A 56125-nucleotide genomic window follows, 5' to 3' on the forward strand; every position below is an offset into this window, starting at 1 on the left:
ACCAGGGCGTACGTCGAACAGGACCTGTACGAGATCTACCAGGGCGAGGTGCGGTACGCCCGCGACGCCTTCGAGGGCCTGCGCCTCATGGACGCGCTCATGGGCGTCAAGAGGGGCGTGCCCGGGGCCGTACTCCCGCCGCTCAAGCCCCGCCGCGTACCCAAGCGCGAGACGCCGGTGGCCCCGGAGGTCCGGGAGCCCGAACCGGCCGGCCGCTCCGACGTCGCCGCCGACAACCCCGTACCCGAACCCCCCTTCCTCGGGACCAGGGTCGTCAAGGACATCCCGCTCGCCGAATACGCCCCCTGGCTCGACGAGGGCGCCCTCTTCAAGGGCCAGTGGGGCCTGAAGGACGCCGAGACCATCGAGACGGAGGGCCGACCGCGCCTGCGCGCCCTGCTCGACCGCATCGAACACGAGAACCTGGTCGAAGCAGCCGTGGTCCACGGCTGGTTCCCCTGCGTCTCCAAGGGCGACGACCTGATCGTCCTGGACGAGGACGGAGGCGAGCGGACCCGCTTCTCCTTCCCCCGCCAGCAGCGGGGCCGCCGCCTCTGCCTGGCCGACTTCCACCGCGCCGAGGACTCCGGCGAGGTCGACGCCGTAGCCCTTCAGGTCGTCACCGTCGGCTCCCGGATCGGCGAGGAGACGGCACGCCTCTTCGCCGCCGACGCCTACCGGGACTACCTCGAACTCCACGGCCTTTCCGTGCAGTTGGCCGAGGCGCTCGCCGAGTACTGGCACGCCCGGGTGCGCGCCGACTGGGGCATCGGCTCGGCGGACCCCGCCGGCCTGGACGGCATGCTCCGCACCGAGTATCAGGGCTGCCGCTACTCCCTCGGCTACCCGGCCTGCCCCGACCTGGAGGACCGGGCGAAGATCGCCGCCCTCCTGCGCCCGGAGCGGATCGGCGTCGAGCTGTCGGAGGAGTACCAGCTGCACCCCGAGCAGTCGACGGACGCGATCGTCGTCCACCACCCGGAGGCGAGCTACTTCAACGCGGGAGGCCGACGCCTGTGAACCCCGGCCCGCCCACGTTCTCGTTCGAGTTCTTCCCACCGAAGAGCGAGCGCGGAGAACAGACCCTCTGGGACGCGATCCGCCGCGTGGAGGCCCTGTCCCCGGACTTCGTCTCCGTGACGTACGGCGCCGGCGGCTCGTCCCGCGACCGGACCGTCGACGTCACCAAGCGGATCGCGGCCGAGACGACCCTGCGCCCGGTCGCCCACCTCACGGCGGTCGGCCACTCGGTCACCGAACTGCGGGCCGTCATCGGCGCGTACGCGGACGCCGGCGTCCGGGACGTCCTCGTCCTGCGCGGCGACCCGCCGGGCGATCCGCGCGGCACGTGGACACCGCACCCGCGGGGCTTCACGTACGCGTACGAACTCGTGGAACTGGTCCGCTCGCTGGGCGAGTTCCGGATCGGGGTGGCGGCGTTCCCGGAGGGCCATCCGAGGTCGTTCGACACGGCGAGCGACCTGGCGCACTTCGTCGCCAAGTGCAGGGCGGGCGCGGACTACGCCATCACGCAGATGTTCTTCGATCCGGAGGACTACCTGCGGCTGCGGGACCGGGTCGCGGCAGCCGGCTGCGACACCCCGATCATCCCGGAGATCATGCCGGCGACGGACGTCCGCCAGATCCGCCGCTTCGCCGAGCTGAGCGACGCGGCCTTCCCGGAGGACCTGGCACACCGCCTGGAGGCGGCGAAGGACGACCCGGCGGCCGCGTACCGCGTCGGCGTCGAGCACGCGACGCGGATGGGCCTGCGGCTGCTCGACGAGGGGGCGCCGGGACTGCACCACATCACGCTGAACAGGTCGACGGCGGCCCTGGAAATCCACCGAACCATCATGAGCGCAAGGAGCGTTGTCCATGTCTGAGTTCCATGACGCCGCATTCACCGACTACAAGGTGGCGGACATCTCCCTGGCCGACTTCGGCCGCAAGGAGATCACCCTCGCCGAGCACGAGATGCCGGGCCTGATGTCGATCCGGAGGGAGTACGCGACGGCCCGGCCGCTCGCCGGGGCTCGTATCACCGGCTCCCTCCACATGACCGTACAGACGGCCGTCCTCATCGAGACGCTGGTCGCGCTCGGCGCCGAGGTCCGCTGGGTGTCCTGCAACATCTACTCCACCCAGGACCACGCGGCCGCCGCGATCGCCGCCGCCGGCATCCCGGTCTTCGCCTGGAAGGGCGAGACCCTGGAGGAGTACTGGTGGTGTACGGAGCAGGCGCTGACCTGGCCCAACACACCCACCGGCGGCCCGAACATGATTCTCGACGACGGCGGGGACGCGACGCTCCTCGTCCACAAGGGTGTGGAGTACCAGAAGGCGGGCGAGGTCCCGGACCCGTCGACGGCGGACAACGACGAGCACCGGGTCATCCTGGAACTGCTGCGGAACACCACCCTGGACTGGGGAACGATCGCCGCCTCCATCCATGGCGTCACGGAGGAGACCACGACCGGCGTCCACCGCCTGTACGAGATGCACCGCGAGGGCGCGCTGCTCTTCCCGGCGATCAACGTGAACGACGCCGTGACGAAGTCGAAGTTCGACAACAAGTACGGCTGCCGCCACTCCCTCATCGACGGCATCAACCGCGCCACCGACGTCCTCATCGGCGGCAAGACGGCGGTGGTGTGCGGTTACGGGGATGTCGGCAAGGGTTCGGCGGAGTCACTCCGGGGTCAGGGCGCCCGCGTCATCGTCACCGAGATCGACCCGATCTGCGCGCTCCAGGCGGCGATGGACGGCTACCAGGTGGCGACCCTGGAGGACGTGATCGAGACGGCGGACATCTTCATCACGACCACGGGCAACAAGGACATCATCATGGCGTCCGACATCGCGAGGATGAAGCACCAGGCGATCGTCGGCAACATCGGCCACTTCGACAACGAGATCGACATGGCCGGCCTGGCGGCGATCCCCGGGATCGTGAAGGACGAGGTCAAGCCGCAGGTCCACACGTGGACGTTCGAGGACGGCAAGGCCGTCATCGTCCTGTCGGAGGGCCGCCTCCTCAACCTCGGCAACGCGACCGGCCACCCGTCCTTCGTCATGTCGAACTCCTTCGCCGACCAGACCCTCGCGCAGATCGAACTGTTCACGAAGCCGGAGGAGTACCCGGTGGGCGTGTACACGCTGCCGAAGCACCTGGACGAGAAGGTCGCGAGGCTCCACCTCGACGCCCTCGGCGTCAGGCTGACCACCCTCCGCCCCGAGCAGGCGTCGTACATCGGGGTCCCGGTGGAGGGCCCGTACAAGCCGGACCACTACCGCTACTGATGCCTACGCACTGTACGGACGACGAGGTCCGGGACCCGTGGCTCCCGGACCGCCTGCTGCGGACGGAGCGAGACCTGCTGATGCCGCTCCTCCGCCGCACGCCGGAGGAGGCGTACGAGCTCCGCACCGCGTGCCCCGGTTGGACGGCGAGGCAGGTCCTCGCCCACTGCGGGGCGGCCCTCGTCCGGATCGTCGAGGACCGCCTGGAGGAGGGCGTGTTCCTGCCGGAGGCGAACGCGTGCGACGTCGCCGAACGCGAGGACTGGCCGCTCGGCCGGATCCTCGACGAACTGGAACGCGGCCTGACGGAGGCGGGCCCGGTCATCGCGGGGCGCGAGGACGGCCGGCTCGACGCCGTCGCGCTCGGCGAATGGGTCCACGCGGGAGACGTACGGGAGGCCTTCGGCGCACCGGACGCGTACTGCGGGCCCAGCCTGGACCTGGCCCTCCCGCTCCTCTCGGTGACGAGCCGCAGACGGGAGACCCCGCGCCTGACGGGCGTCCTGGCCGACCGCGCGGCGCCGCCGGTGATCCTGGGGAACGAGGTGGAGGGCCGGCCGGCGGCGACCTTCAGGGGCGAGGCGTCCACCCTGATCCGGATCTACGCGGGCCGCCCCCTGGTCCGCACCCGCTACGAACTGACGGGCGCGACGGAACAGGAACTCCTGATCTACCGCTGAGGGAGCGGGGGCCGGCCCCGCCCACCGGGTGCGAGGGCCTGCTCCGGCGAGCCGCCGGTCTGCCGCGCATATCCGGTGGCGATCCCTGCCGCCGGTGGTGAAGATCGCGGCATGGACATCTTCCTGGAGACCGATCGGCTCGTGCTGCGCGCGTTCACCGAGGCCGACGTCGACCACCTGATCGCACTGGACAACGACCCGGAAGTGATGCGCTTCATCAACGGCGGTCGTCCCACGAGCCGCGAGGCGATCCAGGCGCGGACCTTGCCCAGGCTCCTCCACGACCACCCGTGTTTCGGGACCCGTGGCTACTGGGCCGCGCAGGAGAAGGACACCGGGACCTTCCTGGGCTGGTTCGAGTTCCGCCCCCTGGACGACCACAGCCCCGCCGTCGTGGAACTCGGCTACCGGCTGAACAGGCCCGCCTGGGGCAGTGGCTACGCCACCGAGGGATCACGGGCCCTGATCCGCAAGGGATTCACGGACCTCGGCGTGGAGCGGGTGACAGCGAACACGATGACGGTGAACACGGGGTCCCGGCGTGTGATGGAGAAGGCGGGTCTGTCGTTCCTCCGCAACTTCACGGGGGACTGGCCGGAGGCGATCGAAGGCTCCGAGCACGGCGAAGTCGAGTACGAACTCACCCGTACCGACTGGGAGCGGCGTTCGTAGCGGCCGGCCGCTCCTTTGTTCAGCCGGCGGCGTCCTGGGAGGCGTCCTGGGCGGCGAACACGCAGAACTCGTTGCCCTCGGGGTCGGCCAGAACGTGCCAGTCGATCTCGTGATCACGCTCGCGGATCACGGTCGCTCCCAAGGCGACGAGCCGGTCGGGGTCACCCCACACGTCAAGATGCATGCGGTTCTTGCACGTCTTGCCTTCGGACACCGGATTGAGCCAGATCAACGGGCCGGCCCCGGACGGATCAAAGATGGGGACCGGCCACTCGAGCGGCCGCTCGGTACCGTCGCTCGGCTCCTTCCGTGCGTACCCCAACGCCGTGCACCACCAGTCGGCCAGAGCGTGATGGTCCCGGGCGTCGAGCGCGATGTCCTTGAAGCGGGCGGGGGCCCTGTCTTTGGCGGCAGTCACAGGGCCCATGGAAACACGGCATCAGAGCCAGTCGCCCAGTCACCTCGACATGATGAAGTCCAGGGCGTAGCCGGAGGCGGTCGTCCAGTAGGTGACGAGCTGGCCGTCGTCGGCGTACAGCGTGGAGACGGGCAGGGGGACGTCGATCGGCCCGCCCGCACGGCTGCCCGGCTTGCCGCCCTGGAGGGTGAGGGTGATGCTCTTCGCCTCGTACTCGTCCCTGGCGCCGCCGCTGACGAGCAGAGCGGCGTAGCCCTCCTTGCCCGGATCGAGGGTGACGGGACGGCCGGGGTCCGGGTCACTGTCCTTGATGGCGGGGACGGTGGTCCGGGCGTCGGCGCCGAGCCGCACGTGGGGGTGGCGGTAGAGGTTGCACTGCTTGTCGCCGACGTTCTGGACGGTGAGGAGGACGTGCCGGGGCGTCTTGCTGTCCGGGGGCTCCAGTTCGGAGGAGACGGCGAGTTGCTCCTGCGTACAGGTGACGATGGCGGTGCTGCCCTCCGGGACGCCGCCCGGGGTGTCGTCGGGCTCCGGCGAGCCGGTCCCCCTGGGGCGCGTCACGGTCGGCTTCGCGGAAGGCTTGTCGGTCGGCTTGGAGGAAGGCGCGTCGGTCGGCTTGGCGGTCGCCTTGGCGGAAGGCGTGCCGGTCGGCTTCGCCGAGCCCGTCGCGCCCGACTGGCAGGCCGTGGACGCGAGCAGCGCGGCGACCACGGCCGCCCCGACGGCGTAGGGCCTCCAGCCTCTGGGGCTCTTCTGGTACGGGCGGCTGACGTGGTGAGTGCTCATGGTGGATTCCCCCGTGGTCGGCCGTACGGGGCCGCTCTCGACTCCCGCTGGCGAGCAGAGTCTGCTCGCGGAACGTCTTCAACACGCTTACGGAGAGATTCTGTTACTGAGCAGGTACAGGGAGGGGCCGGTTCCGCCGCACGTCCCGGCCTCGCTGTCCTGGGAGTTCCGGGCTGTGCGTTCGGGGTGGAGGGTTTCGTCGGTGCGGGGGCGGCCGCACCAGAAGCCCATCAGACACGACCACCCCCAGGACCCCACCGACCTCCGGATGCCCGACAGGTTTCCGCCTGTCGTCGTGATGGCCGTGGGGCAGAGTAAGGGGATGTCCACATACGAGACGATGGCATTCCACCTGGAGACCGAGCGGTTGATACTCCGGCCGTGGGCCGAGTCGGACGCCGCCGAGTTCTGCTCCCTTCTCGCCGAGCGCGGCAAGGGTGCCCCCACGGTTGAGCACATCCGGGCGTCCATCGCGGAGCTGCTCGCCGCGACGGAGACCACGGGGATCGCCCTGCTGCCCATCCAGCGCCGTGTCGAAGGCGACTTCATCGGCTACTGCGGCTTGGTCATCGGCCGTTCCACCCTGGAGGAGCCTGAAATCGCGTACGAGCTGTTCCAGCGTGCGCACGGGCGTGGCTACGCCACCGAGGCGGCCGGCGCGGTGCTCGATGCCGCTGTCGCGACCGGACGGAAACGGCTCTGGTCGACCGTCGGCACGTGGAACACGCCGTCGCTCCGGGTCCTTGAGAAGCTCGGGTTCGAGCGGGACCACGTCTCCACGGAGGACAGCGGAGAAGTGGTGTGGCTCACGCGCTCGTTGCCGTGACGCGGCAAAGCGCCTCCCCCGCCCGACTCACCCGCTGTTTCGATCCTGGGCGGCCAGGATCTCGTCGCCGTGCTCGAAGGCCCAGGCGCCGAGCGCATCGATCGGACCGATCAACGTCTTTCCCAGCGAGGTGAGTTCGTACTCGACGCGGGGTGGGGTTTCGGCATAGGGGTGTCGTTCCACCAGGCCGTTGAACTCCAGCCGCCGCAGTGTTTCGGTCAGGACCTTGGGGCTGATGCCGCCGATGCGCTCGCGGAGTTCGCCCGGGCGTCTGGGGCCGTCCCGCAGGACCCAGAGCACCACGGGGTTCCAGGTGTGGGAGAGGAGGTCGAAGGCGAGGCGGGCGCGGCAGTCGGCGAGAAAGGCGTCGGTCGTCACGTACCGAATGGTGCCTGACGGGTTTCCTAGTGTCGTCCCGGAATCGGTTGAAGCAAGTGCGGAGAGGGGCGGATCGATGAGGATCGGTGTGCTGGGGACGGGGAACATGGCGGACGCGCTGTCCACGCATTGGGTGCGGGCCGGGCACGAGGTGTTCGTCGGAGGCCGGGACGAGCGGAAGGCCCAACGGCTCGCGACACGCATCGGGGGCGGCGCGCGGCACGGGAGTCTGCACGCGGCGGGGGACTTCGGTGAGGTGGTCCTCGCCGCGCTGCCGTACGGCGCGGGTGAGGCCGTCGTCGCGGAGATCCAGCCGGCGCTGAGCGGGAAGGTCCTGCTCGACTGTGCCAATCCGGTCGGGCCCGGCTTCCGGCTGCTGACGGAAGGCGGCCCCTCGGCGGCGCTGCGACTCGCCTCGGCGGCACCGGGTGCGCGGGTCGTCAAGGCGTTCAACCTCTGCCACGAGGACGTGTGGCGGATGACCCCGCCGGTCTTCGACGGCCAGCCCCTCGCGGTTCCGGTCTGCGGGGACGACGAGGCGGCGCTCACCCGGGCGTACGAGCTGGTGCGGGACGTGGGCTGCGAGCCGGTGGCCGGAGGCGGGCTCGAACGTGCCGGCCTGCTCGAGGCGACCGCCGCGCTGTTCATCGGACTGTGGGTGGCGGAGCAGGTCGACGTACGGGCGGTCGCGCCGCCGCTGGCGTACGCGACGGGCCCACGTACGGGGAGCGCGTGAGACACACCTCGGTACCTCGGCACTTCGATGCCGAGGTACCGAGGTACCGAGGTACCGAGGTACCGAGGTGCCGGGCGTCGTGTGCGGAGTGCTCAGCCGTCGATGTCGAGCGCCGTCCCGTACAGCCGTGACACCTTCAGGCGGATGACCACCCGGCGCTCGGCGACAAGCTGCTCCAGGAACGCGGTCTCGTCCGCCGGCCGGGCGGCCTCGGGGATCATCGCGAGCAGCTCTCGGCCGGTCGCGTCCCCCGGTGTGGCCGTGACCCCGGAGACCTCCGCCTCGCCCTCGGCCACGGCGAACGACCACACGTTCCCGCCCGGGACGTGCACGGCCGCGCGCGGGTCACGCCGGAGTTGTTTGACCTTGACGCGGTCGGCCGTGGTGGAGAACCGCACGATGCGCTCTTCGGCGTCCCAGCTGTAGAGCATGGTGGTGAGGTGGGGATGTCCGCTGCGCTTGTTCGTGGCGAGGGTGCCGAACTGCTGTGTGCTCAGCAGTTCGGAGAGCGCGTCGTCGGACAGGGCGCGGGGTGCGGCGGGGCCTTTGGTCATGACGTCCTCAACTCCCCGTCCTCGCCTGGCATTCCACTCTGCCGGGACAGCCACCGCATCACATGACGTGACCGGCTCAAGCCAAGCGGTCCACCCTTCGGACGTGCCCGGTTCGTGGTCGGCGGACGCCCATGACGTGCGGTCGGTGCTGCTGTACGTCCACAGGGTGCGCGAGTCGTCCTCGTACCCGGCTTCGTCCTGCTCGACGGGCCCTCGCCGAGTGCGACCGGGTCGGCGACGGCCGGGCCGGCTACTCCTGCAAACACCGGCGCCACGGCGTGAACGTGCGGGTCGTCACCGACCCGGCGGCCGGCTGCTGTGGCTCTCGCCCGCTTTGCCGGACCCGGTCGATCCGCCGCGGTTGCCGGCCGTGCTCCGTGCCCTGGGGCCGGAGGGCCCGGGGGCGGCCGGCCTGCTTGAGCAGCAGTGAGCAGCAGGTCGATCCGGCACCGCCGCCCCCCGACGCCCCGCCGGCCCCGGCGTCGGGAGGGTCAGGACCCGCAGAACGGCGTGGTGCGTACGTAACCTCCGAGGTTCTCGTCGTCCGTGCCGAGGAGGGCGTCCGTGGAGCCGGGCAGGCACTCCACCGCCTCGATCTTGTAGCCGGGGAACGTGTCGAGCAGCGTCGGCTTCCCGGTGAGCGTGACCCGGACCCCGCCCGCCGCCGAGACCGTCACCCGGCCCGCTTCGCTCACCGCCGAGTCGAACGGGCCGTCGTCGCCGGCGTCCGCCGCCGAACTCACGATGATCCGGCCCGAGTCGGTCACCGAGATGTCGGAGATGTGCCGCGTGGCGGCGTCGGTCGGGTACGGCGCCCGGTACGCGCGGCGCGTCACGCCGCCGAACAGCGGCTGGCCCCACGGGGCGAACGTGAGGGGTGCCGCGTACAGCGTGGCCGGGCGGTCCGGACCCGCCCCGCGGTCCGCCCACAGCGCAGCCGTCTTCCCGTTCCGGGCGACGAGCGCGAAGCTCTCGAAGTCGTCGCCCTCGCCGATCGCCGGCAGCGGCGCGTGGTCGACGACCGCCGCCGTCGTGCCGTTGACGTGCAGGCGGTAGACGATGCCGCGGGCGGCGAGCGCCATGTACTCGCCCGGCATCCCCGGGACGGCCTCGACGGCTTCGAGGTCGACGGGCTCCGGCCCGTCCCAGGTCAGCGGGGAGACGTCGGCGGTGCCCTCCCCGTGGGAGACGAGGGACAGGCGCTTCTGACCGGTCCGCTTGTTGTCGTGCACGGCCAGCGCGCGGACGCCGGTTCCGTCCTCCGTACGGGAGGCGAACGCGAGGCCGCTGAGGCCGCCGCGGGCGTCGGCGCCCACCCTCTGCCAGGTGTCGGCGGCGCCGACCGGGGTGGCCCCCAGGACGGTCAGCAGTACGGTCGCCGCTGCGGTGAAACAGGACACGCGCCGCAACTTCTGAATAGGCATGGGGGCGTTGCTCGCCTTCGTCGTCTTGCGGAAGACGCGCGGGTGCGCGTCGGGCGTCAGCGTATGGATCTTGGTCGGCGGTGCCCAACGGCCGTTACGCCGCTCGGGCGAACACGCCCGTTCGGTCCGCGTCGCCGTGCGGGGCGCCGTACCCGCTGCTGTGCTGGTCGGGATCGCCGTACCCCCACGTAGGCGTACCCCCACCACGTACAGGAGCAATCTCCATGCCCGTCATCGTCACGATCGAGATCCCCGGCGGCACCCGGGAGCAGTACGAGGAGACCACGCGGCTGCTCATGGCCGCCGAGTGGTTCCCGCCGGCCGGGTTCATCGCGCACGCGGCCGGTCCTGACGGGAGCGGCGGGTGGCGGGTCGTGGACTTCTGGGACTCCGAGGACGACTTCCGCGCCTTCATGGAGAAGGGCCGCCCGATCTTCGATCGCGAGGGCTCCCGGACGGTCCTGCCGACCGTGCAGGAAGCGGTGAACGTCATGGTCCGGCCCGAACCCAAGTGAAAACCCTTTGCGGGACGGGGGCTTCCGGCGTCAGGCTTCACCGCCATGAGCAGCCATCCGTCCCGCCCCGTCGCGGACCTCTTCTCCGCCGACGGGCGCCTCAAGGCGATCCCGCGCAGGCCCGCCCGCCGCGAGGCGCTTCTCGCGCACCTCACCGAGACGCTCTTCGAGACCGGCCGTGAGTATCGCGAACCCGAGGTCAACCAAGCCCTGTTGACCGTGCACGAGGACTTCCCGGCCCTCCGGCGGTACCTCGTGGTGGGCGGCTTCCTCGCCCGTACGAAGGACGGCTCGGCCTACCGCCGACAGCAGCAGCCCGGATTCCCCGGAGGCGTGATCACCGCCGTCGCGTGACCGCCGCGGTGGTGGCCGGCCTGCTGGCCGGCTACGGCATCGCGATCCCGGTCGGCGCCGTCGGCGCCTACCTGGTGGCCGTCACGGCCCGCACCGGCTGGCGTACGGGGGCCGGCGCGGCCCTCGGCGTCGCCGCGGCCGACGGGGTGTACGCGCTCCTGGCCGTCGCGGGCGGCTCCGCGCTCGTCCCGGTGCTCACCCCCGTGATGACCCCGTTCCGGTGGGCCTCCGCCCTCGTCCTCGCGACGCTCGCCGTACGGGCCGCGTGGGCGGCGCTCGCCGCCCACCGCTCGGGCGGGCTCGCGTCCCGCGACGACGGGACCACCCTCACCCCGGGCCGCGCGTTCCTCACCTTCCTGGGCATCACGATCCTCAACCCCATGACGGTGGTCTACTTCGCCGCCCTCGTCCTCGCGACGGGCCCCTCGGCCCCCGCGACCCTGCCCGACCGCACCGCCTTCGTCCTCGCGGCCCTCGCGGCCTCCGCGAGCTGGCAGCTCCTCCTCGCCCTGGGCGGCACCCTCCTCGGCCGGACCCTGACCGGCTCGCGCGGCCGGCTGGCCACGGCGCTCGCGTCGAGCACGCTGATCGTGGTGCTCGCGGTGCGGCTCGTGGCCCAGGACTGATTGCGGGCGAGCGATCCGGGCGAACTGACTCCGGCCGAGTGATTCCGGACGCCGGAGAGGGCGGCGCACCCCGACACCACGTCGGGGTGCGCCGCCCTCTCAGCTCTCAGATCTCAGCTCTCAGCTCTCAGCTCAGGATCTCGAGCCGCGCCCTCTCGTTCGGCGTCGCGATGTCCCAGAAGCGGGCGATGCCCCGCGCGCCGCGGTAAACGCCCGTACCGCCGGTGATGGCCATGTCGAGGGAGGCCGCGCCCTTCGTCCACAATGACTGCATCGTCAGAGAGCCCTGCTCCATCTCCATCGTGATCAGGCACTGCGACGTGAGTTCTTCGCCCTCCACGTGAATGACCTGGCAGGACCCGCCCCCACGTCCGACACTGCGTCCGTCCCTCACCGCAGTGCCGGAGTACACGTCCATATCGCCCAAGCTCGGTCCCGCGGGGCCGAGATCGGCAGCCGTGTACTGATCGTTCCGAACCTTGAGTTCGAGAACCTCGACACGCTCCCTTTCCGGGGTTCCGGCATTCGCGCTGTCAACCGCCCAGACTCCGACCGCGACTGCGGCGAGCGATGCCGCGGCGAACCTCATGAACGTCGCTCGTCCGCGTGGGTTCCCTCGTTCTCCCCGATGCGCGGCAGTGGCTTCCGAACCGCTGGTGACCATGGTGGATGCTCCTCACTGTGAATTCCATGCGTGAACGCCTTCGGCAGGCCGAGGGTCAGGCGACCTGGTCCTTGCCGGACGGGAGCCAGACCGTCATGGTCGCCGGGTCGATCGGAATCGAGACGTGCTCGTGCGTGATCGACCACGTTCCGTTCGAGCGCTGGAGGCAGACGCTCTCCCGTACCCATATCGAGGCCTGGAGCCCACCCTTGCGCTCTCCCGAGTCCAGATGGAGCATGTGCGCGAACGCGGTGTCCCCGCTGGTCGCGAGGGTGAGGTCGTGCGTCTCCAGGCTGATGGGGCCGATGTATCCGTCGAACCAGCGCAGGAAGTTGCGCCGGATCTCGTCGGTTCCCGTGAACCGCAGCGGGGGGACGACGTCGTAGTAGACGGCGTCGGCGGCGTAGAACGACATGAGCCGGTCGATGTCCTTGGTCTGCTGGGCGTCGGCGCGGCTCGCCAGGAGCGCCCGTACCTCGGACTCGTGGGTGGTCATCGCGTAACTCCTTCGGTCGGGGTGTGCTGCGGGACGGGGCCGGGCGGCGGGACCGTCTCGGCCCCCTTGCGGAGCCGGACGTACGTGCCGGCGCCGCAGTGGACGACCGCGACGCTCACGGGTTCCATGCCGGTGTGCCTCCGCCCGCTTCCGTCGCGTTCCGTTGCCGGTATGACGAGACGACCCGGCGGAATGTGAGGCGAGGCGCCGATCTCACATTTCGGGGCGCTGTCTCGTCAGGGAGGTGGGGGAAGATCCGACCGAGGGAGCCTCACGACCATGACGTCCAGTTCGACCGCGCCGCAGGACGGCCGACTCGACCCGATGCCGAGCACGCTCACGGGTGAACGCCGCCGGCTGATCAACCTCGCCTACCGGATGCTGGGCTCCCTGGCCGAGGCCGAGGACGTGGTCCAGGAGACGTACACCCGCTGGTACGCGATGTCCCGGCGGCAGCAGGGGGCGGTGGCGTCCCCCGAGGGATGGCTGACCAAGGTCGCCGGCCGTATCTGTCTCGACGTACTTCGCTCGGCAAGGACGCGGCGGGAGCGTTACGTGGGGGAATGGGTCCCCGAGCCGCTGCCCGCGCGCACCGAGTGGCCCGCCGGCGCGATGGACGACAGCACGGCCGATCCGGCCGATCGCGTCACGCTCGACGAGTCGGTCGGCATGGCCTTCCTCGTCGTGCTGGAGTCGATGACCCCGGCGGAGCGCGTGGCGTTCGTCCTCCACGACGTCTTCCGCTATCCCTTCTCCGAAGTGGCCGACATCGTCGGCCGCACCCCGGCGGCCTGCCGCCAGTTGGCGACCTCGGCCCGCCGCCGCGTCGACGCCTCACGGGCTCCCTTGTCGCCGAAGGCCCAGCGGGCCCGTGTCGTCAGGGAGTTCAATCTGGCGTGGCAGGCCAAGGACATCAACGCCCTCATCGGCCTGCTCGACCCCGACGCCACCGCCGTCGGGGACGGTGGCGGACTCGTCACGGCGCGGCTCCACCCGATCGAGGGCGCCGAGCAGATCGCCCGCTTCTTCGCCGCCCGGACCCGCCCGGGCCGGCTGGCGGTCCGGGAGTGCACGGTCAACGGTCAGCCCGGTCTGGCAGCCCATCTGGACGGCGTCGTCCTGTCGGTGTACGCGTTCGACATCGCGGACGGCAGGATCCGACGGATCTGGGCCGTGCTCAACCCCGAGAAGCTCCGGCCGTGGAAGAGGGAGTGACGCCCGTTGCCATAGGTGCGAGGGCCGTACCGGCCCCGAGTGGCCGGGTGGCCGAGTTCTCGACCGGGCGGCGGGTTCGGCCGGTTGTCAGTGCCCTTTCCTATATTGACGCCATGGAGATCACCAAGCGGGCGCTCGCGGAGGCCTGGCAGCGGACGGCCGCGCGACACGCCCTGCTCGACGGGGTCGGGCTGCCGCCCGTGGCGCGCTCGGAGGACGAGCTCGAGGAGTGCGTCGAGCGGGCCGAGCGGGCCGGGGAGGCGGAGGACGACGGCCTGTGTCTGCTGCTGGACGAGGACGGCACGGTCCGTGGTCGTCACGGCCCCTACCAGGAGGTCTTCACGACTCGCGATCTCGAGCAGGCGCTCTACCTGATCGCCGAGGCCGCGATACGGCGGCGCTGCGGCGGCCCCGAGGAGGTGGCCGACGCACTGGACCGGATCGATCCGGCGTGGGGCGGACGGTTCCGCGGCGGCGGCCTGGACGACACGGGGGCGGTCGAGGCGTGCGGGCGCGACCCGCTGGAGGGGCTCGCCTGGATAGCCGGGTCCTGGCGCGACCAGGACCCGTACACGACGCTTGCCTTCTTCCGCGCGGCGCCCGGGCGGACCGTCGACGCCGAGCGGCTGGCCCTGCTGTACGGGGCCGATCCCGCGCAGATCGCGGCCGGTACGCGCCTGAAGGACCTGCGGGCCGTGGACGGCGGCCGGACCTACGGGGACCGCCAGTGGGAGAGTTGCTGTTTCGGGCAGGCGGGTGGGTGGACGTTCCTGCTGCACCACGAGACGCCACCAGGGTCCTTCGCCGACAAGGAGGCGTACGCGGCGCTCGGCATCAAGGAGAGCGTATGGCTGTCCGCCACCTCCGCGAAGGCCATCTACACCTTCGACTACATGCGGGACGGTCGCCGCGTCGACGACGGCTGGGACGTACTGGAGCTGATCTGGTACGAGCGCGGCCGCGCCCCCTACCTGCGGGGCGGCGAGCTGGACTTCCTCAACCGGGCCCTGCGCCGTGCCGAGCTGGACCATCCCGAACTGACCAGCACGTTCGAGCTGTACTTCCACGCCTTGGAGGAGTCCCTCGGCCTGCGCCTGCCGCGCCGGGACTTCGCGGAGGGGAACGTGCGGGCCGCGTACTGGGCCGGGGGACAGCACTGAGTGCGGCGATGCAGCCGGCAGGGGCCTTGTCGTAGGGAGTGACGATGCCTCGCCGTCCGGGTGAACGGGTCGGGCTGGAAGGTGGCCTCCACCAAGGCGAGGGCGGCACGCTCGGCGTCGGTGGAGCAGGGGGCGTCCTGCCGTGACAGCCGTCCAGGAATTTTCTTTCCGGCGGCGCGCACCGGATCTCTCGGCAACCTTCACCCGCCCCTCACGGTTCGGCGTCCGGGCCGACGCGAGAGCTCACGTTATGCCCGGTTCGCACCCAACTGCACCCTGCTCGCGTACCGTTGCCGACGAGAGGGTCAGGTTTGCTTTTCGCTCAAACGTTCTGGAAGCCTCCGTTCGACTTCTCTGACACCTCGACAACGGAGGCACTTCCACATGCCCACAAGGCGCATCCGTCGCGCGTGGCTCACGGCAGCCGCCGCGGCCTCGCTCGCGTTCACCGGCCTCGCGGCGCCGGCCCAGGCGGAGGACGTTCCGGGCCTCCCCGAGACCTGGACCCAGGAGCCCCGCGCCACCGAGGGCACCGCCTCGCCGTTCACGGCCTCCGCCTGGACCGCGCCCGGCGGCGCGGCCTCGCCCGGCGACTTCACCATGGCGCCCGGCGCGCTGAACGCCGAGACCACCACACGGGTCACCCGACTGGCCTCCGTGCTGCCCGGTTCGGGCGGCGTGCAGAAACTCCTGGCCGAAGCGAACCGCACCGTCGAGCCGTGGTGCTCCCGCGACCCGTTCGGCACCGCGCCGAACCCCGACATCAAGTACTGCCTGCAGAACGACGACTCGGCCTCCCGCGAGTGGATCCCCCAGGGCATCACCGGCGTCTCCGACGCCCAGGCCGACGAGGCGTGGGGCGAAGCCCGCAACATCCAGCTGTTCGCCTCCTACGACGGCTGGGACCCGGGCCGGGAGACCGACCCGGACCCGGCGACCGGCGACTGCACCGCGGCCGAGCTGGAGGCGAACGACGCCTGCAACCAGAAGGGCGTCCGGCTCACCTTCGTACAGAAGCGCACCAACCCGGTCACCGGCGGCGAGGAGGTCAAGTACCGGCACGTCCTGCTGGGCTGGACGTACGTGAACTCCGCCGACCACGTCTCATTCGACGGGCTGCACTCGGCCGAGTACCCGATCCAGAAGGGCGTCCACGCCGGCGGGATCGTCTGGTACGGCAACTACCTGTACGTCGCGGACACCCGTAACGGCCTGCGCGTCTTCGACATGCGCTACATCCTGGACCTGGACCCGGACGGCGACCCCACCACCCACGACGTGATGGGGACCGACACCGACGGTGTGAAGACCACCGCCAACGTCGAGGTCAAGACGAAGGTCGGCCGGCACAGCAACGTCTGGTACAGCTTCGGATACCGCTACGTGATGCCGCAGGTCGCCGCGTGGAAGTTCAAGGCGCCGCAGAGCAACCCCAAGAGCCCTTCCTACGCCTGCGTCTCCACCGGCGCCCCGAAGGCGTCCTACATCTCGCTGGACCGCGACGCCACCCCCGACCGCCTGCTCATGGGCGAGTACTGCCGGCCGGCGAGCGGCTACCCGTCCACCGGCCGGATCGCCTCGTACCCGGTCGCGGCCCTGGAGGGACGCTCGGCCGACGTGACCGCGGAGGGCTGGGCCAACTACCTGCCGCTGGCCAACGGCGGCGCCCAGGGCGCGGCAGCGTACAAGGGCACGCTCTACGTGAACGAGTCGAAGGGCACGGACGAGCCGGGCAACCTCTGGCGTTACAACTGGAGCAACGGACAGCTGATCCAGAAGGGGCAGGCCATCAAGACCGCCCGGGGGCCGGAGGACCTCTACATCGAGCACGGTGCGGGCCGGCTGTGGTCCCTCTCCGAGCACCGTCCGGGGGCGGCGGCCGACTGCACGGCGAACCCCGACACCGCCGACCCGGCGGGGACGGACTACTGCCAGCGCGTGCTCTACGGGCACAGGATGAGCTGGCTCGACGGCCAGCCGTAACGGACGCGGGCGTCCCCGCCGGTCGCGTCGGACGCGACCGGCGGGGACAGGTCCGGGAACGGCCGCCGGAGAGGCCGCCGTTCAGTCTTCTGAACAACAGTCACGTCCATAACCATTGACGCGTCCATGAGGGCACCCTTAGCGTCCCGGGAAAGCGCTTTCTCGTCCAGTCCCGGAACGTCGCCCATTCCCCCTCATGGAGACCCCAGATGCATCTGCGATCCGTCACGGCCTGCGTCAGCCTGCTGGCGGGCACGCTCGCCGCCCTCTCCGTGCACCCGGCCCACGCCGCGTCCACCCTGTACGAGGCCGAGGCCTCCCCCGCCGTCTGCAGCGGCACCGTCGACTCCGACTGGTCCGGTTACACCGGCAGCGGCTTCTGCAACGGCACCAACGGCACCGGCGGCTACGTGCAGTTCACGGTGAACGCCCCCGCCGCCGGAACGGCGACGCTCGCCGTCCGCTTCGCCAACGGGACCACGACAGCGCGGCCGGCGGGCCTGGCCGTCAACGGAACCACCGTGCAGTCGCCGTCCTTCGAGGCCACGGGCGTCTGGTCCGCCTGGAGCGTCAAGACCCTGACCGTGAACCTGAACGCCGGCAGCAACACCATCCGCCTCAACCCCACCACCGCCGCCGGCCTGCCCAACATCGACTCCCTGAGCGTCACGACGGGCGACACCACTCCGCCGCCGCCGACGAGCAGCGCGCTGTACGTCGCTCCGAACGGCACGGCAGGCGCGTCCGGAACGCAGTCCGATCCCACGACCCTCGCCTCGGCGATCGGTCGCGTCGCCGCAGGCGGGACGATCTACCTCCGCGGCGGCACCTACCGCCACTCCACGACGATCACCGTCCCGCCGGGCAACGACGGCACGGCCGCCGCCCGGAAGAAGCTGTCCGCCTACCCGGGCGAGACCCCGGTCCTGAACTTCTCGGTCATGGCCGAGGACCCGGCCAACCGCGGCCTGGCCCTCAACGGTTCGTACTGGCACGTCAACGGCATCGTCGTCGAGCGCGCCGGCGACAACGGCATCTTCGTCGGCGGCAGCCACAACGTCATCGAGCGCACGGTGACGCGTTTCAACCGCGACACCGGGCTGCAGCTCTCCCGCATCGCCTCCACCACGCCCCGCGAGCAGTGGCCGTCCGACAACCTCGTACTGAGCGCGGAGTCGCACGACAACGCGGACTCCGACGGCGAGGACGCCGACGGGTTCGCCGCGAAGCTCACCGTCGGCAGCGGGAACGTCTTCCGCTACGCCGTGGCCCACCACAACATCGACGACGGCTGGGACCTGTACACCAAGACCGACACCGGCCCCATCGGAACCGTCACGATCGAGGACTCCCTCGCGTACGACAACGGCACCCTCAGCGACGGGTCCCAGGCCGGCGCCGGCGACCGCAACGGCTTCAAGCTGGGCGGCGAGGACATCAAGGTCGACCACGTGGTCCGGCGCACGATCGCCTTCCGCAACGGCAAGCACGGGTTCACGTACAACAGCAACCCGGGCTCGATGACCATCTCGAACAACATCAGCGTCGACAACGCCCAGCGCAACTTCTCGTTCGACGCGGGCACCTCGGTCTTCCGGAGCAACACCTCCTGCCGCAGCGGCAGCGGCACGAACGACCGGACCATCGGTGACGTCGACACCTCGAACCAGTTCTGGTCCGGCTCGAACGGCTCCCGCTGCTCCTCGTACGCCGGGGCCCTGAGCTGGTCCTACGCCTCGGACGGCCGCCTCGTCACGGCCTTCGGCGGCCGTACGGTCACCTGGTGAACCCCGGAAGGTGAACCGCCGCGTCGGCCTCGGTGCTCCCCGCCGGGGCCGACGCCGCGTTCTCCGGAGCCGCCTCCCTGCCCGTCCCTGGACCGGGGCCCGTCAGAGAGACGGCTCGACCGGCCCGTGCCGTGCGGCGGTGCGCAGCGCGGCGACGACGGCCGTGGTCGTAGGGTCCGCCGTCCCGGTGCGACGCGTCGCGGCGAACAGGAGGCGCTGGATCGGGTGGCCCTCGACGGGTGCCGTGCGGATTCCGGGCGCGGCCGGGTCGACGGCCGTCCGGGGGACGAGCGCGGTGGCGAGGCCGGCGCGTGCGAGGGTGAGCTGGGCGCCGATGTCGGCGGTGACGTAGCGGGGCGTGGGTGTGAAGCCGGCCCGGTGGCAGGCGTGCAGGATCGCCTGTCCGCAGTCCGTGTCCTGCGGCGGTACGGCGAGGGGCCGGGTGGCGAGTTCCCGCAGGGCGACGGGCCGTTCGGTGGCCTGGTGGGCGGCGGTGACGACGAGCAGGGGATCGTCGAGCAGCGGGGTGACCTCGATGCCCCGGGGCGTCTCCTCGGGCAGGTGGTGATACCGCTGCCCCAGCACGACGTCGACGGTGCCGAGCGTGAGTTCCCGCAGTTGCGCCTGGTCGGTCACCAGGCAGGTCACGGTGAGCCGCGGATGGTCCGTGCCCAGCGCGGTGAGCGCAGGGGCCACGATCCCGGCGACGGTCGAGGGCAACGCGGCGAGCGTGGTGGCGGCGCCGACCGTGCCCTTGACCGCCGCGACGGCGCTCTCGGCCTCCCGTACGGCGCCAAGGATCCGGTCCGCGTGTTCGAGGAGAACCCGGCCCGCCTCCGTCAGTGCCACGGTTCGCCCGTCGGGGCGCAGCAGATCGACTCCCACGTCGTGCCGCAGGGCGGTGAGCTGTTGGGACACCGCTCCGGCGGACAGCCCGAGGGATTGGGCGGCCGCGGCGATCGAGCCTCGGGCTGCGACGGTCCTGAGCATGTGCAGGCGGCGGATATCCAGCATGATTCGATAGATTACCTAAAGGGATCCATCAGAAAAGAGCCCCTTGACCTGCCGGGTCGGGGTGGGCGACCTTCAGCGCATGGAGATCTTCGAGTGCATCGCCGCGGTGGCCGGGCCCCTGCACGATTTCGGTGACGAGTTCATGTCCGACGAGGCGACCGCCGCCATCGGGCTGCGCGCCGGGTTCGCCCCGGGCCGCGGTTTCTACTGCCGAGGACGGTTCGGGGTGCTCGGCGAGGCACCGGTGTCGGTGGTCCAGGCGGTACAGGGCTTCCTCGGCCCCGAGCTGGTCACCGCGGGCTGGCTGGCGGGGCGGCCGGTGATGCCGGCGGAGGAGGCCGCCGCCGGCTATGCGCAGGCGGTCCGGGCGTGGGGCCGTGCCCATGTTCCGGCCGACGTGGACGTGGAGCGCTTCAACCACCTGGCACAGCGGCTGATCGACGCCGCCGACGCCGACGCGCTGCCGTTGTTCGCCGGCTGGCGCGCGCAGCCCTGTCCCGGTGACGACCCGGCCGGCGCGGCCATGCAGCGCGTGCACGTCCTGCGGGAACACCGTGGCGCCTGCCATCTGGCGGCGGTACGGCACTGCGGGCTGAGCGCCGGGGAGGCGATGGTCGTCAACCTCGGCGTCGAGCAGGCGGTCCGTTACGGCTGGCGGGAGCCGCAGCCCGTCGCCGCGACGCGGGTCCCCCGGTGGGAGCGTGCCGAACGGCTCACCGACGAGACGCAGGCGCCGCTCTACGCCACGCTGACCGGTCGGCAGCGTGGCGAGTTCGCCCAGCTCGTCGAGGCGTTGACCGCTGCCTGATCCGGCCCGGTCCGGTCCGCCGCGCGGCCGGTCCGCCTCGCGTCCGGACGGACGGCCGGTTCAGCTGCGCAGGTGTGAGGCCCCGTTGAGGTCGAGGATCGTGCCGGACGACCATTCGGCGGCGGGAGAGGCCAGCCAGAGGACGGCCGCCGCGATCTCGTCGGGCTCGGCGACCCGGTCGAAGGGGCTCTGGGCACGGATCGCGGCTCCCTCGGGCCCTTCCAGGCGGGACGAGACCCGCTCCGTGGCGAAGAATCCGGGCGCGACCGAGGCCACGGCGATCCCGTACGGGGCGAGGGAGACGGCGAGCGACTGGCCGAGCGCGTGGACGGCGGCCTTGGTCGCGCCGTAGGCCGGGTGGTCCGGTTCGCCGCGGAAGGCGCCCCTGGAGCCGATGTTGACGATCCGGCCGCCCGTACCCTGGTCGATCATCCGCCGGGCCGCGAGATGGCTCAGGTTCGCGGTGGCGAGCAGGTTCACGGACACGTGCCGCTGCCAGACCGCCACCCACTCCTCGTACGAGGTCTCGGCGAGGGGGTGGCGGAGGTTCACCGCCGCGTTGTTGACCAGTACGTCGATCCCGCCGAGCGCCCCGGTCGCCGCGTCGACGACGGCCACGGCTCCCGCCGGCTCCGCGAGGTCGCCACCGACCAGGGTGTGGCCCGTGCCGTCGAGGGAGTCCAGGGTGGCGCGGGCCTCCTCGGCGCGTGAGGCGAAGTGGACGGCGACCCGGTCGCCGTTGGCCGCGAACGCCTGGGCGACGGCCCGCCCGAGGCCGCGGGAGGCACCGCTGACGAGGACGCGGCGGCCTGATGCGGGCAGGGTCATGCGGATGCCTTCCGGTCGGGTGAGGCGGGCTCGTGCGTGGACTTCGCGGACCTCACCCGGTCATTCTCGCCCCGGTGGGCGCGGCGGCCGGGGGGAGGGTGCCGCGGCGAGATCCTCGGGGCCGGCCGGCTGCCGCCCCGCCTCGGGGATCCGGCCCGACGACACCGTCTCGAAGTGACGTCGGGCGAAGGCTGGTGAAGCCGCGTCAGGCGTCCGTGAGGCCGTCCTCCGCGAGCTCGGCCCAGACGGTCTTGCCCTCGTCGGTGTAGCGCACGCCCCAGTTCTCCGCGAGGGTGGCGCAGATGAGCAGGCCACGGCCCCCTTCGTCGACGGCCTTGGCGTGGCGGAGGTGGGGAGCGGCCTGACCCGCGTCGCCGACCTCGCAGATCAGCGAGGTGGCGGAGTCCCTGATGAGCCGCAGCGTGATCGGCGCGGCGCCGTAGCGCACGGCGTTGGTGACGAGTTCGCTGACGAGGAGCGTCACCGTGAACGGGTCGGCGGGGTGGTCCCACTGCCGGAGGCACTCCTCCACGTACGTCCGCGCGGTGCCGACGGCCGCGAAGTCGAAGGGAACGCTCCACTCGGCCAGTTCGCTCGGCGGCAGATGGCGGGTCCGCGCGAGGAGCAGGACGCGGTCGCGGGCGAGGAGCCCTTCCACGGAGTCCGCCATCGCCTCCACGTCACGGCCCGGGTGTCCGAGGGCGCCGATGAGGTCCTCCGTACGGGGGTCGCCGTCTCCTGTTGTGGCGGGCGAGGCCATGCAGAGGGTGCTGCCCTCGGGCAGGACGTGTTCCGCGCAGGCGAAGGGCGGGCCCTCGGCGCCGAGCAGGGGGCCTTCGTCGACGGGCTTCGTGTCGATCGACCCGTCGGGCCGGACGACGACGAAGAGGGAGCTGCCGGCGCGGGCGATGTCGAGCCGTCCGCCGACGGGGTCGTGGACGGCGACGGTGCAGCTCGCCGTCGGGCGGTCCTCCTCCGAGGCGTTCGTGTGCTCGGCCGCGAGGCGGAGCGTGGTGTCGTGGAGGCGGGCGAGGAGTTCGTGGGGGTCCAGGTCGAGGGTGGTCAGGCTGTGGACGGCGGTCCGCAACCGGCTCATGGTGGCGACGGCGCTGAGTCCCGCGTGTTCGACCTGCCCGACGACGAGCGCCACCCGCGCTCCCGGGAGCGGGACGACTTCGAACCAGGCGCCGGCGCCGCTCCCGCCGGGGCGGTGCCGCTGGGCCACGTCGACGGCCCGCTGGGTGGCCTCCTCCTGGCGCAGCGGCCAGCTCTGCAGCGCGGTCATGATCACGTGTTCGCGGGTGAACCTCAGGGCGTTCTCCAGGCAGGTCGCCGTGCGGTCCGCGAGGGCCGTGACGAGTTCGACGTCCTCCGCGTCGTACGGCTCGGCGTCGTCCGTGCGCTGGAAGGCGACGACCCCGAAGATCTGCCCCCGTACCGTCAGCGGGGCGACGAGGCGCGTCCCGTGGGCCCCGCCGTTCCCTCCGTCCGGGAGCAGCACGGCCTCGGACGGCAGCGTGTCGCCGAAGATCCCCGGGAGCAGGGTGGCGCCCGCCGCCGGCACCGGCGGTCCTGTGCCGGTCCGGGCCGCCGCGGCGCAGCGCAGGAGGGGGGCCGGGGTGCGGGACCGCAGGCCCGGCTCCCTTCCCCTCAGCACGGTGTCGGTGAGGGCGACCACGACGGCGTCGGCGAACCGCGGCAGCGTCACGTCGACGAGCTCCTGCGCGGTGCGCTCCACGTCGAGGCTGGTGCCGATCCGCTCGTGGGCGTTCTGCAGCAGCCGCAGCCGGGCCTGTGCCCTTTCGCGTGTGGTGACGTCCGTGCTGGTGATGACCAGACCGAGCACGCGTCCGGCGGCGTCCTGGAGACGGTAGACGGAGGCGGAGAAGACGTGTTCGCTCCGGGGAGCGGTGAGGGGCCGGCCGGTGACGATCCGGTCGAGCGCCGGACGGCCGGTGGCGAGAACGGCGCGCAGCACGTCCTCGTCGACGTCCACCCCGGCGAGGGCGTAGGCCTGGGCCGCCGGCAGACCGACGAGCCGTTCCGCCGGGATGCCGCGAATGCCGACGGCGACCATGTTGACGCGGACGACGCGCAGTTCCGTGTCCAGGACGTGGACGCCGATGTCGGACTGGGTGAACACCGCGTCGAGGACCGCCTCGTCCCAGGGGCCCGGGGCGTCGGCCTCCCGCGGCTCTTCGGGTTCCGCGTTCATTCGCGCCACCCGCCGCATCAGGCGAAGGCGGTTCGCAGCGCGGACCAGGCGATCTTCGGATCGGAGAGGCCGTGGTACATCGCCGGGATCTCCTTGTCGACGCCGAAGTGGTGGTAGACGGCCAGCATGGCCGAGCGGACCGAGTACTCGACGGTGAAGACGACGTCCTCGGGGATCTCGACGAACTGTCCGAGGAAGGCGAAGTTCTGGGCACCGTCCGGGACCACGAGGGGGCGGTCGGTGGCGACGCGCCGTTGGAACTGGGCGTCGATGTAGGGCATCTGGACGGTGGTGACCCGGGTGGTCTCCCGTACCTCGTCGGCGATGTCGTCGAAGCCGAGGTGGCCGAGGAGCTCGTCGAGGATCTCGGCGCCGGTGCAGTCGTCCATCTTCTTGGGCACGTGGTCGCCGGGGACGTCGCCGAAGAGCGCGTACCCCCACAGCGTGTACGTGTCCTCCCGCTGGTCGCGGAAGTGGGGCTGGGCCGGCACCACGACCGAAAGGAGCCAGCGGGAGTCCTTCCAGGTCATCAGGGCGCCTTCGCCGGGGGCGTTGCCGGTGTACTCCTGGATGCGGTCCAGAAGGGTGCGACCGGTCATGGTGAGGGTGAAGGACTCCCACTTGGTCTCGTCGATGTTGCCGCAGAAGACGCTGGGGCGGCCGAAGTCGGGGGCGTTCTTGGCGATGGACTCCCACAGCCGCCAGGAGCCGTCCCGCTTGTCGCGGATCAGCTCGGGGACGGTGGTGCTGTCGCCGTACGCGGCGTCGGCGGTCATCGAGCCGAGGGTCAGGAACGCGTAGTCGTCCTCCCCCAGTTCGATCGTCCCGGCCCCGGCTCCGTCCCGCTCCAGATGGAGCCGGGAGATCCGGCGCGCGGCGGGGCCGGAGAAGTCGACGTCGGCGACGGTGACACCGAACTCGGTGCGCACGCCCTGGGCGGTGAGCCATTCCTGGAGCGGGCGGATCACGGAGTCGTACTGGTTGTACCTGCTGCGCCGCACCCCGGACAGGGTGTGGATGCGGTCGAACTCCTGGATGAAGGCGAGGAAGTACCGCTTCAGTTCGATCGCCGAGTGCCAGGTCTGGAAGGCGAACGTGGTCCGCCACATGCACCAGAAGTTGGTGGTGAAGAAGTGCGGCTGGAAGAAGTCGTCGATGCGCCGGGCCCCGATCACCCGCTCCGGCAGGGCGAGCAGCCGGGTCATGTCGGCGCGGTCGCGCGTGTCCAGGCCGAGCCGGGAGGCGTCGGCAATGGTGCGGTCGGCGTTGATGATGCGGGCCTTGGCGTCCGTGGGGTGCCCGCTGTTGAAGGCGAGCATCTCCTGGCGCACCGAGATCGCCGGGTCGTCCAGGGTGGGGATCGTCTCCAGGAGGTTCCACAGGCAGACGTAGTGCTCCTCCTCGAACATCCGGCCGCCCCGGGTGACGTATCCGCCCTCACGCGTCGGCGCCGGGGCGCCGTCCATCGAACCGCCCGCGATCGGCAGCTGCTCCAGGATGCGCACGTTCTTCCCCGGGACCCCCGCGTCGCGTACGAGGAACGCGGCCGCGGCGAGGGAGCCGATGCCTCCGCCCACCAGGTGGACCTTGGAGTGCTTCGATGCCGGCACGGGAGGACCTCCGGTTGTGGGCGCGGACGCGGCGCGGGCGGTCGGGAAGACGCCGTGGCGGCCCGACCCCCAGCCCTACGAGCTTCACCCGGATCGTCCGCGCGCGCGAACGGAGGCCTCTGCCGCCGGGGCTGAGCACCCCTTTGCCCCACGGAACCGACGCGTCCCCGGCACGGCACCGGCGCGTTCCCGGCGGGCGTCGGCCCCGTACTCCCGGGCCGCTGCTCGGTCCGGCCGGTGAAGCGGTCTCCTGAGCGGCTACTCCGTCCGGGCCGGTGAAGCGGTCTCCAGGTGCGGGGCCGCCTCGGCCGCCGTGTAGGAGGAGGCGAAGGTGAAGGCGCGCGGGGACGGCCCGTGCGCCCGCAGGTCGGCCAGCCGGTCCAGCGCCTCGGTGACGGTCGGGATGTGGCCGGCGGGGACCCACCAGAGCACGAGGTGCGCCTCGACGTGCCGTTCGAACCATGCGCGCCGCTGCCGCATGACCTCCAGGTGGCCACTGCGGTAGGTGAAGTCCCACAGGGCCTCCTGGGTCTCCCACACCGACATGTTGATGATGACGTCCTCCCCCGCCGGACGCATGCCGGTGGCGTCGGCCGCCCCGTCCTCCACGAGCCGCCACACGAAGCCGGGCGCGCCGTCGGCGGCGGCGTTGACCGGATCGAGCAGCTCGACGAAGGGCGCGATGCGCGGGTCGTCGATGGGATGGCTGAGCGTGGCGACGTTGAGCTGGGCGAGGTGGGCGGTGTGCGCGGCTGCGGTCATGGCTTCATCCCAGCACGAGCCGCTTTTCTATGTCAATCTTCATTGCTTTTAGAAGCTTTCCTCGTCTCCGGAGGCTTCGACCACCACGCAGCACTCCCCCGGTCGCGCGTCCATGCGGGCACGGACGGGAGCGTCCGCACCGAGCAGTCCTTCGAGGAGCGCGAGGTTCATACCGCAGACGAGCGGCGGGAAGCGTTCGGCGACGACGTGGAAGGGGCAGTTGCGCATACGGACGACAGGCGCGGCCACCGCCCCGGTCGGCCCTTCCTCGCCTTCGGAACCGGTGGCGCCCTCCAGGTGCGGTTCGTAGCCCCGGGCGGCCAGCACCTCCATGGCCTCTTCGAGGTCACCGCAGGGCGCCGCCGAGCCGCGCAGGGCCTCACCCCGCCGTCGCGCGGCCGCGCGGAGCCCGGCGTCGAGCCCGGCCTCCTCCGCCGCCTCGGCAAGGAGTTCGGCGGCGGTGCGGTAGTCACGGGCCGGCAGCGACACCGACCGCTCGGCACGCGCCCGCGTGTACACCTTGGCCGGGCGGCCCGCCCCCGGCCCCGAGCGGCCGCTCAGCCGGCGACTGCCGCTCTCGAGGAGCCCCGCCTCGGTCAGTCTGTCCAGATGGTGCGCGGCGAGCGTGCGCGTCACCCCGGCCGCCTCGGCGGCCTCGTTGCGGCCCACTTCACGGCCTTGGGCCGCCACGTACTCGTACAGACGGCGTCGCACCGGATCCTGCAGTGCCGCGATCGCTTCGATGTCCTCCACCCGGCCATTCTAGGAACAACGCAGATTGGAGATAGAAGGACGGGGTCCGGCACGGCTGCCGCGCCTACCGCACCCCTTGGTCCGATCGGCTCAGGCGCGGCGCGCCCCGGCCGGGCGGGCGGCGGCGATCGGTGGAGGATCGGCGGAACGGCGGCCCCGGGACCGCCACCCGGCCCCGTTCACCGTACGAGAGGTACGACCATGACACCGTTCGACGCCCCCCTCGCCGTCACGCCGTCGCCGGCGACGGCGTGACCACCGGGCCGGGCGGGGACGCGGCGGGCGGAGCCGCGGGGGGCGGCGGGCGTTACGGCGAGGCCGTCTTCCGCCCCGAGCAGGCGGGCGAGGGCGAGCGCATCGACTTCGGCGCCCTCGCCTACGACGAGATCACCATGACGCGGCTGCGGGCACTCGGGGCCGGTCCGGGCTGGCGCTGCCTCGACGTGGGCGCCGGCACGGGCACGGTCTCCCGTCGGCTGCTCGACGAGGCAGGGGTGACGAGCGTGCTCGCCGTCGACCGCGACGTCCGTTTCCTCGCGGAGCGGGCCGTACCCGGGCTCGACGTACGGGAGGCGGACGTCACGGCCTCGGACTTCGTGCCCGGCCGCTACCGGCTCGTCCACGCGCGCTTCGTCCTGATGCACCTGCCCGAGCACGAGCGCCTGATCGCACGGCTCGCCGAACTCGTCGCACCGGGCGGCGTGCTGGTGCTCAGCGACGCGGTCGACCTGACGGGCGACCGGACGCCGATGACGCCGTACACCGTCGCGATGCGGGCGATGTGGCAGGGGCTGCGGGCCACCATCGGCACCGACGTCTCCTGGGTGCCGTCCTACCCCCAACTCCTGCGCGGGGCGGGGCTTGTGCGCGTCGCCGCCGAGATCCACGTGCCGGCGCTGACGCCCGGCAGTCCCCTCAGCCGTTTCTGGGCGGACACGTGGGAGCGGAGCAGAGCGGCGATGATCGCCACCGGTCTGGTCGACGACGTGGCCGTCGACGCGGCGGTCCGGTACCTGGGCTCCGACGACTGCGCCGCGCTGTCGGCCGGGATGCTGACCGCATGGGGAGAGAAGCCCCGGGAGACGGACCCGCGCTGATCCACCCCCTCACCCTCCGCACGCCCGCGGTGCCGTCCGGACGGGAACCGTCCCCGTCCGCACGCCACCGGGAGCGCAGGATGCAGGGGCCCGGTACGCCGAAGGAGCCCGGCGCCCTGACCTCCCCGGCGCGCCGGGGAGGTCAGGGCGCCGGGAGGTCAGGGCGCCATCTCGTACGTGCCCGAAAGGGCCTCGACGCGCTGCCAGACGCGCGCCGAACGCGCCTCGTCGACGACGGGGCGCCGGACCGCGCCCAGCGCCCAGAGCTGCTGCTGCTCGGTCGCGGAGTCCTTGCCGTGCAGCTCGACGGCGTGCGCGGAGAAGTCGCGCACGAGGACGGCGAACAGCTCGTCGAGCACGTCCTCGTCGAGGCCGGTCAGGGCGGCCTGCTCCAGGACCAGCTGTCCGTGGACGACGAGCGCGAAGAGCTGGCCGACCGCGAGGAGGAGGTCGAGATCGCGGCTCTGCTCCTCGTCCGGAGCGGCCTTGAGGACGAACTCGCAGAGGGCGTCGGCCTGTTCGCGGAGACGGGCGACGTTGGGCAGGTGGCCGTACGTGTCGTAGGCCGCGCGCCAGTCGTGGAAGCGGACCGAGCCGAGGCCGCGGGCCGGACCCTGGCGGAAGAGGAACGCGTCGTCCGCCGCGTCCAGGCGGGTCGGGACGGGCTCGTACGCGACCGGGTCGAGGAGGTGGTTGCGCATGAACTTCAGGATCAGCGCCAGGTTGACGTGGACCGTGCCCTCCAGCTTCGGCAGTCCGCGGATCTCCACGGCCGCCTGGGCGAAGTAGTTGTCCTTCTCGAAGCCCTTGGCCGCGATGACGTCCCACATCAGGTCGATGACCTTCTCGCCCTCCGTGGTCACCTTCATCTTCGTCATCGGGTTGAAGAGGAGGTAACGGCGGTCGTCGGGACCGGCGGTGCGGAAGTAGTCGACGGCGCGGTCGCTGAACAGCTTCATGCCGACGAGCCGGACGTACGCGTCGGTCAGCTCGCGCCGCACGTGCGGGAAGGCGGTGACGGGCCGGCCGTACAGGACGCGGTTCTGCGCGTGGGTGACGGCCTCGTACATCGCGTGCTCGCAGATGCCGATCGAGGCGGTACACAGGTTGAACTTGCCCACGTTGACGGTGTTGAGGGCGGCGTCGAAGGCGGCGCGGCCGGTGTGCAGGACGTCCTCGACGGCGACCGGGTACTCCTCCAGGCGGAACTCGCTGACGTACTTGGAGGAGTCGACGACGTTCTTGACGAGGTGGTACGCCGGGTGGCGGCTGTCGGCGGCGAAGAAGACGTACCCGTCGGGGCCTTCGACGTCGGTGCGGCGGCCGAAGACGGAGACGAGGCCGGCCGCGTTGCCGTTGCCGATGTAGTACTTGGAGCCGGTGGCGCGGAAGCCGCCCTCGCCGTCGGGCTCCAGGAGCATGTCGGTGGAGTAGATGTCCGCGCCGTGGGACTTCTCGGAGAGTCCGAAGGCGAACACCTCGCCCTGGGCGAGGAGTTCGGCGGCACGGGCGCGGGCGGCCGCGTTGTCGCTCTGCCAGACCGGGCCGAGGCCGAGGATGGTGACCTGCCAGGCATACCAGTAGTCGAGGCCGTAGAAGCCGAGGATCTCGTTGAGGGCGGCGATGCGGGCGGTGTCCCAGCGCTTGTCGCCCTCCTGCTCGCCGGCGGCGGAGGACGGGGTCAGGAAGGTCGCGAAGAGCCCCTCCTCTGCGGCGAAGGCGAGGAAGTCTCCGAGCCAGGCCCGGGTCCGGTAGTCCTCGATGATCCGGCGCTTGCCGCGCGCCTCGAACCAGTCGACGGTGGCGCGCAGCAGTCGACGGGTCTCCGGGTCGAAGTGCGCCGGGTCGTAGGTGTGCGGGTTGAACAGCAGCGGGTCGGCCATGACGTCCGCCTTTCCGGCTCGGGATGAGGGTGGTGGTGCGGGAGGAGGTTTCAGTGCTCGGCCCGGAACCGGCCGAGCGTGGCGAGGACGTCGTCGAGCCAGGCGATCATCATCCGCTCGTACGCGATGCCGCCGCGCAGCACGACGTGCTGGAGCTCGCGCTCGGCGTCGAGCGGTCCGCCGGTGACGGGCTCGCCGGACCCACCGGGCTCGCCGAAGTCCCGCGTCTCGCCCGCGAGATAGCGGGCGAGCCGGTCGGTGTGCGCCTGCCGGTGCCGTTCGACCTCGCTGATCAGGGCGGCCGGGTCGTCGAAGGCGGCGCCCCTGATCTTCACCGCGAGGTCGTGCCGCACGCTCTCGGGTTCGATCGGCTCGTGCAGCCACGCGGAGAGCGCGTCCCGCCCGGCGTCGGCGACGGAGTACTCCTTCTTGTCCGGGCGGCCCTGTTGCGGCACGTCCCGGACGTCGATCCAGCCGTCGCTCTCCATGCGCTTGAGCACGCGATAGATCTGCTGGTGGGTGGCGGTCCAGAAGTACCCGATGGACCGCTCGAAGCGCCGGGCCAGTTCGTATCCGGACCCGGGCTTCTCGAGCAGGGAGACGAGGATCGCGTGGTCGAGCGCCATGCGCCCGATCTTGCTATGCACCTCGTTGCATAGCAAGCCTGCCCCGGTGAGACGCGGCTCACCCTTCGGGCGCGCGATGCGCCTGTGCGGGAGAGGGCCGGCCCGGACCGGACGCCAGAACACGATCGAGCGCGGCCCGGCCCGCGGGTCCCCATGCCGGCTTGCCGCCGGGAAGGCCCCGGTCCCCGTTCTGGCCCATGAGGACGAGGAAGAGGCTCTTCAGGGCGGCCAGCCCCCGGGCGCGCCGGACCGTCGCCTCGTCCGCGTGCGCGTACGCCTCGAAGAACCGTGAGGCCGCGCCCGCGGGAAGGAGGAGCCATGCGGCCGCGAGGTCCCACGCCGGATCGCCGGCGAACATGTCACCGAAATCGATCACGCCCGAGAGCGTCCCGTCCGAGACGACGACGTTCGCGGGATGGAGGTCACCGTGCAGCCATACCGGCGGGCCCTCCCACTCGGGGGCCACGACGGCGTCGTCCCAGACGGCCCGGACGGCCCGGACGTCGACGGGGACGCCGTCGGGGGCGATGGCCCGCAGGAACCCCTCGAAGCCGTCCGTGCACTCCTTGGGGTGGGCGCCGCGGTCCTCACTGACCGGCGCGTCGGCGGGAGCCTCCACGTGGAGCGCCCCGAGGAAGCCCGCCAGAGCGTCGGCCGCGTGGTCGCCGCGGCTGATCGAGGCGGAGTCGAGCGGTTCGCCGGGAACCCACGTCATCACGCTCCAGGGCTTCGGGAAGCGCGCGGACGGTTCGCCGATCCGCACGGGAGTCGGAACGGGGAGCGGCAGGCGCGGGGCCAGGACGGGCAGCCACCGGCACTCCTTGCGCTGGAGATCCGGGGCACGTTCCGTGCGCGGCATGCGCACGGCCAACTCGTCCCCGAGGCGCCACATTTGATTGTCCCAGCCGCCCACCACTTCGCGGACGGCCGGCCCGGCGAGGTCCGGATGCTGGTCCTCGAGAAGATCGTGCACCAGCTCCGCGGTGATCTCGATCTCGGATTCGGTCATGCGAAGCCACAGTACGCGGGACAGGCGCCGCCGACGAGGAGTGAGAAGCGTTCAACGGCCCGGCGCGGCCGGGTGCCAGGGGGCGTCGGACCCGTCAGAAGGAGCCGCGGCGCCGGGCGGCTTGGGCGCGGATCACCAGGAGCCCTGCCGCCGTCAGTGCGGCGAGGGCGATGGCGGGGCCGCCGAAGGTGAGGAGGCGCCCTATGGAGTCGGCTGCCGCGTATCCCGCGCCGGCTTCCGCTGCCGCCCGTGCGGGTGCTGCCACGACGCTGTAGAGCGCGATGTGCCGGTAGGGCAGCCGGGCGGCGCCGGCGAGGTGGGGGGTGAGGGTGCGCAGTACGCGGACGAAGCGGGAAAGGAGGGCGGCCTGGCCGCCGCGTCGGGCCATGAGGACTTCGGCGCGTCGCCAGGCCGGGGCGGGGCGCGATGGCCCTCGACATGACGTGCGTCACTACCTGGGCGCTTCGGGACGGGTTACGCGCGATCATGACCGGATGGAGGCTCGTTTCCTTGGTATCGCCGAACTGTCCGAAGTCCCGTCCGTGGCGGTCGTGGTCGACGTCATGCGCGCTTTCACGGTGGCCGCCTGGGCCTTCGGCCGGGGGGGCGGAGAAGATCGTTCTTGCCGAGTCGCTGGACGAGGCCCTGGCGCTCAAGGCCCGCCACCCGGATTGGACGGTGCTCAAGGACGGTCCGCCCGCGCCCGGGTTCGACATGGTCAACTCACCGGGCATGCTGCGGTCCGCCGACCTCGGTGGACGGACCGTCGTGCAGAAGACCACGGCGGGGACGGTCGGCGCCCTCGCGGTCAGGGAGGCGTCGCTGGTGCTGTGCGCCGGCTTCGTGGTGGCGGAGGCAACGGCTCGGCTCCTGCGGACGCACAGGAGCGACAGGGTCACGTTCGTGGTCACCGGCGAGGACGGTCGGGCCGACGAAGACCTGGCGTGTGCTCAGTACATCGCGGGGAGGGCCGTGGGGGCCGGGACGGATGCCGTCGGGTTCGTCCGCCGCGCTGCCGAGTCGCGCGCCGCCGCCGAGTTGACGGAGGGTGTGCGTCAAGGAGTTCACCCTGAGGACGTCGCACTCTGTCTCGAGGTCGACCGGTTCCCCTTCGCCATGGTGGCGGCCCTGGAGGACTCGCTCATGGTCCTCCGCCCGCACGCCGTGCCTTCGCCGGCCGACGGCGGTTCGGCATGACGGCAGGCGGCATGACGGCAGGCGGCTGACCCGAGTGGTGCCCGCGGCGACTTCAGGGGGAGCATGGAAAAGTCGATCTTGACCGAGACCGTCACATACTCCGCCGCGTGCCAGGCGTGCGGTGCCGAGGCAGAGTGGTGCGGCGTCCAGGCGCTGGTGGGCGAGGCGCTGCGGTGGGACGTCGAGACGACGTGCCCGGCGTGCGGGTTCGCCCTGGCCGTCTGTGACGGCGACCTGTCGGACGAGACGCGCGGCCGGCTGCTCTCCGCGCATGGGCGGGCGAGACCGCGGGTGAGCCCGCCGACGCGGAACGCCGCCGTCATGCGGGTGCTGCGGACGGAGCTCGGCCTCGGCCTGGACGGCGTCAAGGCGGTGCTGGACCAGGTCCCGACCGGGCGGTACTCGGGGACGCTGCCCGAGATGGAGCTCCTGGCGCGCACACTGCGGGCATCGGGGATCGAAGCGTCCGCCTCGCGGGCGGTGGAGTGAGCGGACTGTCACGACGGCCGGTTCGTACCGCCGAGCCCGGCCGCAGTGGACGGGGCCGCGCTCTGGATCTCACGGGGCGAGGGCCGTCGCGTGTTGCCGGAACGGCAAGAACAATTGCCCCGCTCCGTAAGCCGGTTGCAGCCTGGTCCCGTCAAGGCGATCGAACCGAGAGGCTGCACCATGACGAACCGTGAAGGCGCCGGACTCGCTCCGGGTTCCGGTGATCGCGCGCCGGTCAACAACCGCGTCCATCACGTCCGCTCCGGCGAACTGGACGGTTACGCCGCCATCAGCGGAGGCACCGTCGGCTCGAGGAAGCTCTGGATGGGCCTGGTGGAGAACCCCCCGCTGAGCTCGACGGACAACCACCACCACGGCGATTCGGAGGCCGGGATCTTCGTGGTCAGCGGTCACCCCGTGTTCGTCTACCACGACGGCACACAGGAGGTACGGCTCGCCGCCGCCCCCGGGGACTTCTTCCTCGTCCCCCCGTTCGTCCCGCACCGGGAGGAGAACCCCGACCCGGACGAGCCCGCGGTCGTCGTGATCGCCCGGACCACGCAGGAGCCGATCAAGGTCTCCGTGCCCACGCTGTACCGGCTCGAAGGGACGGCCCCGCAGCCGTAGCGGGCGGCGATCCGGCGGCGCGGCCGACCACGGCCCACCGCGGCCCACCGCGGCCCGCCGTCGGCACCCCGGGCGGAGCCCCTCTCCCGCTCGCCCGCCGGTTCCCGTACGGCGCCCCGGCCGGAACCGGCACATGGCGCGCGGGCCCTGCCGACCGGACGCGGGCCCCGTTCCTGTGGGCGGCGCACCGGTACGCCGGCGCGCGACGTCCTGTGACCCACGTCACCCCTTCGGTCTCCCTCTTTCCGTTGTCGCCGTCCCGGGTCGAGGCTCTCCCCTGCGCAGGGAACTCCACAAGAGGCAAGCGAAGGACGGACGGCGTGCAGCGGACCACGGGTTTTGAGCAGCTGACGGATGCGGAACTGATACGGGCGGCGCAGTACGACGCCCCCTGGGCGCGCGAGCGCCTCGTCGCCGCCTGTCAGCCGCTCGTCCACGCCCTCGCGGCCCGCGCCCTCGACGGACGGCCCGGCGCCGACGCGGCCGTGCACGCCGTCGTGCGGGACGCCTTGGGCCGCGTCGAGTTCGCACGGGGCGCCCTCCCCTCCCCGGAGGCGTTCCGGCCCTGGCTCGTCGCGATCACCGTGGAGAGCACCCTTGCCCACGCCTCCGCCTTCCCCGGGCACCCGACGCGCCTCGCCGCCCCGGGCACCGGCTTCGGCGAGGAGGTCCGCTGGCTGGACGTCGAGGACGGCGTCCTCGCGGCACTGTGGTCGCTGGAGGAGGAGGGGCGCCTGAGCCGGTACGAGACGGCCGCCGCGCTGAACTGGTCGCCGCACGACACCGCGCTCCGGATGGAGACGGTACGCGTACGCCTGGCCGAGGCCCGGTCCGTCACCACCGCTCTCGCCCGGGAACCCCGCTGCCCCGCCCTCCACCGGTGGGCCGCCGCCTGGGACGGACACCCGAGCGCCCCCTGGCGTGAACAGCTGGCCCGGCACACCGCCCACTGCGCCCCCTGCACCACCGGAATCGGCGCGGTCGCGCCCGCCGCCGCGCCCACCGCGGTCGCCTCCGACACCGCCGCCGCGCCCGCCGTGGCCGTCCCCGACGCCCCGACCGAGACCTACGTCGTCCTTCCCCGTCCCGCCGATTCCTCCACCGCCGCCGTGGGCCGGCGCAGCACCCGCGCGGCCCGCAGGAAGCGCCGCCAGGCCGACGAACGCTCCCGCCGCCGCGCCGCCGTCACGGCCGGGATCGCCGTCGTCGCGGTGACCGGAGGTGCCTTCTCGCTGTACTCCGGGCGTGACGGGCAGCGGGAGGTCCTCGAGGTGAACCGGGCGGCCGCCCCGGGTCTCGACCTGCCCCTGGCGAACGAGCCGGGCACGCTCACCGCCGCCCCGTCCACGACCTCCGCGTCCCCCTCGGCCTCCGCATCCGCCTCGGCTTCCGTGCCCGCCTCCAAGCCCGCTTCCGCTTCCGCTTCCACCGCACCGGGCGCCCGCAAGCCGGCCGTGTCCACGCCGGCGAAGAGCCCCCGGCCCACCACCGCGACGCCCACGACGCAGCGCCCCACCACCCCGGCCGGCGGCTCCGAAGCCACGGCCTCCGCACCGCCGAGGACCACCGCCCCCACGGGCGGTACGGACGCCGGTCCGCAGCAGGACGGCGGCCGGAGCTCGGCGGCGGACCAGGTGGTCGCACTGGTCAACTCCGAGCGGGCCAAGGCGGGTTGTGGGCCCCTCAGCGCCAACGCCACCCTGACGAGGGCGGCTCAGGGACACTCCGACGACATGGCCGCCCGGGACTTCTTCGACCACACCGATCCGGACGGCGACGGCCCGGGGGAACGCGTCACGGCCGCGGGCTACCCGTGGTCGACGTACGGCGAGAACATCGCGATGGGGCAGAGCACCCCGGAGCAGGTCATGGAGTCCTGGATGAACAGCCCCGGTCACCGCGCGAACATCCTCAACTGCGACTTCAAGGAGATCGGCGTCGGCATACACACCGCCGACGGCCCGTACTGGACCCAGGTCTTCGGCGCCCGCTGAGGCGGCCGGGACCCCCGGCTCCGGGAGCCGGGGGTCCCGCGGACGGTCAGCCGACGGTGATCGTCCGCCGCGCGGTCACGGTCCGCGAGTCGCGTGCGGTGGCGAAGGTGTACGGGCCGGGGACGAGGGTCCACTCCCCGTTGTTCCAGACGGTCAGGTCGTCCACCGGGACGGTGAAGGTGACGCGTTGCCTGGCGGCGGGGGCGAGCGTGACCTTGCGGAAGGCGACGAGCCGGCGCGGTTCGGCGGCCGCCGCCCCGGGGAGCGTGGCGTACACCTGGACGACGTCGGTGCCCTGCCGGCCACCGCTGTTGGTGACGGTGACGGAGAGGGTCACGGTCCCTCCGGCGGCGTCGTGGGCGGCCTCCAGGGAGCCGTGGGCGAAGGTGGTGTACGACAGGCCGTGTCCGAAGGGGAACAGGGGTTGCCGCCCCTCGGCGTCGTAAAAGCGGTAGCCGATCGCAATTCCCTCGTCGTAGGAGACGGCGCCGTTCCTGCCCGGATAGGTCGTGGCCGTCGTGCCGGGGCCCTGGGCGGTGTCGGCGGGGAAGGTGACGGGCAGTCGGCCGGAGGGGTCGCCGTCGCCGAACAGGACGGCGGCGAGCGCCGTGCCCATGCCGCGGCCCCCGTACCAGGCCTGGACGACGGCCTCGACCTCGCCCAGCCAGGGCATCGCCACGGGCCCGTCGGTGTTCAGGACGACGACGGTGCGCGGGTTGACCGCCGCCACGGCGCTGATGAGCTGGTTCTGGTCTGCGGGGAGGGCGAGCCGCTCGTGGTCCATGGCTTCGCCGGCGATCCGGTTGACAAAAACGACGGCGGCGTCGGCGGTGCGCGCGGCCCGGACGGCGGCCGGGATCAGGGAGGCCGGCTGCCAGCCGAGGGTGAGGCCGCACGTGCCGGGATCGGCCGTGGCGTTGCCGTACGTCAGCTCGATCGGTACGGGCCTGCCGACGGTCAGCTCGACGGTGCCCTGGAGGGGGTAGTCGTAGGTGCCGAGGAAGAAGCGCCGGGTGCCCCGGGATCCGGAGACGACGGTGACGCCGTCGATCTTCAGGGTGGCGGTGCCGGCGGGCAGGAGGGAGAAGCGGTGCAGGCCCGTGTGGGTCGGGGTCAGGGTGCCCGACCAGGTCGCGGACCAGACCGCGGGGAGGGTGTCGACGGGAGCGCTGGTGAAGTCGACGGCGCTGTCGGTTCGGGTGACGGCCGGGCTTCCCGCCGGTTCCGGGGTGGCGTAGTAGCGGCCGGTGAGGCCGGCGGCTCCGCCGGAGGTGCGCAGCACGGTGGCGGGGACGGTGGTCAACGGGACGTCGCCGGTGGTGCCCTGGGCGTGGGTGACGGTCACGCCGCTGCCGGCCCGGGCCTTGATGGCCTGGAGGGGGGTGGTCCAGGTGCCGGGGTCGACGTAGGTGGAGCCGGCGACCCCGGTGAGGGTGTCGGTACCGGCCGGGCCGATGACGGCGAGGGACCTGAGCGTGGCGGGGAGCGGCAGGGCCGAGGAGCGGTTGACGAGCAGGACGGTGGAGGCGAGGGCGGCCTCGTGGGCGAGGCTCTTGTGCTCCGGTGTGCTGACGTCCTGGGCCGGGGCGGGTACCGGGTGGTCGACGAGGCCGTTGGCGACCATGGTGACGAGGACGCGGCGGGCCGCGTCGTGGAGGCGGGCGGCCGGGACGGATCCGTCGGTGAGCGCGCCGGGGGTCAGTTTGACGCCGGCGGGGCCGAGTCCGGCGAGGTCCATGCCGGCCTTGGCGGCGGCGACCTGGTCGTCGCCCGCCCAGAAGTCGGGGACGGTGTAGCCCTGGAGCCCGAGGCGGTTCTTGACGTCGTCGAAGAGCCGGGGGTGCTGGGTGGCGAAGGTCCCGTTGATCTTCGGATAGGCCATCATGACCGAGGTGGTGGGGGCGGCGGCGATCACCCGGCGGAACGGCGCCTGGTAGATCTCGTGCATGGCCCGGTCGGACACCAGGGTGTCGGTGAAGAAGCGGTTCACCTCCTGGGTGTAGGCGGCGAAGTGCTTGACCGTGGCGGTGACCCGACGGCTCTGGATGCCGGTGGTGAGGGCGGCTCCGAGGCGGCCGGCGAGCAGCGGGTCTTCTCCGAGGGTCTCGGCCTGGCGGCCGAAGTGCCAGGTGCGGGTGAGGTCGACGGTGGGGCCGAGGAGGTTGTTGTAGCCCTTGGCGCGTCCTTCCGTTCCGATGGCGACGCCGATGCGACGGGCGAGGTCCTCGTCGAAGGTCGCGGCCTGGGCGAGGGGTACGGGGAAGGCCGTGACGTTCTGTTCGCCGCGCAGCCCGGCGGAGGCGTCGACCATGGTCAGGGCCGGGATGCCGAGGTGGCCGAGGGCCGCGAAGTCGCAGCGGACGAGGGCCTCCTTCTCGGCGGCCGTCATCCGGGCGAGAAGGGCGTCGGCCCGCTCGAAGACACGGGGGTCGGTGGCGGTGATCGCCTGGGCAGCGGCCGCGGGGGCCATGCTGACGGCGACAGCGGTGGCGATGGCGGAGGACAGGAAGGTGCGTCGGTTCACAGCGGCTCTCCTGGCGGTGGACGTGACGGGGTCGGGGGCCCGCCGATCGCGGGCACGGAACGAGGTACGAGATACGAGGTACTGGGCGGTGGGGGCGTGTCCCGGTGACGGCAGGGGCATGGGCCGGTGACGGGCCGTACAGGGTGTGGGGGAAGCGGCCCGGTCTTTTCGCCGCCGGTCCTGGGCTCAGTCGCGTGCGGTCGTGGCGAGGGTGTGGGTTCCGGGGCCGAGGGTGACGGGCTCACCACCGGGCAGCTCGGCGACGGCGGTGCAGTTCGGCGGCACCGTGACGCGGGCGTTCATGCCGCCGGGGGTGGTTTCCCAGAACAGCGAGGCCGTGCCGTGGGGCGTCTCGTGGCGGGTGCGGGCCCAGGTGATGCCGCCGCCCGGGCGCGGTCTGAAGGCGAGGGCCCTGCCGCCCGGGGCCACCACCTCGATGCCGCCGACGACCCGGTGGAGCCAGTCCGCGACGGCGCCGAGGGCGTAGTGGTTGAACGAGGTCATGCCGCCCGGGTTGAGGGTGCCGTCGGGGCGGAGGCTGTCCCAGCGTTCCCAGATGGTGGTGGCGCCCATGGTGACGGTGTAGAGCCACGAGGGGCATTCGGTTCCGAGCAGCAGGCGGTAGGCGGTGTCGAGGTGGCCTGTGTCGGTCAGCGCGTCGCAGATGAGGGGGGTGCCGACGAATCCGGTGGCGATACGGGCACGGTCCTGGTCGACGAGTGCGGCGAGGCGGTCGCCCGCGGCCTGACGGCGGGCGGTGTCCAGGAGCCCGAAGGCGATGGCGAGGGCGTAGGCCGTGGGACTGTCGCTGGTCATGCGGCCGTCCTGGTGGACGTATCGGCCGCGGAACGCCCAGGTGACCTCGTCGGCGAGCGTGTCGTAACGGGTCGCGTCGTCGGTGTGGCCCAGTGCGCGGGCGGAGTGGGCGAGGTGGCGGGCGGAGTGGGCGAAGTAGGCGGTGGCGACGAGGTGGCGGTCGGTGCGGCCGGCGGCCGGGTCGTCCGGTGGGGCGGCCGGGTCGAGCCAGTCGCCGAGCTGGAAGCCGGTGTCCCAGAGCCGGTCGGGTCCTGCGAGCTTCTCCACGAGGTCGACCCACGCCCTGGCCGTCGGGTAGTGACGGCGCAGGAGTTCGAGGTCGCCGAAGCGCTGGTGGAGGGCCCAGGGGGTGAGGGTGGCGACGTCGCCCCAGGCGGCTCCGGGCCGGATCGGTGTCCACATGGGTGCGCCGGGGATGACGGGGACGTACCAGGGGATGGTGCCGTCGGGGAGTTGTTCGAGTCCGACGTCGGTGAGCCAGGAGTCGAGCATGCCGGCGCAGTCGTAGAGGAAGCCCGCGGTGGGGGCGAAGACCTGGATGTCCCCGGTCCAGCCCAGGCGTTCGTCGCGCTGGGGGCAGTCGGTGGGTATGTCGACGAAGTTGCCGCGCATGCTCCAGAGGACGTTCTCGTGGAGGCGGTTGACCAGGGGGTCGCTGCACTCGAACCAGCCCGTGCGGCGCATGTCCGTGTGGTACACGCGTGCGGTGACGGCCTCTCGGGTGAGTTCGCCGGGCCATCCGCTGATCTCGGCGTGGCGGAAGCCGTGGAGGGTGAAGCGGGGTTCCCAGGTGTACGGGCCGCCGCCGGGCAGGACGAGGGTGTCCGTGGAGTGCGCTTCGCGCAGGGGGCGGGTGGCGAGCTCTCCGTCCTGGAGGACCTCCGCGTGCCGGAGGGTGAGGGTGGTGCCGGCGGGGCCGTCGGCGGTGATGCGGAGGCGGCCCACCAGGTTCTGTCCGAAGTCGAGCAGGTGGCGGCCGTCGGGGGTGCGGGTGATGGTGGCCGGGGGGATCTCCTCGGTGCACCGGACCGGCGGGCCCTGGGGTGCGACGAGGGTCCTGGGGTCCCGCTCACCGGTGCGTACGGGGGTCCAGCCGTGGGGGGCGGCGGTCGCGGTGGCCCAGTGCGGGTCGTCGAGGCGGGCGTCGAAGACCTCGCCCTCGTACAGGCCGCTGGTCAGGACGGGGCCGACGGCGGCGTGCCAGGTGTGGTCGGTGGCGACCACGGTGGCGCTGCCGTCCGTGTGGGTGATCTCCAGCTGGGCGATGAGGGACTGGTCGGTGCCGTAGATGTTGCGGGTGCCGCCGTCGAAGCCGTACCTGCCGCGGTACCAGCCGTCCGCCAGCCAGGCGCCGATGGCGTTGGTGCCGCCGGTGACGAGCCGGGTGACGTCGTGGGTCCGGTAGCGCAGGCGGTGGGGGTAGACGGTCCAGCCGGGGGCCAGGGTCTCGTCGCCGACCCGGGTGCCGTTGATCTCCGCTTCGTACAGGCCGTGGGCGGTGATGTAGAGCCGGGCGTGCGCGATCGGCTTGTCCCCGGCCCGGAAGAGCTTGCGGACGCGGGCCGGGCGGCGCTCGGCCTCGGGGTCCTCCGCCCAGTCGGCGCCGACGGGTACGGCGATCCAGTCCTCCGCTTCGAGCAGACCGGCCTCGACGGCGCCCGGCGTGCTCCATGGTGACGGCTCGTCACCGGCCGTGGACCAGGTCCGTACGCGGACGACGGCGCGTTCGCGGGAGGTGAGCGGTTCGCCGGGCCAGGGCACGAGGACGTGGTCGGCCCCGGCGATACGGCCGGTGCGGTGTGTCCGGCCGTGACGGCGGAGTTCGACTTCGTAGGCCTCCTGGTCGGCGCTTCCCTCGGCGGGGGTCCAGGACAGGCGGGGGGTGCTCGTACCGATGCCGAGGCCGTCGGGCAGGTGCTCGAAGCGGACCGGGGAGGGGGGAAGGGAGTGCATGAAGGGGCCTTTCGGGTGCTCGGGGGAGGGTGGGACGCAGGGCTCGGTCAGCCCTTGACCGCTCCCGAGGTGAGGCCCTTCATGACCTTCTGGTTGAGGAAGAGGTAGATCACGAGCGTGCCGAAGACGTTGATGCAGATGGCCGCGAACAGCGGGCCGTACTGGGTGGCGCCGAAGTCGCCGGTGAAATTGAGCAGGCCGACCTGGATGGTGCGCAGGTCCTGGCTGTTGGTGAAGGTGAGGGCGATGAGCAGGTCGTTCCAGATGAAGAAGAACTGCACCAGGCCGACGGTGAGCAGCGCGTTGCGGACCACGGGCACGCTGATGGTCCAGAAGGCGCGCAGGATGCCGGCGCCGTCGAGGGTGGCCGCTTCGAAGAGTTCCCGGGGGACCGTCCTGTAGTAGGTGGCCATCATGAAGACGGTCAGGGGGAGGCCGGTGCCGGTGTAGGTGAGGATCAGCGGCCACAGGGTGCCGGAGAGCCCGGTCCTGAAGTACACCGTGAACAGCGGCAGGAGGATCATCTGCGGGGGGATCATCATGCCGGCGAGGAAGACCAGCAGGGTGAGGCCGCGTCCCTTCCAGACCATGATCTGCAGGGCGAATCCGGCCGCGGTGCCGAGGAGCAGGATCAGTGCCAGGGCGGGGGCGACGGCCAGCAGGCTGTTCTTGACGTAGAGGCCGAGGTTCCCGGTGGTCCACGCCTCGGCGTAGTTGCCCCACTCCCAGGTGCTGGGAAGGCTCCAGGTGGAGTTGTTCAGGTAGTCGCTGTTGGACTTCAGCGAGGTCAGGAACATCCAGATCAGTGGGTAGATCTCGACGACCAGGAGGAGGGCGACGGCGAGCCGGACCCACAGGCGGCCGCCGGTCCGGCGGAGGCGACGGGGCTGCCGCACGGCGCGCCGGTGCCCGGCGTGCGTGGTCTTCGGCGGGGTGTCGATGGCCATGGCGTTCAGCCCTCCGTGATGTCGCGCCGCGAGACGCGGTAGACCGCCAGGCTCACCAGCAGGCAGACCACGGTCAGGAGCAGCGCGATGGTGCTGCCGTAGCCGTACTCGCTGTAGGTGAACGACGACTGGAACATGTACAGGGTCAGAGGGGTGGTGCCGCTGCCCGGGCCGCCGTTGGTGAGGGCGACGACCGAGTCGAAGACCTTCAGGGTGCCGTTGATGCTGAAGATCAGGGAGGACATGAGCACGGGCAGGGACAGCGGCAGGACGATGTGGCGGATGAGACGGAGGCCGGAGGCTCCGTCGAGGCGGGCCGATTCGAGGACCTCGTCGGGGATGTCGACGAGGCCGGCGAACAGCAGCACGGCGTAGAAGCCCATGGAACGCCAGATGTCCATGACGACCAGGACCCAGAAGGCGCTGCCCGCGCTGCCGAAGAAGTCGACGGACTCCAGACCGACGGCGTTGAGCAGGGAGTTGACCGGGCCGGGCTGCGGGGCCACCTGGAAGAGCTTCTGGAAGAGCAGGCCGACGGCGACGGTGGGCAGCACGACCGGGAAGAAGACCAGGGTGCGGATGAGCGCGGAGGCCTTCTTGAGGAAGAAGACGTACAGCAGCGCCAGGAGGTAGCCGGCGACGACCTGGCCGATGGTGACGACGACCGCGTACTTCAGTGTGAACCACAGCGCGTCGTGGACAGCCGGATCATCGAGGAGCCGGGTGAAGTTGGCCAGACCGTTGCCGGTGAAGCCCTCGATGGAGTTGCCCTTGGTGAAGGAGTACCCCAGCGACCACACCATCGGGACGAGCATGATCAGGGTGTAGACGAGGAGTGCGGGACCGAGCAGGATCACGATCGCCCTGCGGTCACCGAGTACGCGGTGCATGAGTGGTGTCCACTTCGTTGCTGGTGAAGGGCCGGCCGGACGAGGACGGGCGGCGCGCCTGGGCCGGCAGGCCGCCCGACTCGTGGGGTTACTGGCTGCCGAGCGCGCCCTGGACGTTCTCCATGAACTGCTTCGGGCTCACGCTGCCGTTGACGAGGCCGGCGGCGTTGGTCTGGCTGATCGTGGTCGCCTTGGTGCTGAAGAGCGCCTCGAACCACAGGACGTTCTGCTTGGATGAGCTGATGGTCTCGCGGACGGTGCTGGTGACGTCGTTGGCGTCCTTGACCGGGGTGTTGACCTTGAAGCCGGAGATGGTGCCGTGGTCCTTCAGGGCCGTGCTGCCGTAGTTCTTGGTGATGCAGGACAGCCAGGCGCCGGTCTTCTTGTCGAAGTTCTTCGAGCCGAGGGTGATGGCCAGGCCGACGTTGGAGGGGTACTGGTCGACGGAGCCGGCGCCGCCCTTGACGGCGGGGAAGGGCATGAAGCCGACGTTCTCGGCACCGACCTTGTTCTGCTCGGGGTCGGAGATGTTGGCCAGGGCCCAGCTGCCCATGTAGAACATGGCGGACTTGCCGGTGAGGAACTGGTTCATCGCGGTGTCGTAGTCGATGGAGCCGACGCCCTTGCCGAAGTAACCCTTCCTGCCGAGCGCCGCGATCTCCTCGGCCGCCTTGACGTACGCGGGGTCGGTCAGTTTGGCCGCACCGGAGTCGACCTTGTCGAGGGCGTCCGGGCCGAGGCTGCGGTACAGGTAGCCGCTGATGAGGCGGGTCAGCGGCCAGCCCTGCGCACCGGATGCGGAGAACGGCTGGACGCCCTTCGCGTTCAGTTTCTCCGACGCCGCCAGCAGTTCGTCCCAGGTGCCCGGGACGGCGATGCCGTTCTCCTTGAAGAGCTTCTTGTTGTAGAAGATTCCCTCGATGTTGTACTCGTAGGGCAGCGCCTGCAGCTTGCCGCCGTAGAGGGCCTTGATGGTGGAGACGGCGGCCGGCTCGAGCTGGTCGAGGACCCCGAGGCGCTCGAGTTCGAGCTGGAGGTCGGCGACCTTGCCGGACTTGGCGAGCTGCTTGGTCAGCGAAGGGGCGTTGCCGGCGGCGAACTGGACGGGCAGCGCGTCCTGGCCGGCGAGCAGCTGAAGCTTCTGGTCCAGCTGCGCCTGGGGAACCGTCTCGACCTTCAGCGGCAGGGTGTCGTTCTCGGCCTTGCAGGTGTTCTTGGAGAGCGTGGTCAGCGCCGCTCTCGTGGTGGTGTTCTCGGTGACACTGAGGTACGTGAAGTCCTTGGGCGCCGCGGAGCCGCCACCGCCGCTGCCGCCGCAGGCGGTGGTGAGAACGGCCAGGGACATGACGCCGGCCGCGAGGAAGGCCGGTCGCGTACGGCGGGCGCTGATCGTGCGGTGGGGCACTGGTGACTCCCAGGATCGTGAGAGAGGAGAGGGCGCCGAGCGGGCGCCGGGGCGGCGGGAAGTTCGGCCGCGCAGGCGAGGGAGCCGTGTAGAACGTTCTCCATCGCGATGGGCAACACCATGACGCCCACCCTCTGGCGCCGTCAAGACACAGACACGTAACATCGATGTCGCCCGGTCGAACGAGAAAAGTCATCCATGGCTGGGTGTGTAGATCGTTCCACTATCTTCAGGGAGATCAGGGTTCTCATGGCCGCGGACAGCTCGCCCAGGAACACCAAGCGGGTGACGATCACCGATGTCGCCCGCCATGCCGGCGTGTCCACCGCCGCCGTGTCCAAGGTCATGCGCAACGCCTACGGCGTGAGCCCGGCGATGCAGGAGCGCGTCCGGGCCGCCATGGCCGAACTGGGATACCGGCCTCACACGGCCGCACGCGGCATGCGCGGGCGCACGTACACGATCGGCGTCCTGCTCGACAACGTCCGCAACGCGTTCTTCGCCGACATCCTCGACGGCATCCGCGAAGAACTGCACGACAGCGAGTACACGGTGCTGATCGGCGCGGCCGGGTTCGGCGCGGAGGAACAGGCCCGGACGATCCGCTCCATGGTGGACCGTCAGATGGACGGACTGATCCTCATCGCTCCGGGCACGCCGCGCTCCGAGGTCCTCGCCACGGCGGCGACGACGCCCACCGTGGTCCTCGGCCACCACGACAGTTCCGACGCGCACGACTCGGTCGTCGACGCGGACGATCTGGGCGCCGGTCTCGTGGTGGACCACCTCGTCTCGCTCGGGCACCGGGACATCGCCCTGGTCTCGGCTGCCGGCAGCAGGACCGGCCGTTGGCAGCGGACCCCGGAGATCGCGCTGACCGACGGCTACCTCCAGGCGATGGAGCGCCACGGCCTCGCCGGACGCGCGCGCGTGCACCACGCCGCCTACTCCGACGACGGGGGCCACACGGCCGGCCTCGCCCTGCTCTCCGGCGAGGGACGACGGCCCACCGCGATCCTGGCCGGTGCCGACGTCGCGGCGCTCGGCATCTACCGGGCGGCCGACGACCTGGGGCTGTCCGTCCCGGACGACGTCTCGCTCGTCGGCTACAACAACACGGCGCTCGCCTCGCTCGCCCCCGTCCAGCTCACCAGCGTCGACCAGGCCGGGCACACCATGGGCGCGACCGCCGCGAGGATGCTGATCGAGCGGGTCGAAGGGCGCCGGGACCGGGCCATGCGGACGACGATGACCCCACGGCTGGTCGTACGGCGCAGCACCGCGGCGCCCCGGGGCCGGTGACCACGGGTCGCGGTGGCGCGCCCGCCCGCCTCGAGCGTGCCCGTGCGGCCGCGCGTCCGTACCACCGCTACGCGCTCTCGGGCGAGCCGGCGGGAGCCGGTCGGCGGGCCGCCAGGAGGAGCCCGGCGGTGAGGAGGGCGGTCGTCACGCCGAGGAGGGCGACGGCGGAGGCGAGGCTGCCCGCCGGCTCCTTGCCCGCGAGCAGTACCAGGGGGCAGAGGAACTCACCGAGGAAGAAGGCCGCGGTCCACAGGCCCATGCCACGCCCTCGGTCGGCGAACCCCAGGAGGGACATGGCCCTCGTGACCAGCGCCGGGAGCAGCAGGCCGGTCCCGACGCAGTTGACGACGGCTCCGGCGATCAGGAGGGGGAGGCCGTCGGCGAGACCCATCATCAGGAAGCCGGCGGCGCAGAGCGCGAGCAGCAGCGGGAGACGGTGGCGGCGGTCCGGGGAGAGGCGGGTGAAGAGGACGGAGCCGAGGACGGTGGCGGCGCTGGCCACCGCGGTGACGGCGCCGATGGTTCCGGTGGAGTCGGTGCCCAGGTCGTCCAGGAGGTAGGCCATCTCGACGGGGACGGTGTAGAAGACGACGGCGCCGAAGACGGTGAGGAGACAGACGCCCGCCATGCGGCGTACGGGGAACGGACGCCGGGTGACCTGCGTATCGGTCCCGGCGTCGGTCCCGGCATCGGTCCCGACGTCGCGCTTCGGCAGGAGCGGCGCGGGCAGGACGCGGGCCATGACGGGGGCGAGCAGCAGACCCGTGGCGTAGAGCCAGAAGGGGGCACGCCAGTCGGCGGCTCCGAGGGCGCCGCCGAGGACGAAGAAGACGGTGGCGGAGGCCGAGGCGCACATGGTCTGCAGGGCGAGGTAGCGGTCGCGCAGTTCGCCGCTGTAGTAGTCGCCGATGAGGGTGGTGCAGGCGGTCATGATCGCCGCTTCCGTCACGCCCACGAGAACGCGGCTGATCAGGATGGCGTGGAGGGAGTCCAGCCACAGGGGTGCCATCCCGAAGAGCGCGTAGAGGGCGGTGGCGACGACGAGCAGGCGCTTGCGGCCGAGCCGGTCGACGATCATGCCGGCGAAGGGGGCGAGCAGGGCGAGGGCGAGGGCGGGGACGGTGAGGACCACGGGGACCAGGGCCACGCTTCCCGGCACGCCGTCGAAGTGGTCCTGCATGCGGGGCAGTACGGGCGCGAGGAGCACCGCTCCGAGGACGGGCAGGCAGCTGCCGGCCATGAGCACCATGGCGGGGAGGCGTCCGCCCGGGGCGGTGTCGTGGTCGTGGCGCGGCGGGGCGAAGGGTGCGGGCATCACGGCGCTCCAGGGCGGGAGGGGGCGGAGATCGCGCCCGGTCGGGGACGGCGGCACCTGGGCGGTGCCGGGACCGGGGCGGAGGTGCCCTCGACTATGCGTGCCGGTGGGCGTGGTGCCCACCCCCTGCGCCATCCGGTTTGGCGATGCCCTCGATCCACCGGACGGATCCGGTCCGGTCGGGCCGCCTCCTGTCGGGCCGGCTCCTGTCGGACCGGTCATGGAGGGGGCGCGGGAAGGGATCAGGTGTCCGCGTCGGCGATGCGCCTCCCGACCCTGGCCGCGGTCTCCCTGAGCCAGATGTGGGCGGCGTCGTGGGTGTGGACCGGGTGCCACCACAGGGCTTCGCGCAGGGGGACGGCCTCGTAGGGCGGTTCGAGCACGCGTACGGCGGCCAGGGGGGCGAGCAGCCGGGCGAGGCGGGCCTGGACGAGGGCGATACGGCGGGTGCCGGCCACGAGTGCGGGCAGGGCGTGGAAGCTGTCGACGGAGACCTCGACGCGCGGTTCGATGCCGAGCATGCTCAACTGGCGCACCGCCGGGGCGTCGTAGGTGCGCTGGTAGGTGACCCAGGGCAGGTCGGCGAGATCCTGCCGGGTCAGACGGTCTCCGACGCCGGGATGATCGTCGGCGACGACGAAGACCCACCGGTCGTCGTACAGGTCGGTGGCGGGGAAGTCGCTGATGACGCCGTGCGGCATGAGCAGGCCGTCGGTGGCGCTCAGGAGGCTCGCGGTGTCGTCGACGACGGTGAGGGGCGTACGGGTGAAGCGCAGCCGGATGCCCGGGGCCTCCTCGTGGAGGGCTCGGGCGAGTGCGACGCCGAAGACGTCGACGGCGTAGTCGGACGCGACGATGCGGAACTCCCGGGTCTCGGTGGCCGGGTCGAACGTCGCCTGGCTGGCGAAGAGCCGTTCGAGGACGTCGTAGGCGGTGGCTGTGCGGTCGAGCAGCACCTGTCCCAGGGCGGTGAGTTCGTACTGGCTTCCGACGCGGGAGAGGAGTTCGTCGCCGAAGTGGCGGCGCAGCCGGGCCAGGGCGGCGCTCATGGCGGGCTGGCTGAGCCCTACGCGCTGCCCGGCCTTGGTGACGTTGCGTTCTTCGAGGAGGGCGCGGAGGGCGACGACGAGGTTGAGGTCGAGACGGGCCAGGTTCACGAGGATGCTCCCGGGGCGGGACGGCACAACCAGGGACTATTGATCCGGCAAATGCGAGTGATCCATATAATCGATTTCCCTGACTGCTTGGGGCGGGTCCAGATTAGTCCCATCGCAATCAGGAGGACATGTCGGTGAAACCTGAAACCGCTTCCGATCTCTTCGCCGGGCCTTTCGCCCTGGGCACTCTCTCGGCCGCTGACGGCCCCGCCTTCCCCGCTCTCGTCGACCCCGACGGGCAGGTCCTGGACCTGCGGACGGCGCTGGCCGAACCGGATCTGACGATGCGGAACCTGCTGGAGCGGTGGCCGGCCGTTCTCCCCCGGCTGCGCGAACTCGCCGCCGAGACGGAAATGCTCCGCCGTCCGCTGGCGGAATTCCGCGTCCTCGCCCCGGTCGAGCCTCGGCAGATATTCCAGTCGGGCGCCAACTACCGGCAGCACGTCATCGACCTGCACGTCGCGCACCGGGCGCCGGACGACGAACGCTCCGAGGAGGAGCGACGGGCCGAGGCGGCCGGGATCATGGACCGGCGGGCCGCCGAGGACCTGCCGTACGTGTTCATCGGTCTTCCCAGCGCCGTCACCGGCCCGTACGACGACGTCACGCTTCCCGCGTGGGCGGCGAAGCCGGACTGGGAGCTGGAGCTCACCGCGGTGATCGGCCGCCCGGCGTACCAGGTGTCCCCCGAGGAGGCGCTGGAGTACGTCGCGGGCTACACGATCGCCAACGACCTGACCGACCGGGCGACGGTGTTCCGCAGGGACATGCCCCAGATCGGCACGGACTGGCTCCGCAGCAAGAACGCGCCCGGGTTCACCCCCCTGGGCCCGTGGATCGTGCCGGCCGAATCCGTCGGCGACACGAGTGACCTCCGGCTGACCCTGAAGCTGAACGGCGAGGTCATGCAGGACGAGTCCACCAAGGACATGATCTTCGACGTGGCGCGCATGGTGTCGTACGCCTCCCGGAGCGCGCGGCTGCTGCCCGGGGACCTGGTGCTCACCGGTTCTCCGGCCGGCAACGGCATGCACTGGGGCCGGCTGCTGCGCGACGGCGACGTCATGGACTCCTCGATCACCGGTCTCGGCGCCCAGCGCACCCGCTGTGTCGCGGAGGAAGCGTGAACCGCGCCGACCCCGAGGGCGCGATCGCCCTGGCCGCGAAAGCCTGCTCCAACTGGGGCCGTTGGGGCGAGGACGACCGCCTGGGCACCGTGAACTTCCTGGACGAGGCCAAGCGCCGCGAAGGCGCCGCGCTCGTCCGCCGGGGAGCCAGCTTCTCCCTGTCCCAGCGCTTCGACATCAACGGGCCGCAGAAGGGCTGGCGGCGCCGGACCAACCCGGTCCACACCATGCTCGACACCGGCACGGACGCCGCCCTCGGCAACCAGGGACTCCCCCACGGCATCGGCGGCGCCGACGACGTGATCGCGATGCCGCTGCAGTGCTCCACCCAGTGGGACGGCCTGGGCCACATCTTCGACCACGGCAAGGCGTGGAACGGACGTCCGGCCGAGCGGGTCGTGACCTCGGACGGCGACCAGATCACCGGCATCGAGCACATGGCGCCCCACATCGCCGGACGCGCCGTACTCCTCGACGTCGGCCGGACGGTCGGGGACGACGGCGAACTCCCCGACGGTTTCGCCATCACAGAGGAACACCTCACGGCCACCGCCGAAGCCCACGGAGTGACGGTCGGCCGCGGCGACATCGTGCTCGTCCGCACCGGACAGCTCGCCCGCGTCCGCCGGGACGGCTGGGGCGACTACGCGGGCGGGGCCGCCCCCGGCCTCTCGTTCACCACCGCGTCCTGGCTGCACGGCAGCGAGATCGCCGCGATCGCCACCGACACCTGGGGCTTCGAGGTGCGGCCCAACGAGTTCGACCACGCCTTCCAGCCGCTGCACCAGGTCGTCATCCCTCACATCGGCCTGCTGATCGGCGAGATGTGGGACCTGGAGGCCCTCGCCGACGACTGCGCGGCCGACGGCGTCCACGCGTTCTGGCTCACCGCCGCCCCCCTGCCCATCACCGGCGCCGTCGGATCCCCCGTCAATCCCGTCGCCGTCAAGTAGGTCCGGGCCGTCAGCCCGACACGTAAGTCCGGGGCCGACAGCCCGCGGAACAAGGGAGTTCCCCCATGAGCACACCCCGCAAGGTCCTGGTCATCGGCGGCGGAGCGGCCGGCAACGCCGTCACGGTCCTGCTGCGGCGCGCCGGGATCGACGTCGACCTCGTCGAGGCGAAGGACGACTGGAACGCCACCGCCGGGTCCGGCATCACGCTGCAGGGCAACGCCCTGCGCGTGCTGCGCGAACTCGGCGTCTGGGAGCAGGTCAAGGCCTCCGGATTCCCCTTCGGGTCCGTCGGCATCACCGCCCCCGACGGCACCGTCCTGCACGTCCAGCGCGACCTGCGCACCGGCGGCGACGACCTGCCGGCGACCGTCGGCATGCAGCGCCCGCGGCTGCAGCGGATCCTGATCGACGCCGTCCGCGCGAGCGGCGCGACCGTCCGCCTGGGCACCACCGCGACCATCCTGGACCAGGACGCCGACGGCGTCTCTGTGCGGTTCGGTGACGGCGGCGAGGGCCGCTACGACCTGGCGATCGCCGCCGACGGCCTGGGCTCCGCCACCCGCACACAGATCGGGATCACCGACAGGCCCGAGCCGACCGGCATGGCCATCTGGCGGGTCGCCGCCCCACGGCCCGTCGGCGTCGAACGCACCGACCTCGCCTACGGCGGCCCGGCGTTCATCGCCGGCTACTGCCCCACCAGCGACACCACCCTGTACGCGTACGTCGTCGAGAAGAACCGCGACCGCTCCTCCATACCCCCCGAGTCGTACGCCGAGGAGATGCGCCGTCTCGCCGCCGCCTACGGCGGCGCCTGGCCGGCGATCACCGCCACGATCACCGACCCGTCGAAGGTCAACTACACGTGGTTCGACCGGCTGCTCGTCGAAGGAGCGTGGCACCGCGGCCGGGTCGTCCTCGTCGGCGACGCCGCGCACTGCTGTCCGCCCACCCTGGCCCAGGGCGCCGCGCTCTCCCTGGAGGACGCGTGGGTCCTCGCGCACCTGCTCACGGAGTCGGACAAGTGGGACGAGGAGCTGTTCCAGGCGTACTACGAGCGGCGCATCGCGCGGGTCCGGCCCGTCGTCGAGGCGTCCGTCCAGGTCGGGCGGTGGCAGCTCGACGGTGTCCGTGACGCCGACGTGCCGGGCCTGATGGGCCGCACGATGACGATGCTGCGGGAGCTGCCGTGACCGCGCCCACCGTGGACGTCCACGCCCATGTCCTGCTCCCCGAGGTCGATGCGCTCGTCGCGGGTCTGCCCGGACACGCCGAGGCCAGGCTGCTCGACGCCCGCCGCAACGGTCCCGACGCACTCGCCGTCAGCGGTGTCATGGTCCGCGACCGGATCCCCGCCCTGACCGATCCCGCCGTCCGGCTCGCCCGGATGGACGCGCAGGGCGTGGACGTCCAGCTGGTCAGTCCCTCGCCCTCGCACTACCACTACTGGGCCGACGCCCCGACGGCCGAGAAGGTCCACCGGCTCGCCAACGAGGCGACGGCGGCGCACTGCGCGGCCGCTCCGGACCGGCTGCGGGGCCTGGGCCTCGTCCCCCTCCAGCATCCCGAGCTGCTCGTCCGGGCCCTCGACCACGCCCTCGAACTGGGCCTGGCCGGGGTGGAGATCTCCAGTCACGCCCCGGGCCGTGAGCTGTCCGATCCGGCGTACGAGCCGTTGTGGGCGCGTGCCGAGGAGACCGGGGCGATCGTGTTCCTGCATCCGTTCGGCTGCACGCTCGACGAGCGCCTGGACCGGTGGTACCTGTCCAACACCGTGGGCCAGCCCACCGAGAACGCCGTCGCCCTCTCCCACCTGATCTTCTCCGGGGTCCTCGACCGGCATCCCGCGCTGAAGATCGTCGCGGCCCACGGCGGCGGCTACCTGCCCACCCACATCGGGCGCAGCGACCACGCCTGGCGGGCCCGTACCGACGCGTCGGCGAGCTGTGCGCGACCGCCCAGCAGCTACCTGGGGCGCCTCTACTTCGACTCGCTCGTGCACGACCCCCGTGTCCTGCGGGCCCTGGTGGACGCCGCCGGCGCCGACCGGGTGCTGCTCGGCTCCGACTTCCCCTTCGACATGGGCTCCGACGACCCCGTCGGCGCGCTCGGCGCGGCCGGACTGTCCGAGGCCGACCTCGACGCCGTCCGCGGCGGCAACGCCGCGGCCCTGCTCACCCTCTCCCCCGCCTGAGGAGGCACCCCTGATGAACTCCCGCCTGCTCACCCACCTGCGGCACGTGGACCTCGCCGTGCCCGACTACGACAAGCAGCTCGACTTCTACGCCGGCGTCTGGGGCCTGACCAAGGTCGCCGAGGACTCCGGCATCTCCTTCCTCGCCGCCGAGGGCAGCCCGGAGCAGTACGTCGTCCGGCTGCGCAAGGCCGAGGAGAAGCGCCTCGACCTCGTCTCCTACGGCGCCGCCACCCCCGCCGACGTGGACACCCTCGCCGAGCGGTTGCTGGCCGGCGGCGTGCGGCTGGTCTCGCGGCCCGGCACGGTCGACACCCCCGGCGGCGGCTACGGCTTCCGGTTCTTCGACGTCGACGGCCGCACCATCGAGGTCTCCGCCGACGTCGAGGTCCGCCGGCACCGCAGGATCGAGGAGAAGGAGGCCATCCCGGTCAAGCTGTCGCACGTCGTGCTGAACTCGCCCGACCTCGACCGCACCCGCGACTGGTACGAGCGGCACCTCGGCTTCCGGCTGTCCGACTCGCTCAGCTCGCCCCACATGGGCGACGTCATGCACTTCATGCGGATCAGCAACCAGCACCACTCCATGGCGCTGGCCAAGGGGCCGCACACCTCCCTGCACCACGTCTCCTTCGAGATGCGCGGCATCGACGAGTACATGCGCGGCTCCGGCCGGGTGCTCCGCGCCGGCCACCAGAAGATCTGGGGTCCCGGCCGGCACATGGCCGGGGACAACACCTTCACCTACTTCCTCGACCCGCACGGCAACACCGTCGAGTACACCACCGAGCTGGAGGAGCTCGACGAGGACACCTGGCACCCCCACGTCTACGACTTCTCGAAGCCCGAGGTCACCGACCAGTGGGGCACGGCGAACCCGATGAGCGAGTTCGTCGCCAAGGAGTCCTTCAACGACCCGGACCGCGGCTGCTTCGTCGCCCCGCCGGTGTAGAGCGCCCCACCGGCGCAGAGCGCCCTGCCGGTGCAACGCCCTGCCGATGCAGCGCCCTGTCCACCCGACCCCGGGGACGCGGCGGGCGGTGTACCGCCCTGACTCCCGCCGCCGCGTTCCCGGCCCCCGGTCACGGGGCCGGGCCGCCCGGAGGTGGCCGGTGACGGTCCTCCTCTTCGTCCCGGGCGGCCCGGTCCCGTGTCCGACCTCCCTCCCACCTTGGAGCCGCACCATGCGCTTCGCCGCTTTCGAGCACCGGCACGTCCGCCGGGTCGCCGTCGTGGAAGACGACGGCACGCTCTTCCCCCTCCCGGGGGTCACCTCCCTGACCGATCTGATCCGTGAGACGGGCGGGCTTCCCGGGCTGCTCGCCGCCGGGGCCGCGGCGCTCGACGTGCCGCCCGGCCCGCACGTCTCCCAGGTCCGGCTGCTGCCGCCGCTGCGGCCGACTTCCGTACGCGACTTCGTGACCTTCGAGGAGCACGTCGAGGGCGTACGCAGGTCCGTGAGCGGCGAGGCCGGTGTCCCCGAGCAGTGGTACGAGGCCCCCACCTTCTACTTCACCAATCCGCACGCGATCCACGGCCCCCAGGACGACGTGCCGATGCCACCCGGGTCCTCCGTACTCGACTTCGAACTGGAGGTGGCGGCCGTCATCGGCCGGGACGGTCGGGACCTCACGCCGGAACAGGCACGGGACCACATCGTCGGCTACACCGTCTTCAACGACTGGTCCGCGCGCGACCTGCAGTCCGCCGAGATGCGGGTCGGACTCGGCCCGTGCAAGGGCAAGGACACCGCCACCACCCTGGGGCCCTACCTGGTGACCGCCGACGAGCTCGAACCCCACCGTGACGGTGACGGTCTGCTCCGGCTCGCGCTGACCGCCGAGGTCAACGGCGAGAAGGTCGGCGGCGATCTGCTGTCGAACATGAGCTGGACCTTCGAGGAGATGACCGCCTACGCCTCGCGGGGCACCTGGGTCGTCGCCGGGGACGTGCTCGGATCGGGCACGTGCGGCAACGGCGGCTGCCTGGCCGAGCTGTGGGGCCGGCGCGGCGAGCGGGTTCCGCCGCCGCTGAAGCCGGGCGACACGGTCACCCTGACCGTGGAGGGGATCGGCTCCCTGACCACCCGTGTGGTGCGGGGCGTCGAGCCGGTCGCGCTGCCCCGGGGCCGGCGCCGCGGCCGGGAGCGGCCGTGAACGGCGGACGCCTCGCCGGGAAGGTCGTCGTGGTCACGGGCGCGGCACGGGGCCAGGGCGCCGCCGAAACGGCGGCCCTGGCCCGCGAGGGCGCCACGGTCATCGCCACCGACGTGAACGCCGGTGAGGGCGTACGAAGGCTCGATGTCACCCTGGCCGACGACTGGGCCGGTCTCGCCGGTCACCTGCGCGAGACGTACGGAGCGGTCCACGGCCTCGTCAACAACGCCGGCATCACCTGGCGTGCCCGCCTGGACGAGGTCACCGCCGAGGACATGAGCTGTGTGCACGCCGTCAACGTGAACGGTCCGCTGCTCGGGATCCAGCACCTGGCTCCGCTGATGCCGCCGGGCTCGTCGGTGGTGAACGTCGGTTCCTCCGCGGCGCTCACCGCCCACTATCCGGTGGCCTACACGACGAGCAAGTGGGCGCTGCGTGGCCTGTCGAAGACGGCGGCCATGGAGCTGGGACCGCGCGGGATCCGGGTCAACACCGTCCATCCCGGGTTCGTCGAGACGGAGATGACGGCGTCGGCCGCGCCGGCGTTCCGTGCGGCGAACGTCCGCGAGACGCCCCTAGGACGGGTGGGGACCGTCGAGGAGATCACCCCCCTCGTGGTGTTCCTGCTGTCCGACGAGTCGTCGTTCATCACCGGCGCCGAGATCCCCGTCGACGGCGGCCTCACCTCGCACGGCGGAGTGAAGTCCGTGTCCGACGCGCTGCTCGCACCCCCGTCACCGGCACCCGGCTCGTCGCCCGCGGCGGCGGACGCCACGGCGTACCACCCGACTCGCCCGCACGAGCCGCACGACCCGTACGTCCCGCACGAAAGGAACACCCCCCATGGACAAGGTCGTTCATGACGCCACGGACGCCGTCGCCGACATACCGGACGGCGCGTCCCTCGCCGTCGGCGGCTTCGGGCTCGGCGGCGTCCCCGAGACCCTGATCCGGGCCCTGCACACACAAGGGGCCCGGGACCTCAGGGTCGTCTCCAACAACTGCGGCGTGGACGGCCGGGGCCTCGGCGTGCTGCTCTCCGCCGGGCGCATCTCCCGGGTCACCGGCTCCTACGTCGGCGAGAACAAGGAGTTCGCCCGCCAGTACCTCGGCGGAGAACTCGAGGTCGAGCTCGTCCCCCAGGGGACCCTGGCGGAACGGCTGCGGGCCGGCGGCTGCGGCATCCCCGCCTTCTACACCCCCGCCGGTGTCGGCACCCAGGTCGGCGACGGCGGACTGCCCTGGCGGTACGCGGCCGACGGCGGCGTCGCCGTCGCCTCCCCGGCCAAGGAGATCCGCTCGTACGGCGGCCGGCCGCACGTCCTGGAGCACGGCATCACCACCGACTTCGCCCTGGTACGGGCCTGGCGCGGCGACCGGCACGGCAACCTCGTCTTCCGCCGGGCGTCCGCCAACTTCAATCCCCTCGCCGCCATGGCCGGGCGGATCACGATCGCCGAGGTCGAGGAGCTCGTCGAACCCGGCGCCCTCGACCCCGACCAGGTGCACCTGCCGGGCGTCTTCGTCCAGCGCGTCGTGGCCCTCACCCCCGCCCAGGCGGCCGACAAGCAGATCGAGAAGAGGACGGTGCGCGGCTGATGACCTGGAACCGCAACCAGATGGCCGCCCGGGCCGCCGCCGAACTGGCCGACGGCTCGTACGTCAACCTCGGCATCGGCCTGCCGACCCTCATCCCGGCGTTCGTCCCGGCCGGTGTCCATGTCGTGCTGCATTCGGAGAACGGCATCCTGGGCACCGGTCCCTACCCCACCGAGGACGGGATCGACCCCGACCTGATCAACGCGGGCAAGGAGACCGTCACCGTCCTTCCCGGGGCGTCCTTCTTCGACTCCGCCCTGTCGTTCGGGATGATCCGCGGCGGTCACATCGACAC

53 protein-coding genes and 3 pseudogenes (1 of these 56 cut by a window edge) are annotated in these 56125 nt (G+C 71.8%); 31 read left to right on the plus strand and 25 right to left on the minus strand.

Annotated features, from left to right (window positions below; translation table 11 throughout):
* The 5 genes from ACFWUY_RS21660 to ACFWUY_RS21680 form a co-directional block, all read left to right on the plus strand.
* On the plus strand, positions 1–1020 hold a 1020-nt coding region (locus tag ACFWUY_RS21660), incomplete at its 5' end, for a vitamin B12 dependent-methionine synthase activation domain-containing protein (protein WP_384111032.1).
* Positions 1017–1886: a methylenetetrahydrofolate reductase [NAD(P)H] gene (gene metF, locus ACFWUY_RS21665; RefSeq protein ID WP_384111035.1), complete on the plus strand. Its 870-nt coding sequence runs from the start codon at positions 1017–1019 to the stop codon at positions 1884–1886. The genes ACFWUY_RS21660 and metF, both read left to right, overlap by 4 nt.
* Positions 1879–3303 carry an adenosylhomocysteinase gene (ahcY, locus tag ACFWUY_RS21670; RefSeq protein ID WP_384111038.1) on the plus strand — a complete coding sequence of 475 codons (1425 nt, stop codon included), beginning with the start codon at positions 1879–1881 and terminating at the stop codon, positions 3301–3303. The genes metF and ahcY overlap by 8 nt, the downstream gene beginning before the upstream one ends.
* Positions 3303–3983 (plus strand): maleylpyruvate isomerase family mycothiol-dependent enzyme, encoded by a 681-nt coding sequence (locus ACFWUY_RS21675; RefSeq protein ID WP_384111041.1) that lies wholly within the window; start codon positions 3303–3305, stop codon positions 3981–3983. Before ahcY ends, ACFWUY_RS21675 begins: the two co-directional genes overlap by 1 nt.
* A 111-nt stretch (positions 3984–4094) precedes the next feature.
* The gene (locus tag ACFWUY_RS21680; RefSeq protein WP_384111044.1) at positions 4095–4655 is read left to right on the plus strand and encodes a GNAT family N-acetyltransferase; all 561 of its coding nucleotides are present in this window, start codon (positions 4095–4097) and stop codon (positions 4653–4655) included.
* A 19-nt stretch (positions 4656–4674) separates the two neighbouring features.
* On the opposite strand, the gene ACFWUY_RS21685 is transcribed toward ACFWUY_RS21680, so the two are convergent.
* Positions 4675–5073: a VOC family protein gene (locus ACFWUY_RS21685; protein ID WP_384111047.1), complete on the minus strand. Its 399-nt coding sequence runs from the start codon at positions 5071–5073 to the stop codon at positions 4675–4677.
* A 39-nt stretch (positions 5074–5112) separates the two neighbouring features.
* A complete protein-coding gene (locus tag ACFWUY_RS21690) occupies positions 5113–5859 on the minus strand; it encodes a DUF4232 domain-containing protein (protein WP_384111049.1) in 747 nt (248 codons plus the stop codon).
* A 322-nt stretch (positions 5860–6181) separates the two neighbouring features.
* Here ACFWUY_RS21690 and ACFWUY_RS21695 point away from each other — a divergent pair, with 322 nt between their 5' ends.
* Positions 6182–6685 carry a GNAT family N-acetyltransferase gene (locus ACFWUY_RS21695; RefSeq protein WP_384111355.1) on the plus strand — a complete coding sequence of 168 codons (504 nt, stop codon included), beginning with the start codon at positions 6182–6184 and terminating at the stop codon, positions 6683–6685.
* A gap of 27 nt (positions 6686–6712) precedes the next feature.
* Here the strand turns inward: ACFWUY_RS21695 and ACFWUY_RS21700 are convergent, their stop codons facing one another.
* Positions 6713–7063 carry a winged helix-turn-helix transcriptional regulator gene (locus ACFWUY_RS21700; RefSeq protein ID WP_384111052.1) on the minus strand — a complete coding sequence of 117 codons (351 nt, stop codon included), beginning with the start codon at positions 7061–7063 and terminating at the stop codon, positions 6713–6715.
* A 76-nt stretch (positions 7064–7139) separates the two neighbouring features.
* Between ACFWUY_RS21700 and ACFWUY_RS21705 the strand changes: the two genes are divergently transcribed.
* Positions 7140–7799, plus strand: a complete 660-nt coding sequence (locus ACFWUY_RS21705) for an NADPH-dependent F420 reductase (protein WP_384111054.1) — start codon at positions 7140–7142, stop codon at positions 7797–7799.
* A 92-nt stretch (positions 7800–7891) separates the two neighbouring features.
* Here the strand turns inward: ACFWUY_RS21705 and ACFWUY_RS21710 are convergent, their stop codons facing one another.
* Positions 7892–8353, minus strand: coding sequence for a pyridoxamine 5'-phosphate oxidase family protein (locus ACFWUY_RS21710; RefSeq protein WP_384111057.1), 462 nt, complete (start codon positions 8351–8353; stop codon positions 7892–7894).
* 186 nt (positions 8354–8539) lie between these two features.
* Here ACFWUY_RS21710 and ACFWUY_RS21715 point away from each other — a divergent pair.
* Positions 8540–8693, plus strand: a pseudogene (locus tag ACFWUY_RS21715) (IS5/IS1182 family transposase); the annotation flags it as partial.
* 151 nt (positions 8694–8844) lie between these two features.
* Here ACFWUY_RS21715 and ACFWUY_RS21720 read toward each other — a convergent pair.
* The gene (locus ACFWUY_RS21720; protein ID WP_384111060.1) at positions 8845–9753 is read right to left on the minus strand and encodes a hypothetical protein; all 909 of its coding nucleotides are present in this window, start codon (positions 9751–9753) and stop codon (positions 8845–8847) included.
* A gap of 248 nt (positions 9754–10001) precedes the next feature.
* Between ACFWUY_RS21720 and ACFWUY_RS21725 the strand changes: the two genes are divergently transcribed.
* Genes ACFWUY_RS21725 through ACFWUY_RS21735 form a run of 3 tightly spaced genes read left to right on the plus strand, consistent with a single transcriptional unit; the run spans position 10002 to position 11272 of the window.
* Entirely contained in the window at positions 10002–10292 is a 291-nt protein-coding gene (locus ACFWUY_RS21725) for a hypothetical protein (RefSeq protein ID WP_384111063.1), read from the plus strand.
* Positions 10293–10337: 45 nt separating this feature from the next.
* Positions 10338–10646: a DUF2087 domain-containing protein gene (locus tag ACFWUY_RS21730; RefSeq protein ID WP_384111067.1), complete on the plus strand. Its 309-nt coding sequence runs from the start codon at positions 10338–10340 to the stop codon at positions 10644–10646.
* Positions 10643–11272, plus strand: coding sequence for a LysE family transporter (locus ACFWUY_RS21735; RefSeq protein WP_384111070.1), 630 nt, complete (start codon positions 10643–10645; stop codon positions 11270–11272). Before ACFWUY_RS21730 ends, ACFWUY_RS21735 begins: the two co-directional genes overlap by 4 nt.
* A 127-nt stretch (positions 11273–11399) precedes the next feature.
* Here the strand turns inward: ACFWUY_RS21735 and ACFWUY_RS21740 are convergent, their stop codons facing one another.
* From ACFWUY_RS21740 to ACFWUY_RS21750, 3 genes are read right to left on the minus strand one after another with little or no spacing between them, the layout of a single operon-like run.
* Positions 11400–11936 carry a hypothetical protein gene (locus ACFWUY_RS21740; protein WP_384111073.1) on the minus strand — a complete coding sequence of 179 codons (537 nt, stop codon included), beginning with the start codon at positions 11934–11936 and terminating at the stop codon, positions 11400–11402.
* Positions 11937–11991: 55 nt separating this feature from the next.
* Entirely contained in the window at positions 11992–12432 is a 441-nt protein-coding gene (locus ACFWUY_RS21745; protein WP_384111076.1) for a YybH family protein, read from the minus strand.
* A complete protein-coding gene (locus tag ACFWUY_RS21750) occupies positions 12429–12560 on the minus strand; it encodes a hypothetical protein (protein WP_384111079.1) in 132 nt (43 codons plus the stop codon). Before ACFWUY_RS21750 ends, ACFWUY_RS21745 begins: the two co-directional genes overlap by 4 nt.
* 151 nt (positions 12561–12711) lie before the next feature.
* Between ACFWUY_RS21750 and sigJ the strand changes: the two genes are divergently transcribed.
* From sigJ to ACFWUY_RS21770, 4 genes are all read left to right on the plus strand, one after another.
* On the plus strand, positions 12712–13647 hold the full coding sequence (gene sigJ, locus ACFWUY_RS21755) for an RNA polymerase sigma factor SigJ (RefSeq protein WP_384111082.1): 936 nt from the start codon (positions 12712–12714) through the stop codon (positions 13645–13647).
* 113 nt (positions 13648–13760) lie between these two features.
* A complete protein-coding gene (locus tag ACFWUY_RS21760) occupies positions 13761–14807 on the plus strand; it encodes a hypothetical protein (protein ID WP_384111085.1) in 1047 nt (348 codons plus the stop codon).
* A 384-nt stretch (positions 14808–15191) separates the two neighbouring features.
* Positions 15192–16790 (plus strand): hypothetical protein, encoded by a 1599-nt coding sequence (locus ACFWUY_RS21765; protein ID WP_384111088.1) that lies wholly within the window; start codon positions 15192–15194, stop codon positions 16788–16790.
* 209 nt (positions 16791–16999) lie between these two features.
* Entirely contained in the window at positions 17000–18577 is a 1578-nt protein-coding gene (locus ACFWUY_RS21770; RefSeq protein WP_384111091.1) for a carbohydrate-binding protein, read from the plus strand.
* A 102-nt stretch (positions 18578–18679) separates the two neighbouring features.
* Here the strand turns inward: ACFWUY_RS21770 and ACFWUY_RS21775 are convergent, their stop codons facing one another.
* Positions 18680–19591, minus strand: coding sequence for a LysR substrate-binding domain-containing protein (locus tag ACFWUY_RS21775; protein ID WP_384111094.1), 912 nt, complete (start codon positions 19589–19591; stop codon positions 18680–18682).
* Between the two features lie 79 nt (positions 19592–19670).
* Between ACFWUY_RS21775 and ACFWUY_RS21780 the strand changes: the two genes are divergently transcribed.
* Complete coding sequence (locus tag ACFWUY_RS21780; protein ID WP_384111097.1) at positions 19671–20399, plus strand: hypothetical protein; 729 nt, start codon at positions 19671–19673, stop codon at positions 20397–20399.
* A 60-nt stretch (positions 20400–20459) separates the two neighbouring features.
* On the opposite strand, the gene ACFWUY_RS21785 is transcribed toward ACFWUY_RS21780, so the two are convergent.
* The 5 genes from ACFWUY_RS21785 to ACFWUY_RS21805 all read right to left on the minus strand — a co-directional run bounded on the left by ACFWUY_RS21785 (position 20460) and on the right by ACFWUY_RS21805 (position 26567).
* Positions 20460–21227 carry an SDR family NAD(P)-dependent oxidoreductase gene (locus ACFWUY_RS21785; RefSeq protein WP_384111100.1) on the minus strand — a complete coding sequence of 256 codons (768 nt, stop codon included), beginning with the start codon at positions 21225–21227 and terminating at the stop codon, positions 20460–20462.
* Between the two features lie 205 nt (positions 21228–21432).
* Complete coding sequence (locus ACFWUY_RS21790) at positions 21433–23442, minus strand: SpoIIE family protein phosphatase (protein ID WP_384111103.1); 2010 nt, start codon at positions 23440–23442, stop codon at positions 21433–21435.
* A gap of 17 nt (positions 23443–23459) precedes the next feature.
* Positions 23460–25052 carry an oleate hydratase gene (locus tag ACFWUY_RS21795; protein ID WP_384111108.1) on the minus strand — a complete coding sequence of 531 codons (1593 nt, stop codon included), beginning with the start codon at positions 25050–25052 and terminating at the stop codon, positions 23460–23462.
* A 258-nt stretch (positions 25053–25310) separates the two neighbouring features.
* Positions 25311–25814 carry a DUF3291 domain-containing protein gene (locus ACFWUY_RS21800; RefSeq protein WP_384111115.1) on the minus strand — a complete coding sequence of 168 codons (504 nt, stop codon included), beginning with the start codon at positions 25812–25814 and terminating at the stop codon, positions 25311–25313.
* A gap of 48 nt (positions 25815–25862) precedes the next feature.
* Positions 25863–26567, minus strand: coding sequence for a helix-turn-helix transcriptional regulator (locus tag ACFWUY_RS21805; RefSeq protein WP_384111123.1), 705 nt, complete (start codon positions 26565–26567; stop codon positions 25863–25865).
* A gap of 251 nt (positions 26568–26818) precedes the next feature.
* On the opposite strand from ACFWUY_RS21805, the gene ACFWUY_RS21810 reads away from it, so the two are divergent.
* On the plus strand, positions 26819–27664 hold the full coding sequence (locus ACFWUY_RS21810) for a class I SAM-dependent methyltransferase (RefSeq protein ID WP_384111126.1): 846 nt from the start codon (positions 26819–26821) through the stop codon (positions 27662–27664).
* A 158-nt stretch (positions 27665–27822) separates the two neighbouring features.
* Here ACFWUY_RS21810 and ACFWUY_RS21815 read toward each other — a convergent pair whose 3' ends face one another.
* The 4 genes from ACFWUY_RS21815 to ACFWUY_RS21830 form a co-directional block, all read right to left on the minus strand.
* Entirely contained in the window at positions 27823–29547 is a 1725-nt protein-coding gene (locus ACFWUY_RS21815) for an acyl-CoA dehydrogenase family protein (RefSeq protein ID WP_384111132.1), read from the minus strand.
* Between the two features lie 50 nt (positions 29548–29597).
* Positions 29598–30173, minus strand: coding sequence for a PadR family transcriptional regulator (locus tag ACFWUY_RS21820; protein ID WP_384111135.1), 576 nt, complete (start codon positions 30171–30173; stop codon positions 29598–29600).
* A 58-nt stretch (positions 30174–30231) separates the two neighbouring features.
* Positions 30232–31182 carry an aminoglycoside phosphotransferase family protein gene (locus ACFWUY_RS21825; RefSeq protein ID WP_384111138.1) on the minus strand — a complete coding sequence of 317 codons (951 nt, stop codon included), beginning with the start codon at positions 31180–31182 and terminating at the stop codon, positions 30232–30234.
* Between the two features lie 94 nt (positions 31183–31276).
* The gene (locus ACFWUY_RS21830) at positions 31277–31570 is read right to left on the minus strand and encodes a hypothetical protein (RefSeq protein ID WP_384111141.1); all 294 of its coding nucleotides are present in this window, start codon (positions 31568–31570) and stop codon (positions 31277–31279) included.
* Between the two features lie 106 nt (positions 31571–31676).
* Here ACFWUY_RS21830 and ACFWUY_RS21835 point away from each other — a divergent pair.
* From ACFWUY_RS21835 to ACFWUY_RS21850, 4 genes and pseudogenes are all read left to right on the plus strand, one after another.
* Positions 31677–32379, plus strand: a pseudogene (locus tag ACFWUY_RS21835) (2-phosphosulfolactate phosphatase).
* Between the two features lie 78 nt (positions 32380–32457).
* Positions 32458–32868 (plus strand): hypothetical protein, encoded by a 411-nt coding sequence (locus tag ACFWUY_RS21840; RefSeq protein WP_384111144.1) that lies wholly within the window; start codon positions 32458–32460, stop codon positions 32866–32868.
* Positions 32869–33048: 180 nt separating this feature from the next.
* The gene (locus ACFWUY_RS21845; RefSeq protein ID WP_384111147.1) at positions 33049–33495 is read left to right on the plus strand and encodes a cupin domain-containing protein; all 447 of its coding nucleotides are present in this window, start codon (positions 33049–33051) and stop codon (positions 33493–33495) included.
* Between the two features lie 320 nt (positions 33496–33815).
* Positions 33816–35489, plus strand: coding sequence for a CAP domain-containing protein (locus tag ACFWUY_RS21850; protein WP_384111154.1), 1674 nt, complete (start codon positions 33816–33818; stop codon positions 35487–35489).
* A 46-nt stretch (positions 35490–35535) separates the two neighbouring features.
* On the opposite strand, the gene ACFWUY_RS21855 is transcribed toward ACFWUY_RS21850, so the two are convergent.
* The 5 genes from ACFWUY_RS21855 to ACFWUY_RS21875 all read right to left on the minus strand — a co-directional run bounded on the left by ACFWUY_RS21855 (position 35536) and on the right by ACFWUY_RS21875 (position 44024).
* Positions 35536–38013 carry a glycoside hydrolase family 3 protein gene (locus ACFWUY_RS21855; protein ID WP_384111161.1) on the minus strand — a complete coding sequence of 826 codons (2478 nt, stop codon included), beginning with the start codon at positions 38011–38013 and terminating at the stop codon, positions 35536–35538.
* A gap of 186 nt (positions 38014–38199) precedes the next feature.
* Positions 38200–40782, minus strand: coding sequence for a family 78 glycoside hydrolase catalytic domain (locus tag ACFWUY_RS21860; RefSeq protein ID WP_384111168.1), 2583 nt, complete (start codon positions 40780–40782; stop codon positions 38200–38202).
* Positions 40783–40829: 47 nt separating this feature from the next.
* Positions 40830–41729, minus strand: a complete 900-nt coding sequence (locus tag ACFWUY_RS21865; protein ID WP_384111172.1) for a carbohydrate ABC transporter permease — start codon at positions 41727–41729, stop codon at positions 40830–40832.
* Positions 41730–41734: 5 nt separating this feature from the next.
* Positions 41735–42619 (minus strand): carbohydrate ABC transporter permease, encoded by an 885-nt coding sequence (locus ACFWUY_RS21870; RefSeq protein ID WP_384111176.1) that lies wholly within the window; start codon positions 42617–42619, stop codon positions 41735–41737.
* An 88-nt stretch (positions 42620–42707) separates the two neighbouring features.
* Positions 42708–44024 carry an ABC transporter substrate-binding protein gene (locus ACFWUY_RS21875; RefSeq protein WP_384111179.1) on the minus strand — a complete coding sequence of 439 codons (1317 nt, stop codon included), beginning with the start codon at positions 44022–44024 and terminating at the stop codon, positions 42708–42710.
* Between the two features lie 249 nt (positions 44025–44273).
* On the opposite strand from ACFWUY_RS21875, the gene ACFWUY_RS21880 reads away from it, so the two are divergent.
* Positions 44274–45326, plus strand: a complete 1053-nt coding sequence (locus tag ACFWUY_RS21880; protein ID WP_384111182.1) for a LacI family DNA-binding transcriptional regulator — start codon at positions 44274–44276, stop codon at positions 45324–45326.
* 67 nt (positions 45327–45393) lie between these two features.
* Here ACFWUY_RS21880 and ACFWUY_RS21885 read toward each other — a convergent pair whose 3' ends face one another.
* Positions 45394–46641, minus strand: coding sequence for an MFS transporter (locus ACFWUY_RS21885; protein ID WP_384111185.1), 1248 nt, complete (start codon positions 46639–46641; stop codon positions 45394–45396).
* Between the two features lie 242 nt (positions 46642–46883).
* The gene (locus ACFWUY_RS21890; protein ID WP_384111188.1) at positions 46884–47798 is read right to left on the minus strand and encodes a LysR family transcriptional regulator; all 915 of its coding nucleotides are present in this window, start codon (positions 47796–47798) and stop codon (positions 46884–46886) included.
* Between the two features lie 128 nt (positions 47799–47926).
* Here ACFWUY_RS21890 and ACFWUY_RS21895 point away from each other — a divergent pair, with 128 nt between their 5' ends.
* From ACFWUY_RS21895 to ACFWUY_RS21935, 9 genes and pseudogenes are all read left to right on the plus strand, one after another.
* Positions 47927–48925, plus strand: coding sequence for a fumarylacetoacetate hydrolase family protein (locus tag ACFWUY_RS21895; protein ID WP_384111191.1), 999 nt, complete (start codon positions 47927–47929; stop codon positions 48923–48925).
* Positions 48922–49878 carry a cyclase family protein gene (locus ACFWUY_RS21900; RefSeq protein WP_384111194.1) on the plus strand — a complete coding sequence of 319 codons (957 nt, stop codon included), beginning with the start codon at positions 48922–48924 and terminating at the stop codon, positions 49876–49878. The genes ACFWUY_RS21895 and ACFWUY_RS21900 overlap by 4 nt, the downstream gene beginning before the upstream one ends.
* Positions 49879–49943: 65 nt before the next feature.
* The gene (locus ACFWUY_RS21905; protein ID WP_384111197.1) at positions 49944–51074 is read left to right on the plus strand and encodes an FAD-dependent oxidoreductase; all 1131 of its coding nucleotides are present in this window, start codon (positions 49944–49946) and stop codon (positions 51072–51074) included.
* On the plus strand, positions 51071–52075 hold the full coding sequence (locus tag ACFWUY_RS21910) for an amidohydrolase family protein (protein ID WP_384111200.1): 1005 nt from the start codon (positions 51071–51073) through the stop codon (positions 52073–52075). The genes ACFWUY_RS21905 and ACFWUY_RS21910 overlap by 4 nt, the downstream gene beginning before the upstream one ends.
* A 13-nt stretch (positions 52076–52088) precedes the next feature.
* Entirely contained in the window at positions 52089–53027 is a 939-nt protein-coding gene (locus tag ACFWUY_RS21915) for a VOC family protein (protein WP_384111203.1), read from the plus strand.
* A 232-nt stretch (positions 53028–53259) separates the two neighbouring features.
* Positions 53260–54231: a fumarylacetoacetate hydrolase family protein gene (locus ACFWUY_RS21920; protein WP_384111206.1), complete on the plus strand. Its 972-nt coding sequence runs from the start codon at positions 53260–53262 to the stop codon at positions 54229–54231.
* Positions 54228–54959 (plus strand): annotated as a pseudogene (locus ACFWUY_RS21925) (SDR family NAD(P)-dependent oxidoreductase); the annotation flags it as partial. The gene ACFWUY_RS21920 and the pseudogene ACFWUY_RS21925, both read left to right, overlap by 4 nt.
* A gap of 115 nt (positions 54960–55074) precedes the next feature.
* Complete coding sequence (locus ACFWUY_RS21930; RefSeq protein WP_384111209.1) at positions 55075–55830, plus strand: CoA transferase subunit A; 756 nt, start codon at positions 55075–55077, stop codon at positions 55828–55830.
* Positions 55830–56125, plus strand: partial view of a CoA transferase subunit B gene (locus ACFWUY_RS21935; RefSeq protein WP_384111212.1) — the beginning only. It continues 355 nt past the right edge of the window; 296 of the gene's 651 nt are visible here — the first part of the coding sequence; its start codon is at positions 55830–55832; the stop codon falls past the right edge of the window. Before ACFWUY_RS21930 ends, ACFWUY_RS21935 begins: the two co-directional genes overlap by 1 nt.

Source organism: Streptomyces sp. NPDC058664 (genome assembly GCF_042716635.1).
In the GTDB taxonomy this organism is placed as follows: domain Bacteria; phylum Actinomycetota; class Actinomycetes; order Streptomycetales; family Streptomycetaceae; genus Streptomyces.

Coding starts and splice junctions, on each gene's coding strand:
- ahcY (WP_384111038.1), top strand. CDS start 1,879: ATGTCTGAGTTCCATGACGCCGCATTCACCGACTACAAGGTGGCGGAC.
- ACFWUY_RS21675 (WP_384111041.1), top strand. CDS start 3,303: ATGCCTACGCACTGTACGGACGACGAGGTCCGGGACCCGTGGCTCCCG.
- ACFWUY_RS21680 (WP_384111044.1), top strand. CDS start 4,095: ATGGACATCTTCCTGGAGACCGATCGGCTCGTGCTGCGCGCGTTCACC.
- ACFWUY_RS21690 (WP_384111049.1), bottom strand. CDS start 5,859: ATGAGCACTCACCACGTCAGCCGCCCGTACCAGAAGAGCCCCAGAGGC.
- ACFWUY_RS21695 (WP_384111355.1), top strand. CDS start 6,182: ATGTCCACATACGAGACGATGGCATTCCACCTGGAGACCGAGCGGTTG.
- ACFWUY_RS21705 (WP_384111054.1), top strand. CDS start 7,140: ATGAGGATCGGTGTGCTGGGGACGGGGAACATGGCGGACGCGCTGTCC.
- ACFWUY_RS21710 (WP_384111057.1), bottom strand. CDS start 8,353: ATGACCAAAGGCCCCGCCGCACCCCGCGCCCTGTCCGACGACGCGCTC.
- ACFWUY_RS21725 (WP_384111063.1), top strand. CDS start 10,002: ATGCCCGTCATCGTCACGATCGAGATCCCCGGCGGCACCCGGGAGCAG.
- ACFWUY_RS21730 (WP_384111067.1), top strand. CDS start 10,338: ATGAGCAGCCATCCGTCCCGCCCCGTCGCGGACCTCTTCTCCGCCGAC.
- ACFWUY_RS21740 (WP_384111073.1), bottom strand. CDS start 11,936: ATGGTCACCAGCGGTTCGGAAGCCACTGCCGCGCATCGGGGAGAACGA.
- ACFWUY_RS21745 (WP_384111076.1), bottom strand. CDS start 12,432: ATGACCACCCACGAGTCCGAGGTACGGGCGCTCCTGGCGAGCCGCGCC.
- ACFWUY_RS21750 (WP_384111079.1), bottom strand. CDS start 12,560: ATGGAACCCGTGAGCGTCGCGGTCGTCCACTGCGGCGCCGGCACGTAC.
- sigJ (WP_384111082.1), top strand. CDS start 12,712: ATGACGTCCAGTTCGACCGCGCCGCAGGACGGCCGACTCGACCCGATG.
- ACFWUY_RS21760 (WP_384111085.1), top strand. CDS start 13,761: ATGGAGATCACCAAGCGGGCGCTCGCGGAGGCCTGGCAGCGGACGGCC.
- ACFWUY_RS21765 (WP_384111088.1), top strand. CDS start 15,192: ATGCCCACAAGGCGCATCCGTCGCGCGTGGCTCACGGCAGCCGCCGCG.
- ACFWUY_RS21770 (WP_384111091.1), top strand. CDS start 17,000: ATGCATCTGCGATCCGTCACGGCCTGCGTCAGCCTGCTGGCGGGCACG.
- ACFWUY_RS21775 (WP_384111094.1), bottom strand. CDS start 19,591: ATGCTGGATATCCGCCGCCTGCACATGCTCAGGACCGTCGCAGCCCGA.
- ACFWUY_RS21780 (WP_384111097.1), top strand. CDS start 19,671: ATGGAGATCTTCGAGTGCATCGCCGCGGTGGCCGGGCCCCTGCACGAT.
- ACFWUY_RS21785 (WP_384111100.1), bottom strand. CDS start 21,227: ATGACCCTGCCCGCATCAGGCCGCCGCGTCCTCGTCAGCGGTGCCTCC.
- ACFWUY_RS21790 (WP_384111103.1), bottom strand. CDS start 23,442: ATGAACGCGGAACCCGAAGAGCCGCGGGAGGCCGACGCCCCGGGCCCC.
- ACFWUY_RS21800 (WP_384111115.1), bottom strand. CDS start 25,814: ATGACCGCAGCCGCGCACACCGCCCACCTCGCCCAGCTCAACGTCGCC.
- ACFWUY_RS21815 (WP_384111132.1), bottom strand. CDS start 29,547: ATGGCCGACCCGCTGCTGTTCAACCCGCACACCTACGACCCGGCGCAC.
- ACFWUY_RS21820 (WP_384111135.1), bottom strand. CDS start 30,173: ATGGCGCTCGACCACGCGATCCTCGTCTCCCTGCTCGAGAAGCCCGGG.
- ACFWUY_RS21825 (WP_384111138.1), bottom strand. CDS start 31,182: ATGACCGAATCCGAGATCGAGATCACCGCGGAGCTGGTGCACGATCTT.
- ACFWUY_RS21830 (WP_384111141.1), bottom strand. CDS start 31,570: ATGGCCCGACGCGGCGGCCAGGCCGCCCTCCTTTCCCGCTTCGTCCGC.
- ACFWUY_RS21845 (WP_384111147.1), top strand. CDS start 33,049: ATGACGAACCGTGAAGGCGCCGGACTCGCTCCGGGTTCCGGTGATCGC.
- ACFWUY_RS21860 (WP_384111168.1), bottom strand. CDS start 40,782: ATGCACTCCCTTCCCCCCTCCCCGGTCCGCTTCGAGCACCTGCCCGAC.
- ACFWUY_RS21865 (WP_384111172.1), bottom strand. CDS start 41,729: ATGGCCATCGACACCCCGCCGAAGACCACGCACGCCGGGCACCGGCGC.
- ACFWUY_RS21870 (WP_384111176.1), bottom strand. CDS start 42,619: ATGCACCGCGTACTCGGTGACCGCAGGGCGATCGTGATCCTGCTCGGT.
- ACFWUY_RS21880 (WP_384111182.1), top strand. CDS start 44,274: ATGGCCGCGGACAGCTCGCCCAGGAACACCAAGCGGGTGACGATCACC.
- ACFWUY_RS21885 (WP_384111185.1), bottom strand. CDS start 46,641: ATGCCCGCACCCTTCGCCCCGCCGCGCCACGACCACGACACCGCCCCG.
- ACFWUY_RS21895 (WP_384111191.1), top strand. CDS start 47,927: ATGTCGGTGAAACCTGAAACCGCTTCCGATCTCTTCGCCGGGCCTTTC.
- ACFWUY_RS21905 (WP_384111197.1), top strand. CDS start 49,944: ATGAGCACACCCCGCAAGGTCCTGGTCATCGGCGGCGGAGCGGCCGGC.
- ACFWUY_RS21915 (WP_384111203.1), top strand. CDS start 52,089: ATGAACTCCCGCCTGCTCACCCACCTGCGGCACGTGGACCTCGCCGTG.
- ACFWUY_RS21920 (WP_384111206.1), top strand. CDS start 53,260: ATGCGCTTCGCCGCTTTCGAGCACCGGCACGTCCGCCGGGTCGCCGTC.
- ACFWUY_RS21930 (WP_384111209.1), top strand. CDS start 55,075: ATGGACAAGGTCGTTCATGACGCCACGGACGCCGTCGCCGACATACCG.